At 72.7% G+C, this 54,058-nt stretch carries 57 protein-coding genes, 1 tRNA gene and 1 riboswitch (1 of these 59 cut by a window edge); of the genes, 30 read left to right on the top strand and 28 right to left on the bottom strand.

Annotated elements, in window-relative coordinates:
• On the top strand, positions 1-386 hold the 3' portion of the coding sequence (locus IG74_RS0126420) for a response regulator transcription factor (RefSeq protein WP_030682312.1). The gene continues 295 nt to the left of window position 1, outside the view; the window shows 386 of its 681 coding nt (coding positions 296-681); the start codon falls outside the window, past its left edge; the stop codon is at positions 384-386.
• A 195-nt stretch (positions 387-581) separates the two neighbouring features.
• On the opposite strand, the gene IG74_RS0126415 is transcribed toward IG74_RS0126420, so the two are convergent.
• Positions 582-1,349: a hypothetical protein gene (locus tag IG74_RS0126415; RefSeq protein WP_030682309.1), complete on the bottom strand. Its 768-nt coding sequence runs from the start codon at positions 1,347-1,349 to the stop codon at positions 582-584.
• Between the two features lie 663 nt (positions 1,350-2,012).
• On the opposite strand from IG74_RS0126415, the gene IG74_RS0126410 reads away from it, so the two are divergent.
• From IG74_RS0126410 to IG74_RS0126380, 7 genes are all read left to right on the top strand, one after another.
• On the top strand, positions 2,013-2,495 hold the full coding sequence (locus IG74_RS0126410) for a CarD family transcriptional regulator (protein ID WP_003953493.1): 483 nt from the start codon (positions 2,013-2,015) through the stop codon (positions 2,493-2,495).
• A gap of 371 nt (positions 2,496-2,866) precedes the next feature.
• Positions 2,867-3,604 carry a 2-C-methyl-D-erythritol 4-phosphate cytidylyltransferase gene (ispD, locus tag IG74_RS0126405; RefSeq protein ID WP_030682305.1) on the top strand — a complete coding sequence of 246 codons (738 nt, stop codon included), beginning with the start codon at positions 2,867-2,869 and terminating at the stop codon, positions 3,602-3,604.
• Positions 3,594-4,094 carry a 2-C-methyl-D-erythritol 2,4-cyclodiphosphate synthase gene (gene ispF / locus IG74_RS0126400; protein WP_030682302.1) on the top strand — a complete coding sequence of 167 codons (501 nt, stop codon included), beginning with the start codon at positions 3,594-3,596 and terminating at the stop codon, positions 4,092-4,094. Before ispD ends, ispF begins: the two co-directional genes overlap by 11 nt.
• A gap of 97 nt (positions 4,095-4,191) precedes the next feature.
• Entirely contained in the window at positions 4,192-4,596 is a 405-nt protein-coding gene (locus IG74_RS0126395) for a PPOX class F420-dependent oxidoreductase (protein ID WP_030682299.1), read from the top strand.
• 79 nt (positions 4,597-4,675) lie between these two features.
• Positions 4,676-6,082 carry a cysteine--tRNA ligase gene (gene cysS / locus IG74_RS0126390; protein ID WP_030682296.1) on the top strand — a complete coding sequence of 469 codons (1,407 nt, stop codon included), beginning with the start codon at positions 4,676-4,678 and terminating at the stop codon, positions 6,080-6,082.
• 128 nt (positions 6,083-6,210) lie between these two features.
• Positions 6,211-7,149 (top strand): 23S rRNA (guanosine(2251)-2'-O)-methyltransferase RlmB, encoded by a 939-nt coding sequence (rlmB, locus tag IG74_RS0126385; protein WP_030682292.1) that lies wholly within the window; start codon positions 6,211-6,213, stop codon positions 7,147-7,149.
• A gap of 155 nt (positions 7,150-7,304) precedes the next feature.
• Entirely contained in the window at positions 7,305-8,993 is a 1,689-nt protein-coding gene (locus tag IG74_RS0126380; RefSeq protein WP_234334461.1) for a DoxX family protein, read from the top strand.
• 81 nt (positions 8,994-9,074) lie between these two features.
• Here the strand turns inward: IG74_RS0126380 and IG74_RS0126375 are convergent, their stop codons facing one another.
• The 3 genes from IG74_RS0126375 to IG74_RS0126365 form a co-directional block, all read right to left on the bottom strand.
• The gene (locus IG74_RS0126375) at positions 9,075-9,809 is read right to left on the bottom strand and encodes a nucleotidyltransferase family protein (RefSeq protein ID WP_030682288.1); all 735 of its coding nucleotides are present in this window, start codon (positions 9,807-9,809) and stop codon (positions 9,075-9,077) included.
• Between the two features lie 94 nt (positions 9,810-9,903).
• A complete protein-coding gene (locus IG74_RS0126370) occupies positions 9,904-10,362 on the bottom strand; it encodes a hypothetical protein (RefSeq protein ID WP_030682285.1) in 459 nt (152 codons plus the stop codon).
• 243 nt (positions 10,363-10,605) lie between these two features.
• Positions 10,606-11,742: an ABC transporter ATP-binding protein gene (locus tag IG74_RS0126365; protein WP_030682282.1), complete on the bottom strand. Its 1,137-nt coding sequence runs from the start codon at positions 11,740-11,742 to the stop codon at positions 10,606-10,608.
• A gap of 210 nt (positions 11,743-11,952) precedes the next feature.
• On the opposite strand from IG74_RS0126365, the gene IG74_RS0126360 reads away from it, so the two are divergent.
• Positions 11,953-12,029, top strand: a tRNA-Thr gene (locus IG74_RS0126360).
• A gap of 52 nt (positions 12,030-12,081) precedes the next feature.
• Here IG74_RS0126360 and IG74_RS0126355 read toward each other — a convergent pair.
• Entirely contained in the window at positions 12,082-13,491 is a 1,410-nt protein-coding gene (locus tag IG74_RS0126355) for an NAD(P)/FAD-dependent oxidoreductase (protein ID WP_030682280.1), read from the bottom strand.
• 113 nt (positions 13,492-13,604) lie between these two features.
• Between IG74_RS0126355 and IG74_RS0126350 the strand changes: the two genes are divergently transcribed.
• Positions 13,605-14,393: a DsbA family protein gene (locus IG74_RS0126350; protein ID WP_030682278.1), complete on the top strand. Its 789-nt coding sequence runs from the start codon at positions 13,605-13,607 to the stop codon at positions 14,391-14,393.
• A gap of 64 nt (positions 14,394-14,457) precedes the next feature.
• Positions 14,458-15,366, top strand: coding sequence for an aminoglycoside phosphotransferase family protein (locus tag IG74_RS0126345; protein ID WP_030682275.1), 909 nt, complete (start codon positions 14,458-14,460; stop codon positions 15,364-15,366).
• A gap of 18 nt (positions 15,367-15,384) precedes the next feature.
• On the opposite strand, the gene IG74_RS52205 is transcribed toward IG74_RS0126345, so the two are convergent.
• The gene (locus IG74_RS52205) at positions 15,385-16,965 is read right to left on the bottom strand and encodes a hypothetical protein (RefSeq protein WP_030682272.1); all 1,581 of its coding nucleotides are present in this window, start codon (positions 16,963-16,965) and stop codon (positions 15,385-15,387) included.
• Here IG74_RS52205 and IG74_RS0126335 point away from each other — a divergent pair.
• Positions 16,964-17,437 carry a GNAT family N-acetyltransferase gene (locus IG74_RS0126335; RefSeq protein ID WP_030682269.1) on the top strand — a complete coding sequence of 158 codons (474 nt, stop codon included), beginning with the start codon at positions 16,964-16,966 and terminating at the stop codon, positions 17,435-17,437. The genes IG74_RS52205 and IG74_RS0126335 overlap by 2 nt on opposite strands.
• A 23-nt stretch (positions 17,438-17,460) precedes the next feature.
• On the opposite strand, the gene IG74_RS0126330 is transcribed toward IG74_RS0126335, so the two are convergent.
• From IG74_RS0126330 to IG74_RS0126305, 6 genes are all read right to left on the bottom strand, one after another.
• Positions 17,461-18,735 carry a GNAT family N-acetyltransferase gene (locus IG74_RS0126330; protein WP_051855428.1) on the bottom strand — a complete coding sequence of 425 codons (1,275 nt, stop codon included), beginning with the start codon at positions 18,733-18,735 and terminating at the stop codon, positions 17,461-17,463.
• 126 nt (positions 18,736-18,861) lie between these two features.
• The gene (locus IG74_RS0126325; protein ID WP_030682264.1) at positions 18,862-19,869 is read right to left on the bottom strand and encodes a zinc-binding dehydrogenase; all 1,008 of its coding nucleotides are present in this window, start codon (positions 19,867-19,869) and stop codon (positions 18,862-18,864) included.
• 70 nt (positions 19,870-19,939) lie between these two features.
• Positions 19,940-21,169: an NAD(P)-binding protein gene (locus IG74_RS0126320; protein WP_037826088.1), complete on the bottom strand. Its 1,230-nt coding sequence runs from the start codon at positions 21,167-21,169 to the stop codon at positions 19,940-19,942.
• Positions 21,170-21,253: 84 nt separating this feature from the next.
• On the bottom strand, positions 21,254-21,754 hold the full coding sequence (locus IG74_RS0126315) for a hypothetical protein (RefSeq protein ID WP_030682259.1): 501 nt from the start codon (positions 21,752-21,754) through the stop codon (positions 21,254-21,256).
• A gap of 163 nt (positions 21,755-21,917) precedes the next feature.
• Complete coding sequence (locus IG74_RS0126310) at positions 21,918-22,613, bottom strand: response regulator (protein ID WP_078869043.1); 696 nt, start codon at positions 22,611-22,613, stop codon at positions 21,918-21,920.
• Positions 22,600-23,889: a sensor histidine kinase gene (locus IG74_RS0126305; RefSeq protein WP_051855425.1), complete on the bottom strand. Its 1,290-nt coding sequence runs from the start codon at positions 23,887-23,889 to the stop codon at positions 22,600-22,602. The genes IG74_RS0126310 and IG74_RS0126305 overlap by 14 nt, the downstream gene beginning before the upstream one ends.
• A gap of 228 nt (positions 23,890-24,117) precedes the next feature.
• On the opposite strand from IG74_RS0126305, the gene IG74_RS0126300 reads away from it, so the two are divergent.
• Positions 24,118-24,675: a GlcG/HbpS family heme-binding protein gene (locus IG74_RS0126300; protein WP_030682251.1), complete on the top strand. Its 558-nt coding sequence runs from the start codon at positions 24,118-24,120 to the stop codon at positions 24,673-24,675.
• A gap of 126 nt (positions 24,676-24,801) precedes the next feature.
• Positions 24,802-26,271, top strand: a complete 1,470-nt coding sequence (locus IG74_RS0126295) for a M1 family metallopeptidase (RefSeq protein ID WP_078869042.1) — start codon at positions 24,802-24,804, stop codon at positions 26,269-26,271.
• 49 nt (positions 26,272-26,320) lie between these two features.
• Here the strand turns inward: IG74_RS0126295 and IG74_RS0126290 are convergent, their stop codons facing one another.
• Both IG74_RS0126290 and IG74_RS0126285 read right to left on the bottom strand, forming a co-directional pair.
• Positions 26,321-26,881 (bottom strand): tellurite resistance TerB family protein, encoded by a 561-nt coding sequence (locus IG74_RS0126290; protein WP_030682246.1) that lies wholly within the window; start codon positions 26,879-26,881, stop codon positions 26,321-26,323.
• 182 nt (positions 26,882-27,063) lie between these two features.
• Positions 27,064-27,639 (bottom strand): TerD family protein, encoded by a 576-nt coding sequence (locus tag IG74_RS0126285; RefSeq protein WP_030682244.1) that lies wholly within the window; start codon positions 27,637-27,639, stop codon positions 27,064-27,066.
• 228 nt (positions 27,640-27,867) lie between these two features.
• On the opposite strand from IG74_RS0126285, the gene arfB reads away from it, so the two are divergent.
• Positions 27,868-28,299, top strand: coding sequence for an alternative ribosome rescue aminoacyl-tRNA hydrolase ArfB (gene arfB / locus IG74_RS0126280; protein WP_030682241.1), 432 nt, complete (start codon positions 27,868-27,870; stop codon positions 28,297-28,299).
• Between the two features lie 44 nt (positions 28,300-28,343).
• Here the strand turns inward: arfB and IG74_RS0126275 are convergent, their stop codons facing one another.
• Positions 28,344-28,862 carry a flavin reductase family protein gene (locus IG74_RS0126275; RefSeq protein WP_030682239.1) on the bottom strand — a complete coding sequence of 173 codons (519 nt, stop codon included), beginning with the start codon at positions 28,860-28,862 and terminating at the stop codon, positions 28,344-28,346.
• 431 nt (positions 28,863-29,293) lie between these two features.
• Between IG74_RS0126275 and cdgB the strand changes: the two genes are divergently transcribed.
• Together cdgB and IG74_RS0126265 are read left to right on the top strand one after the other, a co-directional pair.
• Positions 29,294-30,973, top strand: a complete 1,680-nt coding sequence (gene cdgB, locus IG74_RS0126270; protein WP_030682236.1) for a diguanylate cyclase CdgB — start codon at positions 29,294-29,296, stop codon at positions 30,971-30,973.
• A 100-nt stretch (positions 30,974-31,073) separates the two neighbouring features.
• The gene (locus IG74_RS0126265) at positions 31,074-32,051 is read left to right on the top strand and encodes a carbohydrate-binding protein (protein WP_030682233.1); all 978 of its coding nucleotides are present in this window, start codon (positions 31,074-31,076) and stop codon (positions 32,049-32,051) included.
• Positions 32,052-32,141: 90 nt separating this feature from the next.
• Here the strand turns inward: IG74_RS0126265 and IG74_RS0126260 are convergent, their stop codons facing one another.
• From IG74_RS0126260 to IG74_RS0126240, 5 genes are all read right to left on the bottom strand, one after another.
• On the bottom strand, positions 32,142-32,990 hold the full coding sequence (locus tag IG74_RS0126260; protein ID WP_030682231.1) for a class II fructose-bisphosphate aldolase: 849 nt from the start codon (positions 32,988-32,990) through the stop codon (positions 32,142-32,144).
• A 46-nt stretch (positions 32,991-33,036) separates the two neighbouring features.
• Positions 33,037-33,972 (bottom strand): 1-phosphofructokinase family hexose kinase, encoded by a 936-nt coding sequence (locus IG74_RS0126255; protein WP_030682228.1) that lies wholly within the window; start codon positions 33,970-33,972, stop codon positions 33,037-33,039.
• A gap of 129 nt (positions 33,973-34,101) precedes the next feature.
• Positions 34,102-35,241 carry an N-acetylglucosamine-6-phosphate deacetylase gene (nagA, locus tag IG74_RS0126250; protein ID WP_030682226.1) on the bottom strand — a complete coding sequence of 380 codons (1,140 nt, stop codon included), beginning with the start codon at positions 35,239-35,241 and terminating at the stop codon, positions 34,102-34,104.
• Positions 35,241-36,239, bottom strand: coding sequence for an ROK family protein (locus tag IG74_RS0126245; RefSeq protein ID WP_078869041.1), 999 nt, complete (start codon positions 36,237-36,239; stop codon positions 35,241-35,243). Before IG74_RS0126245 ends, nagA begins: the two co-directional genes overlap by 1 nt.
• 33 nt (positions 36,240-36,272) lie before the next feature.
• Positions 36,273-37,193 (bottom strand): SIS domain-containing protein, encoded by a 921-nt coding sequence (locus IG74_RS0126240; RefSeq protein ID WP_030682210.1) that lies wholly within the window; start codon positions 37,191-37,193, stop codon positions 36,273-36,275.
• Between the two features lie 247 nt (positions 37,194-37,440).
• Here IG74_RS0126240 and IG74_RS0126235 point away from each other — a divergent pair, with 247 nt between their 5' ends.
• From IG74_RS0126235 to otsB, 3 genes are read left to right on the top strand one after another with little or no spacing between them, the layout of a single operon-like run.
• Positions 37,441-38,661, top strand: a complete 1,221-nt coding sequence (locus IG74_RS0126235; protein ID WP_051855419.1) for an ABC transporter substrate-binding protein — start codon at positions 37,441-37,443, stop codon at positions 38,659-38,661.
• Positions 38,662-38,693: 32 nt separating this feature from the next.
• A complete protein-coding gene (locus IG74_RS0126230) occupies positions 38,694-38,957 on the top strand; it encodes a DUF3263 domain-containing protein (RefSeq protein WP_051855415.1) in 264 nt (87 codons plus the stop codon).
• Between the two features lie 16 nt (positions 38,958-38,973).
• A complete protein-coding gene (otsB, locus tag IG74_RS0126225) occupies positions 38,974-39,825 on the top strand; it encodes a trehalose-phosphatase (RefSeq protein ID WP_030682201.1) in 852 nt (283 codons plus the stop codon).
• A gap of 65 nt (positions 39,826-39,890) precedes the next feature.
• Here otsB and IG74_RS0126220 read toward each other — a convergent pair whose 3' ends face one another.
• Complete coding sequence (locus IG74_RS0126220; RefSeq protein ID WP_030682197.1) at positions 39,891-41,279, bottom strand: alpha,alpha-trehalose-phosphate synthase (UDP-forming); 1,389 nt, start codon at positions 41,277-41,279, stop codon at positions 39,891-39,893.
• A gap of 188 nt (positions 41,280-41,467) precedes the next feature.
• A complete protein-coding gene (locus IG74_RS0126215) occupies positions 41,468-42,457 on the bottom strand; it encodes a glucosyl-3-phosphoglycerate synthase (RefSeq protein ID WP_030682194.1) in 990 nt (329 codons plus the stop codon).
• A 168-nt stretch (positions 42,458-42,625) separates the two neighbouring features.
• Positions 42,626-42,778: riboswitch (SAM riboswitch) on the top strand.
• On the opposite strand from IG74_RS0126215, the gene thrC reads away from it, so the two are divergent.
• The 4 genes from thrC to groL all read left to right on the top strand — a co-directional run bounded on the left by thrC (position 42,772) and on the right by groL (position 47,328).
• On the top strand, positions 42,772-44,103 hold the full coding sequence (thrC, locus tag IG74_RS0126210; RefSeq protein WP_078869040.1) for a threonine synthase: 1,332 nt from the start codon (positions 42,772-42,774) through the stop codon (positions 44,101-44,103). Its footprint overlaps the riboswitch before it by 7 nt.
• Positions 44,104-44,210: 107 nt before the next feature.
• Positions 44,211-44,486, top strand: a complete 276-nt coding sequence (locus IG74_RS0126205) for a MoaD/ThiS family protein (RefSeq protein WP_030682189.1) — start codon at positions 44,211-44,213, stop codon at positions 44,484-44,486.
• A gap of 461 nt (positions 44,487-44,947) precedes the next feature.
• Positions 44,948-45,151, top strand: a complete 204-nt coding sequence (locus IG74_RS0126200; protein WP_005315736.1) for a cold-shock protein — start codon at positions 44,948-44,950, stop codon at positions 45,149-45,151.
• Positions 45,152-45,705: 554 nt separating this feature from the next.
• Complete coding sequence (groL, locus tag IG74_RS0126195; RefSeq protein WP_030682188.1) at positions 45,706-47,328, top strand: chaperonin GroEL; 1,623 nt, start codon at positions 45,706-45,708, stop codon at positions 47,326-47,328.
• Between the two features lie 87 nt (positions 47,329-47,415).
• Here groL and IG74_RS0126190 read toward each other — a convergent pair whose 3' ends face one another.
• Both IG74_RS0126190 and IG74_RS0126185 read right to left on the bottom strand, forming a co-directional pair.
• A complete protein-coding gene (locus IG74_RS0126190) occupies positions 47,416-47,619 on the bottom strand; it encodes a DUF397 domain-containing protein (RefSeq protein ID WP_030682185.1) in 204 nt (67 codons plus the stop codon).
• A complete protein-coding gene (locus IG74_RS0126185) occupies positions 47,603-48,442 on the bottom strand; it encodes a helix-turn-helix domain-containing protein (RefSeq protein ID WP_030682183.1) in 840 nt (279 codons plus the stop codon). Before IG74_RS0126185 ends, IG74_RS0126190 begins: the two co-directional genes overlap by 17 nt.
• Positions 48,443-48,557: 115 nt before the next feature.
• Between IG74_RS0126185 and IG74_RS0126180 the strand changes: the two genes are divergently transcribed.
• The 4 genes from IG74_RS0126180 to IG74_RS0126165 all read left to right on the top strand — a co-directional run bounded on the left by IG74_RS0126180 (position 48,558) and on the right by IG74_RS0126165 (position 49,556).
• On the top strand, positions 48,558-48,773 hold the full coding sequence (locus IG74_RS0126180) for a hypothetical protein (RefSeq protein WP_030682179.1): 216 nt from the start codon (positions 48,558-48,560) through the stop codon (positions 48,771-48,773).
• Positions 48,770-48,973 (top strand): hypothetical protein, encoded by a 204-nt coding sequence (locus IG74_RS0126175; RefSeq protein ID WP_030682177.1) that lies wholly within the window; start codon positions 48,770-48,772, stop codon positions 48,971-48,973. Before IG74_RS0126180 ends, IG74_RS0126175 begins: the two co-directional genes overlap by 4 nt.
• A 69-nt stretch (positions 48,974-49,042) precedes the next feature.
• Positions 49,043-49,222 carry a hypothetical protein gene (locus IG74_RS46270; RefSeq protein ID WP_037826087.1) on the top strand — a complete coding sequence of 60 codons (180 nt, stop codon included), beginning with the start codon at positions 49,043-49,045 and terminating at the stop codon, positions 49,220-49,222.
• Between the two features lie 160 nt (positions 49,223-49,382).
• Positions 49,383-49,556: a hypothetical protein gene (locus tag IG74_RS0126165; protein WP_158857758.1), complete on the top strand. Its 174-nt coding sequence runs from the start codon at positions 49,383-49,385 to the stop codon at positions 49,554-49,556.
• On the opposite strand, the gene murQ is transcribed toward IG74_RS0126165, so the two are convergent.
• Complete coding sequence (gene murQ, locus IG74_RS0126160) at positions 49,553-50,503, bottom strand: N-acetylmuramic acid 6-phosphate etherase (protein WP_030682170.1); 951 nt, start codon at positions 50,501-50,503, stop codon at positions 49,553-49,555. The two genes, IG74_RS0126165 and murQ, sit on opposite strands and share 4 nt — an antisense overlap.
• A 96-nt stretch (positions 50,504-50,599) precedes the next feature.
• The gene (locus IG74_RS0126155; RefSeq protein WP_051855412.1) at positions 50,600-51,511 is read right to left on the bottom strand and encodes a MurR/RpiR family transcriptional regulator; all 912 of its coding nucleotides are present in this window, start codon (positions 51,509-51,511) and stop codon (positions 50,600-50,602) included.
• Between the two features lie 84 nt (positions 51,512-51,595).
• Between IG74_RS0126155 and IG74_RS0126150 the strand changes: the two genes are divergently transcribed.
• Positions 51,596-51,952, top strand: a complete 357-nt coding sequence (locus IG74_RS0126150) for a hypothetical protein (RefSeq protein WP_030682164.1) — start codon at positions 51,596-51,598, stop codon at positions 51,950-51,952.
• Positions 51,949-52,215 carry a DUF4031 domain-containing protein gene (locus tag IG74_RS0126145; protein WP_030682162.1) on the top strand — a complete coding sequence of 89 codons (267 nt, stop codon included), beginning with the start codon at positions 51,949-51,951 and terminating at the stop codon, positions 52,213-52,215. Before IG74_RS0126150 ends, IG74_RS0126145 begins: the two co-directional genes overlap by 4 nt.
• A gap of 54 nt (positions 52,216-52,269) precedes the next feature.
• Here IG74_RS0126145 and IG74_RS0126140 read toward each other — a convergent pair whose 3' ends face one another.
• Both IG74_RS0126140 and IG74_RS0126135 read right to left on the bottom strand, forming a co-directional pair.
• Positions 52,270-53,382, bottom strand: a complete 1,113-nt coding sequence (locus IG74_RS0126140; protein ID WP_063761294.1) for a GNAT family N-acetyltransferase — start codon at positions 53,380-53,382, stop codon at positions 52,270-52,272.
• Between the two features lie 9 nt (positions 53,383-53,391).
• Complete coding sequence (locus tag IG74_RS0126135; protein ID WP_030682157.1) at positions 53,392-54,036, bottom strand: hypothetical protein; 645 nt, start codon at positions 54,034-54,036, stop codon at positions 53,392-53,394.
• Between the last annotated feature and the right edge of the window lie 22 nt (positions 54,037-54,058).

The following is a 54,058-nucleotide window of genomic DNA, read 5'->3' as shown; positions in this document are numbered from 1 at the left end:
TCACCAAGCCCTTCTCGTCGCGCGAGCTGGTGGCCCGCATCCGCGCCGTCCTGCGCCGCCGCGGCGAGCCGGAGGAGGTCACCCCGCAGGCCCTGGAGGCGGGCCCGGTCCGCATGGACGTCGACCGGCACGTGGTCACGGTCTCCGGCTCCAAGGTCGACCTGCCCCTCAAGGAGTTCGACCTCCTGGAGATGCTGCTGCGCAACGCGGGCCGTGTCCTGACCCGCATGCAGCTCATCGACCGCGTCTGGGGCGCGGACTACGTGGGCGACACCAAGACGCTCGACGTCCACGTCAAGCGCCTGCGCGCCAAGATCGAGCCGGACCCCGGCGCCCCCCGCTACCTGGTGACGGTACGAGGCCTGGGCTACAAGTTCGAGCCGTAAACCGCCCCACCGCCCCAAGGGGACACCGCCCCGAACAGGCAGCGCCCCGAAGGGGCGCGGGGCTGTATCAATGTGCGGCTCCGCCGCGTGGGCGCGACCAGCCCAAGGCGGCCCGCAGGCCACAACGCACAGAGATACGTGGAAGGGCGGGAACCCTGACAGGGTTCCCGCCCTTCCACGTACTACGTCCTGGCGTCAGTGCCCAGCGGCCTCGTGCGCGGCCCCCGCGTCGGCGTCCGCCCCGTTCGCCGGAGCCTCGGCCTCACCCGCCGGAGCCCCGGAGGCCCCCGAGGCGCCCTCGGACGGCTTGCCCGACGGAGACCCCGAGGCCCCCTCGGAGGGCTTGCCGGACGGCTTCCCGGAAGGCTGACCGGAGGGCTTCCCGGAAGGGGAGCCGGACGGCTTGGCGTCCGGCGCCTTCGGGAGCTCGGTCGGCCCCCACTTCTCGAAGTAGCTCTCGGCCGGTACGACGAACGTCTTCAGCTTGACGTCACCGGTCTTGCTGAAGCCGAAGGTGACGGGCTGCGCGTTGCCGTCCTCGACGGCCTCGCGGCTGCTCGGCAGGACGGCGGACGCGTTGTCCTTGCCGCCGATGACGACGGAGCCGCCGGCCGGGATGACCAGGCCGCCGCCCTTGCCCTTCTTGCCCGGGCGGTCGCCCTTGGCGGGGCCCAGGGCGGCCTTCTTGCCGGTGCCGTCGACCGTGATCGACTGCAGGACCTGGTCGGTGCGGCCGTTGTTGAAGACGGTCGCGGCGACCACGGCGGGGCCCGTCGACTCGCGGTCCGGCTGCGTGATGATCATGGCGTTCTGGATCTTGATGTCGCCGACGGCGGTCGCCGCGTTGTCCGGCTTGATCTCGATCGTCTGGGCGTTGTTTCCAGCACCGCATGCGGTGAGCGAGGCGAGCGAGATCGCGAGGGCGGTGGCGGCGATGGCGCCGCGTCGAAGGCTGCGGCTCACGGCGGCGGCAACTCCTTGAACGTGGGCGATACAAGAGGGCTGGTTGCCCTAAGGGTGTGTCAGCGGGCTTAGGTTACCGAGCCGTTCCCGCGCCGCCACACCCGACCCGCCCCCTGGGAGCTACGAGCCTCCGGCGACCCTGGGACCCCTTGCTTCCCATTGGCCTCACGTTTCAGCATTCGTATAACCGCGTCAGTGGTGTCTCCGGGATTTCCCGTAAGGAATGCGCGGCGGGCCGGAAATTGATCAGTGGGTGGATCACCGGGGCAACGGCAAGCGCATCGGAGCGCGGTTCCGGCGCATCGGCGCCCGCGCTTCTTGATCAATTCCGGATTCGCTCCCGCGCGGCCCGCACTTCGCCGCTCACCGGCGGACGTACACGTGTCCCCGGTCACCGAACGGAGTAGCGGAAGTTCACCTGGGGGAACCCGGCAAACCGGGACGTTCGTCCCCTTGGGGCGCTCTCGCGGAGTGTGTAACGTGGGCGTTTCACCGTCGCCGGAGAGCGGCTCCGACCTGCGAATACCCCCTTCCGCACCCGGTCCGCAGCACGTTCCTGTTGCTGTTGTCAAGCCCCGAGATATGCCCTGACCTGCGAAAACGCCATTCAGAAGACGCCGTATCCGTGTTACCCTGGATAGCCACGGAAGGGGTACCTGTCACATGACGTTCAAGGTTGGCGACACCGTGGTCTATCCCCATCACGGGGCCGCGCTGATCGAGGCCATCGAAACTCGTCAGATCAAAGGCGTGGACAAGACCTACTTGGTGCTGAAGGTCGCCCAGGGCGACTTGACGGTACGTGTGCCAGCGGACAACGCGGAGTTCGTCGGTGTGCGTGATGTGGTCGGCCAGGACGGCCTGGACCGGGTCTTCGAAGTACTGCGCGCGCCGTACGCCGAAGAGCCCACGAACTGGTCGCGTCGCTACAAGGCAAATCTCGAGAAGCTCGCCTCCGGCGACGTCATCAAGGTCGCGGAAGTCGTCCGTGACCTGTGGCGCCGGGAGCGTGAGCGCGGACTGTCCGCCGGTGAGAAGCGCATGCTCGCCAAGGCCCGTCAGATCCTGGTGAGCGAGCTCGCCCTCGCGGAGAACACGAACGAGGACAAGGCCGAGGCCCTGCTCGACGAGGTCCTCGCGTCCTGACGACCGAAGCCGTCGCTCCGGCGCGGGCGGATACCGTGCCCCACGTGGGCCCGCGTCCGGAATGGCCGCGTCCGGAATGATTCCGGGATGAAGGAACTGCCGCAGTGCCCGCCGACCCCTGAGGGTGTCGCCGGGCACTGCGGCATGTTCGTACCCGAAAGGCGCTCGGGATCCGGGGCCCGGCCGTGTCCCGCCGTCCCCCGGACTTCACCGGCGGTTGGTGGGCAAGGAAAGATCCCCCGGTACTTTGGCGTGCCGGGCTCGGGCAGCTGGCTCGACCAGATGTCACGGAAGGGTCCGGTCAAGGCGTCGCGCCCGGCACGGTGTGGCCATACCCATGTCGGCCGAGCGCACAAACCTGAACGGAACCGATGTCTGACGTAACCTCTCGCACCGCGGCCGTGATCCCCGCCGCGGGCCGCGGCGTACGCCTCGGCCCCGGTGCGCCCAAGGCCCTGCGCGCCCTCAACGGCACGCCGATGCTCGTCCACGCCGTACGCGCCCTGGCCGCCTCGCGCGCCGTCTCGCTCGTCGTGGTCGTCGCCCCGCCGGACGGCGCCACCGAGGTCAAGACGCTGCTCGCCGACCACGCGCTGCCCGAGCGCACCGACGTCGTCGTCGTGCCCGGCGGCGCCACCCGGCAGGAGTCGGTGAAGCTCGGCCTCGACGCCCTGCCGCCGGACGTCGGCATCGTCCTCGTGCACGACGCGGCCCGCCCGCTCGTGCCCGTCGACACCGTCGACGGCGTCATCGAGGCCGTCCGCGACGGCGCGCCCGCCGTCGTGCCCGCGCTGCCGCTCGCCGACACCGTCAAGGAGGTCGAGCCCGGTGCGCCGGGGGAGCCCGAGCCGGTCGTCGCCACGCCGGAGCGCGCGCGGCTGCGCGCCGTGCAGACCCCCCAGGGCTTCGACCGCGCCACCCTGGTCCGCGCCCACGAGGCCGACGTCGTCGGCGAGGGCGCCACGGACGACGCCGGGCTCGTCGAGCGGCTCGGCGAGCCGGTCGTGCTCGTCCCCGGCCACGAGGAGGCGTTCAAGGTGACCCGCCCCCTCGACCTGGTCCTCGCCGAGGCCGTACTCGCCCGCAGGAGGGCCAACGATGGCTTCTGAACCGCTCCCGTACCCGCTGCCGCAGGTCGGCGTCGGCACCGACATCCACGCCTTCGAGGACGGCCGCGAGCTGTGGTGCGCCGGGCTCAAGTGGGAGGGCGAGGGCCCCGGGCTCGCCGGGCACTCCGACGCGGACGTCGTCGCGCACGCGGCGTGCAACGCGCTGTTCTCCGCCGCCGGGCTCGGTGACCTCGGCGCCCACTTCGGCACCGGCAGGCCCGAGTGGGCCGGGGCGTCGGGGCTCACGCTGCTCACCGAGGCCGCGCGGATCGTCCGCGAGGCCGGGTTCACCATCGGCAACGTCTCCGTTCAGGTGATCGGAGACCGGCCGAAGATCGGCAAGCGCCGCGAGGAGGCCCAGAAGGTCCTCTCGGACGCGGTGGGCGCCCCGGTCTCCGTCTCCGGCGCCACCACGGACGGCCTGGGCTTCCCCGGCCGCGGCGACGGGCTCGTCGGCATCGCGACGGCACTGGTGGTCCGTACGGGCTGAGAGAGGGCCGAAACCCGCCCCGCCCCGTGGTGCGGAACCGCGGGATCCGATAGGGGTACGACTCGTCCAGCGATCAACCAGGCCGAGGAGTGAAGCCATGTCCGCCGCACTGTCCGACGACCTCAAGTCCCTGCTCGACACGCCCGTCTTCGTCACCGTCGCCACCATCCAGCCCGACGGCAGCCCGCAGCTCTCACCGGTCTGGGTGAAGCGCGACGGCGACGACGTCCTCATCTCCACCACCGTCGGCCGCCAGAAGGAGAAGAACCTGCGCCGCGACCCGCGCGTGACGGTGCTCTTCCAGCCCTTCGACGCCCCTTACACGTACGCGGAGATCCGCGGCACCGCCGAGCTGACCACCGAGGGCGGCCAGGAGCTGATCGACGAGCTGTCCCGCAAGTACACCGGCAAGGACTACGCCGACTTCAACCCGGCGGCGGGCCAGGACGCGCAGCGCGTCGTCGTCCGCGTGACGCCCCGCAAGGTCGTCGGCCGCATCTGACGGGCCGGAACGTCACGGTTGCGTGCCCCGTGTCCCCCAGGGGAGCGGGGCACTGCCCGACGCCCACTACCCTGGAGTGGTGACGATTCGCCTGTACGACACCAGCGCCCGGCAGATCCGTGACTTCCAGCCCCTGACCGAGGGCTGTGTCTCGATCTACCTGTGTGGCGCCACGGTGCAGGCTGCCCCGCACATCGGGCACATCCGGTCGGGCCTCAACTTCGACATCATGCGCCGCTGGTTCGCGTACCGCGGCTACGACGTCACGTTCATCCGCAACGTCACGGACATCGACGACAAGATCATCCGGAAGTCCGCGGACCAGGGCCGCCCCTGGTGGTCCATCGGCTACGAGAACGAGCGCGCCTTCAACGACGGCTACGACGCCCTCGGCTGCCTCCCGCCCACCTACGAGCCCCGCGCCACCGGCCACGTCACCGAGATGGTCGAGATGATGCGCGGCCTCATCGAGCGCGGCCACGCCTACGAGGCCGACGGCAGCGTCTACTTCGACGTGCGCTCCTGGCCCCGGTACCTGGAGCTGTCGCGCCAGGACCTGGACAAGATGCAGCAGCCCGCCGAGGAGGGCATCACCGGCAAGCGCGACCCGCGCGACTTCGCCATGTGGAAGGCCGTCAAGCCGGGCGAGCCCTCCTGGGACACGCCCTTCGGCCCCGGCCGCCCCGGCTGGCACCTGGAGTGCTCGGCCATGGCGCACAAGTACCTGGGCCGCGCCTTCGACATCCACGGCGGCGGCCTCGACCTGATCTTCCCGCACCACGAGAACGAGATCGCCCAGGCCAAGGCCTTCGGCGACGACTTCGCGACGTACTGGGTGCACAACGCCTGGGTCACCATGAGCGGCGAGAAGATGTCCAAGTCGCTCGGCAACTCGGTGCTCGTCGCCGAGATGGTCAAGCAGTGGCGCCCCATCGTCCTGCGCTACTACCTGGGCACCCCGCACTACCGCTCGACGATCGAGTACAGCGAGGAGGCCCTGCGCGAGGCCGAGGCGGCGTTCGCCCGCATCGAGGGCTTCACGCAGCGCGTGGTGGAGCTGGCCGGGGGCGTCGTGGAGCCCGCGGCCGAGGTGCCGCCTGGGTTCGCCGAGGCGATGGACGACGACCTGGGCGTCCCGCAGGCGCTCGCGATCGTCCACACCACGGTCCGCCAGGGCAACTCCGCGCTCGCCGCGGACGACAAGGAGGCCGCCGTGGCGCGGCTCGCCGAGGTGCGGGCCATGCTGGGCGTCCTCGGCCTCGACCCGCTCGACCCGCACTGGGCGGCGGCCGGGAGCGAGGGCTCGGGCGACGAGCTGAACGCCGTCGTCGACACCCTCGTCCGGCTCGTGCTCGACCAGCGCGAGGCCGCGCGCGGCCGCAAGGACTGGGCCACCGCCGACGCCATCCGCGACCAGCTCGCCCAGGCGGGCCTCGCCATCGAGGACGGCCCGTCGGGGCCGCGCTGGACGCTCGGGTCGCGCTAGCCGGGACCCGCTGATGTGCCGCCCGGCCCGCTGGGCGGCACACTGCATGTACGACATCAGTACGACTTCGGATTCACGCCGTGTACGTCCATCGCGTACGCGGCACGCTTCACACAGACGGGTAGGTCATGGCCGCTAACAACCGCCGCATGTCCGGCAAGAAGGGCGCGCAGGTCGGCAGCGGCGGCAAGCGGCGCCGGGGCCTCGAGGGCAAGGGGCCGACGCCGCCCGCCGAGATGCGCAAGGGGCACGCCAAGCAGCGGGTCGCGCAGGCCCAGGCGCGGCGCGCGCAGGGCCGCCCGCAGCGCCGCACGGGCGGCAAGTCCACGGCCGAGATGGTCGTCGGCCGCAACCCGGTCGCCGAGGCGCTGCGCGAGGGCGTGCCCGCGACGACGCTCTACGTCCAGCAGTTCATCGACAACGACGAGCGCGTCCGCGAGGCCATCCAGCTCGCGGGCGAGCGCGGCGGCATCCACCTGATGGAGGCCCCGCGCCCCGAGCTGGACCGCATGACCAACGGCCTCAACCACCAGGGCCTCGTGCTCCAGGTGCCGCCGTACGAGTACGCGCACCCGGAGGACCTCGCCGCGGCCGCGTACGACCAGGGCGAGGACCCGCTGATCGTCGCGCTCGACGGTGTGACGGACCCGCGGAACCTGGGCGCCGTGGTGCGGTCCGTGTCCGCCTTCGGCGGCCACGGCGTCGTCGTGCCCGAGCGGCGGGCCGCCGGGATGACGGCCGGCGCGTGGAAGACGTCCGCCGGTACGGCCGCGCGGACGCCGGTCGCGCGGGCCACCAACCTCACGCGGGCCCTCGAGGCGTACAAGAAGGCGGGCATCGCGGTCGTCGGCCTGGCCGCCGACGGGGACCGCGAGATCGGGGACCTCGAAGCCCTCGAAGGCCCGGTCGTCATCGTCGTCGGCAGCGAGGGCAAGGGCCTCTCCCGGCTCGTGGGCGAGACCTGTGACTTCCGCGTGCGCATCCCCATGCCGGGCGGGGCCGAGTCCCTGAACGCGGGCGTGGCCGCGGGCGTGGTGCTCTACGAGGCGGCCCGCCGCCGGGGCTGAGCCCACCGCGGCTGCTCACCGGCCGCCCGCCCGTCCGCCCGTCGAACGCCGGGCGGGCGGGTACCCCGCTCGGGGCGGGGAATGGTGGGGTTTGACGGGGTCCGGACAGATCCGGGCGGTCAAGGCAGTGTCCAAACCTCACGTCACTCGGTTAGATGAGTGTGGACACCAGAACACCCCGCACACCCACGGGGGGACGCTCGTCAGGGTTCGACGACACTCCCGCGCTGAGCATGGTGAAGGTGCCCTGCGACCCCGCGCAGGTCATCGTCAATCACGCGAGCTTCCGCGTCCAGCTGCCCCCGACCGGGCGGACCCAATCGCCGCGCGTCGCCCGTCACTTGAGCGCCGCCGAGGACACCGTGAGCATGCCCGCGGTGGGCGCTTCGAGCGGTGCCGCGCGCCGGCGCGCGCCGGTCGTCTGGAGCGGGAAGTCCGAGCCGGGTGACCCCGGCGCGGGCGGACTGCTGCAGGCCGTGCGCGGCAGCGGGGTGCGCCGTTCGGCGGAGGTGCCGGTCGGCGGCGACCCGCACTTCGACGGCGGTGCCACCCAGGTCATCCCGCGCGTCGACGTCGACGATCCGTACGGCGACACCGTGCAGACCCCCGCGGTCGGCGGCGCGCGCGACGGCGACCACGGCCCCACCCGGCTGCTGCCGCAGATGCGCATGCCGGGCAGCGTCGACGACGAGGACCGCGTCGAGGATCCGTACGACGGCTACGGCGACGAGGCCGACGGATCCGACGAGGACGCGGCGGACGAGCGCCGGTCGGGCAAGTCGCCCAACGGGGTGCGGCACGCCTACTACCCGGGGCGCCGCCTCAACCTCGGCGTGGTGCTGCTCCCGCTGCGCGTCTTCCTCGGCTTCATCTCCATCTACGCGGGCATGGGCAAGCTCTGCGACCCCGTCTACTTCGACGGCGGCGAGCGCGGCTCCATGGTCAAGTGGCTGAATTCGCTGCACCCTTGGGCGCTCGCCGAGCCGCTGCGGGACTGGGCCCTCCAGCACCCCGTGGGCGCGGGCCTCGTCATCGCCTTCCTGCAGGTGATCGTCGGCGTGCTCACCGTGCTCGGGCTCTGGCAGCGGGTCGCCGCCGGGGTGGGGATGCTGCTCTCGATCGCGCTCCTCGTGACCGTCAGCTGGAAGACCGTCCCGGCGTACGACGCGCCCGACATCATCTACCTCGCCGCCTGGTCGCCGCTCATCATCGCGGGCGCCCCGGTCTACTCCGTCGACGCCCGGCTCGCCGGGGAGGCCTGGCGCACGCTCGGGCCGCGCGCCGCGCTGTGGGAGCTGCGCCGCCGGGTGCTGCGCAGGGGCGCGCTCGTCGGCACCGTCGTGGTCGGCCTGACGCTGCTCCTCGGCTCGATGCTCGGCGGCGCGGTGCGGGACGCGGACCGCGTGACCGTGCCGGGGCCCGGCGAGGCGCCCCGCAACGAGCTGCCCGGCTCCCCGCTGCCGAGCGACCCCGACGGCAGGCGCGAGCGCCGCAGCGACCCGAGCGGCCCCTCGGCGTCCGCCGGGACGCCGACGCAGGGCAGCACGGCGAGCCCCTCGCAGGACGGCGCCACCGGCACGCCGGACGCGGCCCGCGAGACGGGCAGCGTCAGCGGCACCGGCAGTCAGCCGAGCGCGACGCAGGGCACCGGCGAGCAGGCCCCCGCGCAGCAGCAGCCCGCACCGACCCAGGAGCGGCCGCCGGCCGCCAGCAGCGGCCCGACCTCCAGCGGCGGCACGAGCGGCGGCGCCGGGCCCAGTGGCGGCACGACCGGCGGCACCACCGGCGGTTCGGACGGCGGCAGCGGCGGCCGCCCGGGCCTGCTCGGCGGAGTGCTGGGCTGAGCCGTCACCCGTAAGCGAAGGGCCCCGCACACGGCTTGTGTGCGGGGCCTTTCAGCGTCCCGAAGGGGCGCGGGGAACTGCTCAGCGGTTCTGCGCGGCCAGTTCCTTCGCGGCCTCGGTGAGGTCCTTCGCCGTGTCGATGGCGCGCCAGTACGCGCCCTGCGGCAGCGGGAAGCCCGCCAGGCGCTTCTCGCGGGCCAGGCGCGGGAACGTGGTGCGCTCGTGGTCGCCGCGGTCCGGGAGCAGGGCGGTGAAGGCGGAGGAGAAGACGTACACGCCCGCGTTGATGAGGTACGGGGACGGCGGGGCCTCGATGAAGTCCGTGATGTGGCCGAACGCGTCGGTCTCGACGGCGCCCCAGGGGATGCGGGGGCGGGCCAGGGCGAGCGTGGCGGTGGCGTCGCGCTCGGCGTGGAAGGCCGCCATGTCGCGCAGCGAGAAGCGGGTCCAGATGTCGCCGTTCGTCGCGTACCAGGGCTGGTCGGGGTGCGGCAGGTGGGCGGCCGCGTACTTCAGGCCGCCGCCGCGGCCCAGGGGCTCCGTCTCGACGACGGTGGTGACCTTCAGCGGCAGGTCGGCGGTGTCCAGCCAGTCCTGGAGCACCTCGGCGAGGTGGCCGCAGGAGACGACCGCGTCCGTCACGCCCTCGGCCGCGAGCCAGGCCAGCTGGTGGCCGATGATCGGGGTGCCCGTGCCGGGGATCTCGACCATGGGCTTGGGGCGGTCATCGGTGTACGGGCGCAGCCGGGAGCCCTGGCCGCCGGCCAGGACCACGGCCTGTGTGGGCTTTGCTGTGTGGGTGTCACCGGTGGTCATGACGGAACCCTACGCGTTGGGGCGCGCAGGGTTCCGACGTGGCCGGCGCTGACAGGGGGCGCTAGGGGTGGGGCCGGGGGCGGCCCGGCGCTCCTCAGCTGTTGTGGTGGGCGGCGACGCCCGTGGCGAAGGACGTGTCGCACACCGGGCGGGCGTACGACTGGGCGCGGCTCGGGCCGTAGGCGCGGACGGCGGCGCGGCCGAGGGCGCGGGCGATGGACACGCAGTGCTTGGCGAGCGACGGGTGCCGGTCGACCTCCCGCTGGAGGTGGGTGAGGGCGACGCCCGGGTTCTTCTCCTGGAGCTCCAGGAGGAGGCGGTCGCGCAGGACGTCGTGGGGGCCGCGGGACCTGGCCGGCGCGGAGAGGTCGCCCGCGGACGCGGTGAGGACCGAATCCGATGAGCTGCCGGACCAGTTGACCCGGGTGACCGCGAGCGTGCCGGACAGCACCAGGACGACCGGCAGGACGAGGGCGAGCGTGCGCCCGATGCGGCGGCCGGGGCCGCGGTGGCCTCGGCGCGACTTCTGGGTGTAGTTGGCGGAGTGCGTCACGCGAGTGAGGGTAGCGCTAGGTGATGATTTGGCGACATTTAGTCACCCAGTTGGGTGATGGGAAATGTGGTTTGGCGAAATGGATGTTGACGAACACCGGACGAAATGACCGATGTGCCGGGGTATTTGTCGACAACGCGCGGAGATGTCCCGGAGCGCGCGAAGGGCCCCGTGCCTGAGCACGGGGCCCTTCGGACCGGTTGACGCCAGGGAAGCCCGGCGCCGGCCGCGCCCCGGGGGGCGTCAGTCGGTGAGGCGCTCGCCGGTGGAGGTGGAGAAGACGTGGGTCTCGCCCGGGCGCGGGACGACGTGGAGCTGGGCGCCCTTCTCGGGCACCTGGCGGCCGTTCACGCGGACCACGAGGTCCTTCTGCTCGCCGCCGACCTCGGCGGTGCCGTACACGTAGCCGTCGGCGCCGAGCTCCTCGACGACGTTCACGGACACGGCGAGGCCGGCCGGGGCGTCCTCGGTCTCCTTGGTGAGGGTCTTCGCGGCGCCGCCGTTCTGCTCGACCACGTCGAAGTGTTCGGGGCGGACGCCGACGGTGACGGTGCGGTCGCCCCTGTCGGCGGCGGCCGCCAGGGCCTCGCGGTTCACCGGCACCACCGAGTTGCCGAACTTCACGCCGCCGTCGGTGATCGGGACCTCGACGAGGTTCATGGCGGGGGAGCCGATGAAGCCCGCGACGAAGAGGTTGGCCGGGCGGTCGTACATGTTGCGCGGCGAGTCGACCTGCTGGAGCAGGCCGTCCTTCAGGACGGCGACGCGGTCGCCCATCGTCATGGCCTCGACCTGGTCGTGGGTGACGTACACCGTGGTGATGCCGAGGCGGCGCTGGAGCGAGGCGATCTGCGTACGCGTGGAGACGCGGAGCTTGGCGTCGAGGTTCGACAGCGGCTCGTCCATGAGGAAGACCTGCGGCTCGCGGACGATGGCGCGGCCCATCGCGACGCGCTGGCGCTGACCGCCGGAGAGGGCCTTGGGCTTGCGGTCCAGGTACTCGGTGAGGTCGAGGATCTTCGCGGCCTCTTCGACCTTCTGCCGGATGGTGGCCTTGTCGACGCCCGCGATCTTCAGGGCGAAGCCCATGTTCGCGGCGACGGTCATGTGCGGGTACAGCGCGTAGTTCTGGAACACCATGGCGATGTCCCGGTCCTTGGGCGGCAGGTGCGTGACGTCGCGGTCGCCGATGCGGATCGCGCCGCCGTTCACGTCCTCCAGGCCCGCGAGCATGCGCAGGGAGGTGGACTTGCCGCAGCCGGACGGGCCGACCAGGACGAGGAACTCCCCGTCCTCGATCTCGATCTCGAGCCCGTCTACGGCGGGCTTGGTGGAACCCGGGTAGATCCGGGTCGCCTTGTCGAACGTAACAGTGGCCATGGTGAGGGCCCCCTTCACCGGCAGGAACGTGCCGGACGATCCGAGTAAAGGATGGGTCTAGTCCAGTTGTCCGGACTGCCCGTGACGCTACCCCGCTGGTCACCGCTCTGTCAGTAGTCCGGAGAGGATGACCTTCGACGAGATTTTCGACTGCGGCGGGGGTCCCGTTGGTTACACTGCACGGGCACGGCCGCACTGGGGCCCGTGCAGGCCTCCTTAGCTCAGCTGGTCAGAGCGCCGCTCTTGTAAAGCGAAGGTCGTCGGTTCGAATCCGACAGGGGGCTCCACCACCTTCCTCCCGAACCGTTTCCGCTACGGCCGGTGAGGGGCCGTCCCGGCTCAGCCGCGGCCGGTGAGGCGGTCCGCGAGCCGGGCCAGGCGCGTGGTGCGCGCCGTCGGCGACGTCAGCTCCCTGCGGTCGGCCGCGCGGTACGCCGCGTACAGGCCGTGCACCCCCAGCCAGCGCAGCGGCTCCGGCTCCCACCTGCGCACCCGGTGGTCCACCCAGGGAAGCCCGGTCAGCTCCGTCGCGCCCGCCTGCCCCGAGTCCCGCCGTACCAGGTCGCGCAGCGTGCGCCCGGCGAGGTTGGCCGTGGCGACGCCCGAGCCGACGTACCCGCCGGCCCAGCCGAGGCCCGTCGACCGGTCCAGGGTGACCGTGGCGCACCAGTCGCGCGGCACGCCGAGGACGCCCGACCAGGCGTGGTCGATGCCGACGCCGGTGAGCTGCGGGAAGAAGCGGACCAGGAGCTCGCGCAGGGCCCCGACGGTGGCGGTGTCGGTGCGGCCGGGGTTGGCCGCCGTGTCGGTCTTCGAGCCGTAGCGGTACGGCACGCCGCGGCCGCCGAGGGCGATGCGTCCGTCCGCGGTGCGCTGGGCGTACATGTACGCGTGCGCCATGTCGCCGAGGGTCTCGCGGCCCGCCCAGCCGATGGCGTCCCACACGTCGTCGGGCAGCGGCTCGGTCACGATCATCGACGAGTTCATCGGCAGCCAGGTGCGGCGCTGGCCCTTGAGGGAGGCCGTGAAGCCCTCCGTGCAGCGCAGCACGTACGGGGCGCGGACCGTGCCGTACGGGGTGACGGCGTGCCCGGGGCGGATCTCGGTGACCGGCGTCGACTCGTGGAGGGTCACGCCGAGCGCCTCGACGGCCGCCGCGAGCCCCTTCACCAGCTTCACCGGGTGCAGCCGGGCGCCGTGCGGCGTCCAGGACGAGCCGACGGCCCCGGCGACGCGCACCCGCTCGGCGGTCTCGCGCGCGCCGTGCAGCACCCGGTCGCTCTCGCCGTACGCCAGCTCCGCCGCGTGGAAGGCCTTCAGACGGGCCAGCTGGGCGGGTGTGTACGCGACTTCGAGGACGCCGCCGTGGTGGACGTCGGCGTCGATCTTCTCCGCGGCGGCGACGCGGATGACCTCGCCGACCGTGTCGTTCATGGCCTGCTGGAGGCGGACGGCGGCCTCGTGGCCGTGCAGCGCGGCGTACCGGTCGCGGCCCGCGATGCCGTTGTAGAGCCAGCCGCCGTTGCGCCCGGAGGCGCCGTAGCCGCAGAACCTGCGCTCCAGGACCGTGACGCGCAGGTAGGGGGCCGCCTGCTTTAGGTAGTACGCGGTCCACAGGCCCGTGTAGCCGCCGCCCACCACGCAGACGTCGGCGCTCGCGTCGCCGCCGAGGGGCTCGCGGGGCGCGGGGAGCCCGTCGTCCGCGTACCAGAAGGAGATGCCGCCGTTCACGGTGTCCGTGCTGCTCATGGGGCGGGAGGGTACTGCGCGCGCGGAGCCCGGGGCAGGGGTCGGATAGATTTCCGGTACTTCGGGTGCCCTCAGCGGTACGTGGTGATTTCAGGAGTTCTGGAGGGCTTTTCATGGCCGTACGCAAGGCCGGGCGCGTGGCCGCCTCGGTGGCCGCCGTCGCGCTGCTCGGTGCCGTCGTCACCGGGTGCGACTCCGGCGACGACGGCGACGGCGACTGGACGGGCACGGGGAAGAAGTCCCCGTCCGCCTCCGGTACGCCGTCCGGTTCGGCTGAGAAGTCGCCGTCCCAGGAGACCGGCCCGGCGGCCAAGGTCCCGCCCGCCTCGGTGAACGACCTCGCGAAGGTGCCCACGAAGGTCAAGGGCGGTGTGATCACGGTCGGCGACCCGTCGGCGAAGCACACGGTGAAGGTGTACGAGGACCCGCGCTGCCCCTACTGCAAGAAGTTCGAGGAGAACGGCGCGCAGGCGCTCGTCGCGCCGCTGGCCGCGGGTGACGTGAAGGTCGAGTACACGATCGCCTCGTTCCTCGACAACAACTTCGGCGGCGACGGCTCCAAGAACGCCGCGAACGCGCTGCGGGCCGCCGTGGACACCGGCAAGTACCCGCAGTTCCACGCCGCGCTCTTCGCCAACCAGCCCGAGGAGAGCGACGACGGCTTCACGCCCGCGTTCCTGCTGAAGATCGGTACGGCGGCGGGGATCAAGGACGCCGCGTTCGAGAAGGCGGTGACCGGCAACGCGCACAAGGCGTGGGTCGCCACCGCCATGAAGGCCTTCACCGCCGACGGCGTCTCCGGGACGCCCACGGTCGAGATCGACGGCGAGAAGGCGCCCGCCGACTCCCTGTACGACGAGGGCGACTTCGGGAAGGTCCTGGAGAAGGCCGGGGTCTCCTGAACGGGCCGGGTGTCCGGATTTAATCGGGCGCGATCCTCGCGGCACCCTGCGTAGGGTCGCGCCCGTGATCGAGATCCATGTCCCTGACGCCCTGGTCGAATCCCAGCACCTGTACGCGGGGGATGCGGGCCGCGCCTTCGTCGCGGGCCTGCCGGACCTTGCCGCGCGGACCCTGGAGCGGTGGGAGCTGAATCCCGTCGGCGCCTCCATGCACGGCATGGCCGCGCTCGTGCTTCCCGTGGAGCGCGCCGACGGCTCCCCGGCGGTGGTGAAGTTCCAGGTCCTCGACGAGGAGACCGAGGGTGAGCCGGTCGCCCTTCGCGTGTGGGACGGCGACGGCGCGGTACGGCTGCTCGACCACGACGCCGCCACGGGCACGATGCTGCTCGAACGGGCCGGTGACGGGCGGGAGCTGAGCCGGTTCGCCGAGACCGGCAAGGACGCGACCCGGCGGGGCGTCGTCGTCCTCGCGGAGCTCCTGGCACGGCTCACCGCGGGGCCCGCGCCCGCGGGCATGCGCACGCTCGGCGACATCGCCGGGCAGATGCTGGCGGACACCCCGGCCGCGCTCAAGGCGATCGCCGACCCCGCGGAGCGGGCGCTCGTCGCGCGGTGCGCGGACGCCGTGCGCGAGGTCGTGGGCGAGCCCGGGGACCGCATGCTGCACTGGGACCTGCACTTCGACAACGTCCTCGCGGCCGACCGCGAGCCGTGGCTCGCCATCGACCCCAAGCCCCTGGCGGGCGACCCCGGCTTCGACCTGTGGCCCGGTCTGAACAACCTCTTCGACCCGGACGACGTGCGCTGGCGCTTCGACGCGATGACGGAGGTCCTGGGCCTCGACCGGGAGCGGGCGCTCGCGTGGACGCTGGGGCGGGTGCTGCAGAACGCGCTGTGGGAGGTCGAGGACGGGCGTCCGACGCCGGAGGAGGACCTGGAACTGGCGCGGCGGCTGCTCGGGAGCCGGCTGTAGGCAGGTGCAGGGCACCGGTCAGCGGGCGCCGCGCACGGCGGCCCGCAGCCCCGCGTCGCCCGGCATCTCCTGGGCGAAGTACCACCAGAAGGTGCCGCCGACGCTCGACGGATAGCCGAGGGCGGCCGCGTAGTACCGGCGGGCGACCCGGCGCCGGGCCGCGGCCGGGTCGTCCTCGTCGAAGGCCCAGTAGAACCGGGACGTGTCCTCGTTCCAGTAGCCCAGCTCGCCCAGGCCGACGCGCTGGTCGGGGAAGTCGGCGGCGAGCCGCGTCAGCACCTGGTCGAAGGCGAGGCCGAGCGGGGCGTCCTCGATCCAGCTGGACAGGAGCACGACGTCGATGTCCTCGCGGACCGCGCGCGGCAGGTTCGCGCGCGGCCAGGTGAACGCCGACCAGCGGGCCGCGTCCGTGCCGAGCTGCCAGTACAGGGTGAGGACGACGGCGGCCTCCGGCCGCTTCTTCCGCACGTACGCCGCCGCGTCCGCGACCTTGTGCCGCATGCGGTCGCGCGGCGGCAGGAGCCGGTCCGTGCAGTCGCCTCCGCCGGTGGTGCGGGAGTCCGTCCAGCAGCCGTTGACCTCGTTGCCGATCTCCCAGGCCTCGATGTCGGGGAACGCGTCGACGTACCGCTTGATCCGGGCCAGGTAGCCCGCGCGGGTGCCGAGTTCGGGGTGCTCGGAGCCGTTGGCGTACGCGGAGTCGACCGGCTGGCCGAGGACCTTCAGACCGGCGGCGTGGGCGGCGGCCACCGCCTCGCGGTAGCGCCGGGGGACGGGCGCGCGGGGATCGTCGGGGTCTACGGGGTCCTCGTCGGGGTCGAAGACGATCCGGACCCAGCCGTCGGGGCGGGTCAGACTTCCCGCGAGCGGCGCCCACCGCTTCGGGTCGGCCCCGTCGGCGACGGTCACGCCCGTCCACGGGGCGTGCTCGCGGCGGGCGCGCGGCCCGTACTCCTCCAGGAGCTGCCCGTACGCCGCGTCGACCGCGCTCAGGGCCCGCTGGCCGTGCTTGCCCCGGCCCGCGTCGGAGTCCGCGGCGTCGGCGCGGGCCAGCTCGCGCGCGGCCGTGCGGTAGGCGGCGGTGAAGCGGGCCGAGCGGCGGTAGGAGGGGCGCAGGGCGAGGGCCTCGTCCAGGCGGCGCTTGGCGTCCTGGGCGGCGGCGTGGTTGAAGACGACGGTGGCGCCGCGGGTGAAGCCCTTGCCGCCGTTGTCGACCACGACGGTGGAGAAGCCCTGGTCGGTGGGCCAGTTGAGGGCGAGGGCCGCGGGCCCGCCGCGGCCGGGCAGGTCGAAGCGGAGCCGCGGTCCGTCCTCGTACAGCGGGAAGTCGTCGAGGACGCGCAGGGTGCGCGGGTCGACCAGGGCGTCGCTGTCGGAGCCGCCGCTGCCGTGCGTGACGGCGCGGGCGCGGCGGGGCGACAGGAGCGTGCCGTGGCCCTGGGCGTCGTAGAACTTCAGCGCCACGGCGCGGCCCGCGCCGCCGGTGGGCGCGGCGGTGCCGCCGCCCGTGGTGCAGCCCGCGAGGAAGCCGAGGGCGAGCAGCGCGGCCAGGCCTTTTCGGTTGACCCGCGGCCGTCGGCCGTGGCTTGCTGCGTTCATGATTCGTACCGCCGCACCGGCCGACGTCCCTCTCATCCACACCCTGATCCGTGAGCTCGCAGCGTACGAGAAGGAGCCGCAGGAGGCGCGCGCCACCGAGGAGCAGCTCCGCGAGGCGCTGTTCGGGGAGCGGCCCGCCGCGTACGCGCACGTCGCTCAGGACGACGCGACGGGCGAGCCGGTCGGCTTCTCCCTGTGGTTCCTCAACTTCTCCACCTGGCGCGGAGTGCACGGGATCTACCTGGAGGACCTGTACGTGCGCCCCGAGGCGCGCGGCGGCGGCCACGGCAAGGCGCTCCTGACGGAGCTGGCCCGCATCTGCGTCGAGCGCGGCTACGAGCGCCTGGAGTGGTCGGTCCTGAACTGGAACGCCCCGTCGATCGGCTTCTACGAGTCCCTCGGTGCGAAGCCGCAGGACGAGTGGACGGTGTATCGGCTGACCGACGGGGCGCTGACGGCGCTCGGGTCCTAGCGCCGCGCCTTCGAAGAGGGTGGCTAGAACGAGTCGACCGTGTGCGGGAGCAGCGCGGTCGCGAGCGCGGCGTCCAGGGCGGCGGCCGCGCCCGGCGTGTGCTCGGTGACGATCCCGGCCCGGACGAAGGACACGAGCGGCGCGCCGCCGAGGTAGGCCGAGCCGAGGTCCCGCACGTCGAGGGTGAGGTCGGCGGGGGCGTCGGCCGGTTCGTACGCCGCCGTGCACGCCGCGCCGGCGGCCCCGGTGACGGTCAGGCGGAAGCGGCCCTCGTTGGCGGGCAGCCGGGGGTCGCGGACCTCCAGGACCAGGTCGGCGGGGGCCGCCCAGGAGCGGGCGAGCAGCGCCGCGCGCACGTCGACGAGCCGGACCCTGAGGCCCGGGTACTGGCCCGTCACCTTGACCTGGTCGCGGTCGCCCGCGAACAGGAGCAGCGCGTCGTCGAGCGGGCGGCCCCACGCCTGGATCAGGCCCGTCAGGTCGATCGAGGCCAGATACCGCCACAGCGCGGCCTCGGCCTCGGGCGAGTCCGCCTCCAGCTCGTCCAGGCGGACCAGGCCGGGGGCGTCGTCGCGGCCCTTGGTGCGGTAGATGGCGTACCCGGTGACGCGGCCGGGGTCGTCGGGGGCGCCGAGGACCACGACGCGGGGCGGCGACAGGTCGTCGTCGTCCTCGTCCTCCGTGGCCATCCACTCCTCGCGCCACCAGGCCTCGGTGCGGTCGATGCGGCCCGCGCGGGCGGCGCGCGTACGGTCGTAGTACTCGGCGAGCAGTTCGGGGGCGGCCTTCGGGTCCACCAGGCGCAGGGGGCCTTCGGCCGGGGTGATCCGCAGCTCCAGGGGGCGCTCGGACTTCACCTCGACGGTGTTGTTGTACGTGGCGGGGCCGAAGCCGAAGCGGCCGTAGATCGCGTCTTCCGACGCCCACAGCGCCGCCAGCGGGCGGCCGTCCGCGCCGCACCTCTCGAACAGCGCCGCGACCATGCCGGAGAGCACGCCGCGGCGGCGGTGCGTGGGGGCGACGGAGACGAAGGAGACGCTGGGGCAGGGCAGTTCGCCGCCCGGTACGGACATCGTGAACCGGAAGGCGGCAAGCAGGCCGACCAGCGTCTCCCCGTCGTACGCGCCGATGCGCTCGCAGCCGCGCAGCAGGTCGTGGTGGTGCTTGCGCTTCTCGTCCTCCGGGGTCTCGTGGAAGGCGAGGTAGACCAGGTCGAGGGCGCGGTCCAGGTCGGTGTCGGGGAGGTCGCGGAAGGTGATCGTGGTGGACGGGGCGGGGCTGGGGGGTGCGGAGTCCATAAACCGGAAGGTAGTTCGCGAATGTCGCACTGGCATCTGGTTTTTGCCGGAGTGGGACGGCGTGTACGGGTCAGGCCGTCCCACCCGCCCGTGACTCGGGCAAGCGCGGCTCGGGGAACCAGGGCCTCAGGGAATCAGGACGACCTTGCCCGTCGTGGCGCGGGACTCCAGGGCGCGGTGGGCCGCGGCGGCCTCGGCCAGGGGGAAGGTCTGCACGGCGGGCGTGAAGTACCCGCCCTCGTGGGCGCGCAGGGCGGCCAGCTCCAGGGTGCGGACGGGGTTGTCGCCGCCCGCCTTCTCCAGCATGGCCCCGCCGAGCGGGCTGATCTGGGTGATGCCGCGTGCGGTCAGCTCCTCCTCGGTCAGGGTCACCGGGCCCTTCTTCTCCGACCAGCCGAAGGCCAGGTGCGTACCGCCGGGTCCGAGCAGGTCCACGGCGGCGCGGCCCGCGTCGCCGCCCACCCCGTCGAAGACCACGGTCGCGGTGCGGCCGCCGTCGCCGAGGCCCTTCAGGTACGCGCGGACCTCGTCGGGCCAGGCCGGGTCGGTGTAGTCGACGGCCAGGTCGGCGCCGCTCGCCGTGACGCGGGCCGTCTTGGCGGGGCCGCCCGCGAGCCCGATCACCGTGGCCCCGGCGTGCTTGGCGTACCCCACGAGCAGGGAGCCGATGCCGCCAGCGGCGGCGGGGACGATGACGACGGAGTCGGCGTCGAGCTCCGTGAACTGGAGGATGCCCATCGTCGTGCGGCCCGTGCCGATGAGCCCCACGGCCTCGGGGAAGCCGAGTCCGTCGGGGAGTTCGTGCAGCCGGGCGGCGTCGGCCACGGTCAGCTCGGCGTAGCCGCCAGGCGCGAAGCCGATGTGGGCGACGACGCGCTTGCCGAGCCAGGCGGTGTCCACGCCCTCGCCGACGGACTCCACGGTGCCCGCGACCTCGCGGCCCGGCACCGTCGGCAGCTCGGGCAGCTGCGGCAGCGGGCCCTGCTCGCCCTCCCGGATCGAGGTGTCGAGCAGGTGCACCCCGGCCGCGGCGACGGCGATGCGCACCTGGCCGGGGCCGGGCTGCGGGTCCTCGACGGTCTCGTACGTGAGGTTCTCCGCGGGACCGAAGGCGTGCAGACGGACGGCGTGCATGACGGACTCCTCAGGGATGTGCGCCGGCCACAGGGGTGCGGGCCGGCCGACCACCACCCACCCTCCGACCTCAAGCAGACTTGAGGTCAACCCAGGGCGTGGTGGCGGTCAGCCGGCCCGTGCCGGTCAGGGCCAGCGACACCGCCTCGACGGCGCTGTTGAAGGAGACCTCGCTGAGCAGCCCCGGCGCCGCCACCTGGTCGCCCACCAGGAACACGCCGTCGCCCCTGTCCACCGCGGGCCGGTCGCGCCAGGTCGTGCCCGGCCGGTCGACGGCGCCCGTGCGGCCGTTCGCCACCGACGCGCGGCGCCAGGTCACGCGCTCGCGCCAGTCGCGGAAACCGAGGTCGAGCAGTTCTTCCGCGCGCCTGACCCCGTCCGCCTTCGACTCGTGCGGGGCGAGCGGGAGCTGCCCCTGGAGCAGCTGCTGCCCTTCCGGGGCGAGCGTGCGGTCCTGGGCGGTGAACCGCTCCAGCCAGCCCGTGCCGTCCAGGTCCGAGAGGGCGAACAGATCGCCCCGGCGCGGCCGCAGCGCCAGGTCCACCAGGGCGGTGCGCCCGCTCGCCCAGGTCAGGCTCTCGTCCTTCAGGAGCCGGCGCGCGGCGTCGAGCGAGGTGGCGACGATGACGGGGCCGCGCCGCGCCTGCTCCGCGATGTCGTCGACGCGGGCCAGGGTCTCCACCCGGACGCCCAGGTTCCAGGCGCGGGCGGCCATCCGGTCGACGACCGCGCCCCAGCCGCCCACCGGGTAGTGGGCCTCGGGGGGCAGCTTGGCGGCCCGGCGGAGCCGGGTGTGCACGAAGCGGGCGGACAGCGAGCCGGGGTCGTGGTGGAAGAGGGCCACGGCGGTGTAGTGCGCGGCGGCGCGGGCGCCCTCCGGGCCCACCTCACGGGTGGCCCAGGTCAGGAAGTCCTCGTCGACGGGGGCCTGTTCCGGTGCCCGGCGCAGCAGCCGCAGCATCCCCAGGGGCGGGGTGCGGCGCAGCGCGCCCCGGTGGCGCAGGCGCAGCCGGGTGCCCTCCAGCGGCGGCAGCGGGGCCAGCTCGCCGATCAGGTCGCGCTGCTTGAGCCAGGTCCAGTGGGGGCCGCCGTTGTAGAGCGCGTGCGGACCCTCGTTCGTCCTGTACGTGCCTTCCGCGGTGCGGGCGCGGCCGCCGAGCGTGTGGTGTGCCTCGTGCACGGTGACCTGGGCCCCGCCCTCGGCGGCGGCGATGGCAGCGGTGAGTCCGGCGAAGCCGCCGCCGACGACGGTGACGGTGGGGGAGGCCTTACGGGTACGGGGGCTGGTGGCGCGGGCCATGGGCGGGGTCCGTTTCTGTCGTGGGCCTGTACGGGTACGACGGAGCGGGCCCCCGCGCATGTGACATCCGCGGGCCGGACGGCCTCAGGGCACTCGGGGGAAGCGGGCAAGCAGGGTCCACACGGCCGGGTTCTCGCCCAGGTCCTCGTGCAGGTCGGTCAGGTCGGCCACCACGTCGTGCAGGAAGTCCCGTGCCTCGCGGCGCAGTTCGGCGTGCGAGAAGGTGAGCGGCGGCTCGCCCGGGTCCAGCCAGTCGGCGTCGATGTCGACCCACCCGAAGCGCCGCTCGAACAGCATCCGGTCCGTGGACTCGGTGAAGTCCAGCTCGGCGTGCTGGGGCCGCGCGGCCCTGCTGCCCATCGGGTCCTGGTCGAGCCGCTCCACGATGTCGCACAGCGCCCACGCGAAGTCGAGCACCGGCACCCATCCCCAGGCTGTGGACAGCTCCCGGTCCGCCTTGGTGTCGGCCAGGTACACGTCCCCGCAGAACAGGTCGTGCCGCAGCGTGCGGACGTCCGCGGTGCGGTAGTCCGCCTGCGGCGGGTCGGGAAAGCGGCGGGAGAGGGCATAGCCGATGTCGAGCACGCCCCGATGGTGTCATGCCCGCACCCGCGGGCCCGGGCTAAGCGGCCTTGGTGAAGTTCGCTGCGGTACGGCCGCGCCCCGAAGGGGCGCGGGGAACTGCGCGACCAGCCACGATGGCGCCGCGGCACAAAGACGGCACAGCGCGGCACTTCCAGCGAAGCGCTTAGAGGAGGCGCTGTTCCTTGGCCACGGCTACCGCGCCCGCCCGGGTCTCCACTCCGAGCTTGTCGTAGATGCGCCCCAGGTGCGTCTTCACCGTGGCCTCGCTGATGAACAGGGCCCGGGCGATCTCGCGGTTGCCGAGGCCCTGGGCCAGCTGGCCCAGGATGTCGCGCTCGCGGGGGGTGAGCCCGGGCCGGGGCTCCCGCATCCGGGCCATCACGCGGGACGCGACCGGCGGCGAGAGCGCGGTGCGGCCGCACGCGGCGGCGCGGATCGCCGAGAACAGCTCGTCGGGCCGCTCGGCCTTGAGCAGATAGCCGGTGGCACCCGCCTCGATCGCACGGGTGATGTCGGCGTCGGTGTCGTACGTGGTGAGGACAAGGACGTGCGGCCGCCCGCCCCCGGCCGCCGCCGTGATGCGCCGCGTCGCCTGCACGCCGTCCATGCCGGGGCCGAGCTGGAGGTCCATGAGGACGACGTCCGGCCGCAGCTTCGCGGCGAGGGCCACCGCCTCCTCGCCGGAACCGGCCTCGCCGACCACCTCGACACCGGGGGCGCTGCCGAGCAGCGCGAGCAGGCCCGCCCGGACGACGGCGTGGTCGTCGCAGACCAGGAGCCGCACCGGGACAGTGCCGTCCGGGCCGCCGCCCCTCCCGTCCTCGGGGGAACCCGGGGCCGAGCCCTCAGTCGCGTTCATCGTGACTCCCTCGCTGTGCCTCAAGCCGGGCCTCCGCGTCCGCCGCGTCCGCCGTGTCCGCCGCGTCCGCCAGGGGAATCGCCACCGAGAGCACCGTCCCCTCACCCGGCGCCGACTCCACCGTCAGCGTCCCGCCCAGCTGCGCGGCCCGCGCGCGGATCGCGGGCAGGCCGTGCCCGCGCGCGCCCCGCCCACCGCCGGGCGCCTGTGGCGAGAACCCCCGGCCGTCGTCCGCCACGTCGAGCACCACCTGGTCGTCGAGGTACGTCAGCGTCAGCGCGGCCGTACCCGCCCCTGCGTGCTCCCGTACGTTCGCGAGCGCGCCCTGCGCGATCCGCAGCAGCGCCGAGCGGGCCGGGCCCGCCAGCGGGACCGGTGTGCCCTCGGCGTGGAAACGCACCGTCAGGTCCGCCCCGGACTCCCGCCCCGCCAGCGTCCGCAGCGCCGTGGGGAGCGCGTACGCCGGGTCGGGCCCCGCCTCGGCGAGGTCCACCGGCGCCAGGTCGTGGACGAGGCGGCGGGCCTCGGCGAGGCCGCGGTCGGCGATGGACCCGGCGGTGCGGACGTGGGCGCGGGCCGCCGCCGCGTCCGTGTCCCACACCCGGTCCGCCGCCTGGAGCAGCATCCGCTGGCTGGACAGGCCCTGGGCCAGCGTGTCGTGGATCTCCATGGACAGGCGCTGCCGCTCGGCGAGCGTGCCCTCGCGCCGTTCGGTGGCGGCGAGCTCGCGCCGGGTGCGCAGCAGGTCGTCGATGAGGGCGCGCTGCCGCGCCGTCTGCCGCTGCATGTGGACGAACACCGCCGTCGCCACGGCCGCCACGGCGGGCGGCGCGAACGCCAGGTTCGGGTCGAAGCCGTCCGCGAGCCGCAGCTGGGCCGCGACCACGAGGGCCGTGAGGACGGTGACGAGGGCGAGGGCCGCGCGCGTCGGCAGCGTCCGCAGGCCCGTGTAGAACAGTGGCACCGCGCACCACGCGTAGCTCGGCGCGAGGATCACGAGCACCACCCAGACGCCGACGACCGCGCCGAGCCACAGCAGGCGCCGCGGGTTCGGCGTGGCGCCGAGGGCCGGGCCGAGGACGTAGAGGAGGGCGAGCACGGCCGAGAGGGCGATGATCCACGGCGTCCGGGGCTCGCCGGGGTGGCGCAGCAGGAACCGGCTGAGCGAGGCGGCGAGCAGCAGGAAGAACGCGGTGTGCATGACGGCCGCGAGCCACCGGCCCTCCGGGCCGACGACTCCGGGACGGTCCGCTCCCGCGCCGTCACCTCCGTGCATCCCCGACCTCCTGTCACACGCGTGAACTGGGCAAACACCCTCATTGTGGCCCGCTGGGCGCAGGCCGGGGTCAACCGATCGGCTGACCCTGACGTCATCCGAACCACGCGCGACCCGCAGCCGCTGTGCCGACGGGGCGGACCGGGATCCGCCCGGAGGATCGAAGCACAGGGCCCGCCTCGGGGCCCGTACCGCCGCACAGACCGTGCCGCCCCAAGGAGTCACACCATGAAGCAGCTCTCGCCGCGTGCCCGCGTCCTCACCGCCGCCGCCGTCCTCGGCGTCGTCGGCGCCGGTACGGTCGGCGCCGTCTCCGCCAGCGCCGACGCCCCGGCGGCCGCGGCCAAGGCCGCCGTCACCGCCGACGCGGGCAACCGCAACCTGACGCAGTCCACGCACCTCACCGTGGCCGCCGCCACGAAGGCCGCGCAGGCCACCCTGGACGCGGCGAAGAAGGAGAACCAGCGCGTCACGGTCGCCGTCGTCGACCGCAACGGCAACACGATCGTCACCCTGCGCGGTGACGGCGCGGGCCCGCAGTCGTACGAGTCCGCCGAGCGCAAGGCCTTCACCGCCGTGTCCTGGAACGCGCCCACCTCCGAGCTCGCCAAGCGCCTTGAGCAGGCGCCGAACCTCAAGGACATCCCCGGCACGCTGTTCCTCGCGGGCGGCGCCCCGGTCACCGCGAAGGGCGGCCCCGTCGCGGGCATCGGCGTCGCGGGCGCGCCCAGCGGCGACCTGGACGAGAAGTTCGCGAAGGCGGGCGTGGCCGCGCTCGCCCGCTGACCCCCGGCGCCCGCTGACCCCCGGCGCGTGCTGACCCCCGGCGTGCGCTGACTCCCCGGTGTGCGTTGACTCCCGGCGCGCGGGGGCCCCGTGGCGGGCAGGGGCGGTGGCCATAGGATCACCGGGGTGATCTACCGAGCCACCGCCCCCCTGACCAAGGGGCCCCGCCGCACGCCCCTCGCGCTGCTCTGCGCCACCGCCCTCGCGACCGCGCTCACCGCGTGCACGAGCAGCGGTGTCGGGGGCACTCCGGGTGCCGCGGGCGTCCGCGACCCGTACTTCCCGAAGCTCGGCAACGGCGGCTACGACGTGACGCACTACGGTCTGAAGCTCGGCTACGACCCCGAGTCCCGGCAGCTCACCGGCACCGCCGACATCACGGCCCGCGCCACCAAGACGCTCAGCGCCTTCAACCTCGACCTCAAGGGCCTGGACGTGGAGTCCGTGACCGTCGAGGGCAAGGAGGCCCGCTTCCAGCGCGCGGGCAGCGAGCTGACCGTGCGCCCCCGCGACGACCTCGACCGCGGCGAGACCTTCCGCGCCACCGTGCGCTACTCCGGCACCCCGCAGACCATCACGGACGCGGACGGCGCCAAGGAGGGCTGGCTGAAGGGGGAGGGCAGCGCGCTCGCGACGGGGCAGCCCGCGGGCTCGATGGCGTGGTTCCCCGGCAACCACCACCCGATCGACAAGGCCTCGTACGACATAGAGGTCACCGTCCCCAAGGGCCTGAAGGCCATCTCCAACGGCGAGTTGACGAAGGAGACCACCGCCAACGGCCGGACCACCTTCGCCTGGCACAACGCCGAGCCGATGGCCAGCTATCTGGCGACGGTCGCCGTCGGCAAGTACCGCACGAAGACGTCGATGACCGAGAGCGGCATCCCCGTCTTCACGGCGGTCGACTCCACGCTCCCCGAGGGCAGGCGCAAGAAGACCGAGAAGGTCCTCGCCGAGATCCCCGACATCGTGGACTGGGCGGAGTTCAACTTCGGCGACTACCCCTTCTCGTCCACCGGCGCCGTCGTCGACGGCCGCGCGGACCTCGGCTACGCCCTGGAGACCCAGACCAAGCCGCTGTTCCCCGTCCAGGACGCCAACACCGAGACCCTCGTGCACGAGCTGGCCCACCAGTGGTTCGGCGACTCGGTGTCGCCGAAGAGCTGGCAGGACATGTGGCTCAACGAGGGCTTCGCGACGTTCGCGGAGTGGCTGTACGAGGAGGACAACGACGGCGACACCGTCGAGGAGACCGTCGACGCGCTCTACGACGACGAGTACTGGGACGAGAAGGAGGACCACGCGTCCCTCTGGGAGTTCGCGCCCGCCAAGCAGCCGGACGCCGCGAGCATCTCCGACGACCCCGTCTACTACCGGGGCGCGATGGTCATCCAGAAGGTCCGCGAGACCGTCGGCGACGACACCTTCTACACCATCGTCAAGGGCTGGACGAAGAAGTACCGCCACGCCAACGCGGACACCGAGGACTTCACCACGTACGTCGAGCAGCACGCGGGCGACGACGAGGCGCGCGAGGAGCTGAAGCGGGTGTGGTCGGACTGGCTGTACGGCGACGGCAAGCCGGACGAGCGCTAGCGGTGGGCCCCGGCCGCGGGGGCTCGCGCAGCACCGCCCGGCCGCGGTCTCAGAGGCCGAACTCCTGGGGGGACACGCCGAGTGCCGCGCAGGCCTCGCGCAGGACCTGCTCCTCGGCGGGGGCCACATAGCCGTCCGCGCCCGCGATGACGAAGCCGGTCTGCACGACCGCCCTGGCCTCCGCGGGCTTCTTCGCGGCCTTGGCGATCTCCTGCATGACCGCGGCCTTGCCCTGCTGGAAGTTGAAGGACAGCTGGTCCACGTGCTTGTTGAAGCGCTGGCGCAGCTGGTCCGGGGGGAAGTTCTGCAACACGTCGTTCTGCAGGATCAGGGATTCGACGTGCTGGCGCTCGGCCGGGTCGACGGTGCCGTCGGCGGCGGCCACCAGGGCGCACATGGCCATGCTCGCGTCGCGGTAGGCGCCGCTCTTCAGCTCCGACTTCAGCGAGGTGAGCTGGGACTTGAGCAGGCCCACGAGCTGGGCCTTGGAGCTCTTGGACCCGCTGCCGTGCGAGCCGTGCCCGCCGGTGCCGGGCGCGCCGTGGGCGCGCCCGCCCTGCGCCTGCTGCAGGTTCTTGGCCTGGTCTTTGATCCGGTCCCACATAGCCATTCCGCGCCACCTCGGCTTCTGCCCGTGTCGTACCCGTCGGCCGCGCGCTGTGCGCGCGTCGTCCTGGCAACGCCGTCCCGCGCGCCGAAGTTCCCCGCGCGGCCCGTGCCTTGGGCGCGCGTACGCAGCGGGCCCCTGCCGGAAGTGCTCCGGCCGGGGCCCGCTGGTCAGTCCGTGCGGACTCAGACGTTGACGCCGAAGTCCTGGGCGATGCCCACCAGGCCGGAGGCGTAGCCCTGGCCTACGGCGCGGAACTTCCACTCCGCGCCGTTGCGGTAGAGCTCGCCGAAGACCATGGCGGTCTCGGTGGCCGCGTCCTCGGAGAGGTCGTAGCGCGCGATCTCCGTGCCACCGGCCTGGTTGATGATGCGGATGAAGGCGTTCCGCACCTGGCCGAAGTTCTGCGAGCGGTTCTCGGCGTCGTAGATCGAGACCGGGAAGACGATCTTCTCGATGTCGGCGGGCAGGCCCGCGAGGTTGACGTTGATCTGCTCGTCGTCGCCCTCGCCCTGGCCCGTGACGTTGTCACCGGTGTGGACGATCGTCTGGTCCGGCGTCGCCTTGTTGTTGAAGAAGACGAAGTGGGCGTCCGAGTAGACCTTGCCCTGGGTGTTCACCGCGATCGCGGAGGCGTCCAGGTCGAAGTCGGTGCCCGTGGTGGTGCGGACGTCCCAGCCGAGGCCGACCGTGACGGCGGTCAGGCCCGGTGCCTCCTTGGTGAGCGAGACATTGCCGCCCTTGGACAGGCTTACAGCCATTGTTGGGAGTCCCTTCCCTAGTCGCCTATGTGCGGGCTTCACTCTGGGGGCGAAGCTACCGGCACCCCTATGAACGCCGCGGGGGGTATCCAAGGTTCCATATGCGGACTCGCTTCTTTACTTTCTTTGCCGAAGGTGCCCCCTGATGCCCGGTGACGAGGTCGTGAAGAGGCCACGGCGGCGGAAAACAGGTGTCGTACGGCGGGCCGGCGCGGGATCATAGGAGACATGTCTGGTCGCGAACACGTCATCCGCGGCTCGGTCGTCCTGCCGGAGGCCGAGCTCATGTGGCGTTTCTCGCGCTCTTCGGGGCCCGGCGGCCAGCACGTCAACACCAGTGACTCGCAGGTCGAGCTCCGCTTCGACCTGGCGGCCACCGACGCGCTGCCCGAGGTGTGGAAGCAGCGGGCCCTGGAGCGGCTCGCGTCCCGGCTCGTCGACGGCGTCGTGAGCGTACGGGCGAGCGAGCACCGCTCCCAGTGGCGCAACCGGGAGGCCGCGGCCGTCCGCCTCGCCGCGCTGCTCGCGGAGGCCACCGCGCCGCCGCCCAAGCCCCGGCGCGCGACCCGCATCCCGCGCGGGATCAACGAGCGGCGCCTGCGGGAGAAGAAGCGGCGCGGCGAGACCAAGCAGGGCCGCTCGGGCAAGGACTGGCAGTAGCCGGTAGCCAGTAGCGACAGCCGTCGTACGGCGACGCGAGGGCCTCAGTCCAGCTGCCGGTACCGCCCGCGGAAGTACAGCAGCGGCCCGCCGTCCCCGCTCGGCAGCTCCGCCGTCAGGACGCGGCCGATCACCAGCGTGTGGTCGCCCGCCGCCACCGTCTGCTCGGTGCGGCACTCCAGGGTGGCGAGCGCACCGCCCACCAGGGGCGCTCCGCTCTCCCTGCCGCGCGTGTACGCGATGTCCTCGAAGAGCAGCCGGTCGCTGATGCGGCCCTTCATGGCGAAGCGGCCCGCGATGTGCCGCTGGCTCTCGGTGAGGACGGACACGGCCCACAGGGGCTGCTCGGCGAGCAGGTCGTCCATGCGGGAGCCCGTGCGCAGGCTGACCATGACCAGGGGCGGATCCAGGGAGACCGAGAGGAACGCGGTGGCCGTCATGCCCACGTCCTCGCCGGCCGGCGCCATCGGGTCGTCCGGGTCCAGCGGGGGCTCCTGCGCGGTCACCAGGACCACGCCCGCGGCCAGGCGGGACATGGCGGCCCGGAACTCGTCGTTGCTCACCCCCACAGGATGAGGGGTGGACGGGACGGGAGGGGGCTGTGTGTTCAAGGTCAGATCGGCAACCACACCACCGACGCTAGCCGCGGACCGGACCGCGGCGCATCGGACCCGGGGCCGAGAACGGACCTAGGACGAGACCTAGGACCGGTGCCGCAGGTGCGGCCCGCACGGCCTTCCCCGCCCTCACCTGTGACTTGAGTCACAGGGCCGATATTTTGTTGACCCTGTGTACCGGGTGGGCAGCTCGCTGTGATTCAGTGACCGTGGCAATCAGACAGACGCTGAGGGCACGGAAGCACAGCACCGTACGTAGAAGTACGAAGAAGTACAACACCGTACGAAGCCAGAAGAGTCACGAAGAGTCAGAGATTACGGACACTGAGGACGCTGCGGATCCTGGAGTTGCTGTCGAGGTCTCGGGGAGAGCGAGCATGGAGACCGAGTCGGAGCCGTACGTCCGTCTTGCGACCCTGCGGCAGCTGCACCAGGTGGTTGCGGAGCTCAACACGGCCCGCAGCCTCGCGGACACGCTGCAGACCGTCGCCGACGGCGTGGTGAACGGCCTGGGCTATGAGCTGGCGTGCGTCAATCTCGTGCGCCCGGACGGCGACCTCGTCGTCGCCGCCTTCGCCGGCAACCCCGCCGCCGAGGCGCTCATCACCGGCCGGGTCGGCTCCCGCGAGTCCTGGGACCGCCGCCTGGCCATGGGCGAGGCCTGGGGCGCCCTGCGCTTCATCCCGCACACCGAGGGCTGGGTCCTCGACGAGGACGACGTGCCGCAGTGGTTCACCGAGGGCCCCGAGCCCCGCTTCGAGGACGAGTGGCACCCCTCCGACCGGCTCTTCGCCCCCATGTACGCGACCGGCGGCTCCGGCGGCGAACTGCTCGGCGTGATCTCCGTCGACCGGCCGCGCAACGGCCGCAGGCCCGGCGCCTGGGGCCGCGAGGCCCTCCAGATGTACGCCTTCCAGGCCGCGATCGCCATCAGCAACGCCCGCCTGCGGGCCAACATGCAGCGGGCCCTGGTCCGCCTGGAGCGCGAGCAGCAGGCGCTGCGGGCCAGCGAGGAGTCCTTCCGGCAGGCCTTCGAGTACGCGCCGAGCGGCATGGCCATCGCCGAGATGGGCGGTGACCAGCACGGCCGGATCCTGCGCACCAACGACGCGCTGTGCCGCCTGCTCGGCCGCCCCGCCTCGGCGATGCGGCGGCACTCCTTCTCCGACCTGGTCCACCCCGAGGACATCGGCACCCTCCTGCGCACCTCCGCCGAGGGCGGCCGCGCCGAGCTGCGCTTCGGGCGCCGCGACGGCACGTACGTCTGGGTGTCGCTGCGCAACTCCGTCGTCGCGGACGCCGCGGACGGGCCCCGGTTCCTGCTCACGCACGTCGAGGACATCGAGGAGCGCAAGCGGCGCGAGCTCCAGCTCGCGCACCGCGCCTCGCACGACTCGCTCACCGGCCTGCCGAACTCCGCCGAGCTGCGCGCCCGGCTGAGCGCCCGGCTCTGTCGCAGGCCGCACGCGGGTCAGCCGAGCACGGTGGACTCGCTCGACGCGGCGTACGACCACAGCGGTCTGTACGGCGGCGGCACCGGCCACGCGGCCGGGCACGGCCACGCCGCACCGCCCGGCGCGCAGCACGGCGCGCACGGGGAGTTCGACCACCACGTGCACACCGTCGCCCCGCCCGAGGAGAGCGAGGCCGACGACGGCACGAAGGGGCTCGCCGTCCTCTTCTGTGACCTCGACGGCTTCAAGTCGATCAACGACCGCTTCGGGCACCACACGGGCGACGCCGTCCTCATCGAGGTCGCACGGCGTCTGACCAGCGGCGTCCGCGACGGCGACACGGTGGCGCGGCTCGGCGGCGACGAGTTCGTGGTCCTCGCGGACGGGCTCGGCAGGGCCGACGCGCAGGACCTCGCGGTCCGGCTGCGGAACGCCATCATCCCGCCGATCAGGGTCGACGGCCGGGCCGTCCGCGTGGGCGCCAGCTTCGGCATCGGCTGGGCACACTGCGGCATGTCGGCGGACGAAGTGTTGCACTCCGCCGACCAGCGGATGTACGTCGAGAAACGTTCCCGTGCCAAGCAGCACCGGCGGGCCGGATAGGCCCCGTACCGGGAACCGGATTGATCTCGATGCCACCTTGGGCGGTCACCCGGAGCGGGTAGGCTCGCCCGCATCCGCGATGCGAGGGAGTGACCTGCGAATGACGCCCGGCAACAACGGCGAGCAGACGCCGAACGCGCCACAGGGCGACGACGACCCGTTCGGCTACCTGTACGCCGACGGCCAGGCGGCCGGCGCCACCCCGCCCTCCGGGGGCGGCGGTTACGGCTACCCCGGGCCGCGGTCCTCGTACCACCAGGTGCGCCCGGTGGGCGAGCGGCAGTACGGGCAGCAGGCGCAGCAGCCCCCGGCGCAGGGCGGCTACGGCTACCCCCCGCAGCAGTCCTACGGCCAGCCCAGCGCGCACTACGCGGCGCCCGAGGCGCAGCCCGGCGTCACCGCCCCCGTCCGGCAGGCGCCGCCCGCGCCGCCCGCGGGCCGCGGCCGCGGGCCCAACACCAAGGGCCTGCTGATCGGCGCGATCGCGGTGGTCGCCGTGGTGTCGCTCGGCATCGGCGCCGCCATGATCACCGGCGGCGACGACAAGGGCGACGACAACAAGGCCGGTCCTTCGCAGCGGCAGAGCGAGTCGTCGGACCCGTCGCCCAGCGCGTCCAAGGACAAGGACAAGCCGGACAAGAAGGCCGAGCTGCCCGAGGCCGACGCCAAGGCGCTCAAGCTGGAGGGCGGCACCACCACCGCGTCCGACGTCGACGGCGCCAAGTCCGCGGGCGGCGTGTACGTGGCCGGGCTCAACAAGGTCGGCGCACAGGTGACCTGGACCGTCAACGGCATCCCCAAGGACGGCGCGTACACGGTCTTCGTCGGCTACGGCGTGCCCGGCAAGGCGGCCGAGACCACCCTCGTCATCAACGGCACGGCGTCCGAGCGCAAGCTCAACATGGACAACTTCGCGCACGCGAAGGAAGGCGCCTGGGACAAGGGCTGGACGAAAACGTTCGCCTTCGTCCAGCTCAACAAGGGCACGAACACGATCTCCGTGTCCTGTCAGCAGGGCGACAAGTGCGACGCGAACCTCGACCAGATGTGGCTGAAGGCGGGCCACGTCAAGGGCTGACCCTTTGCGGCGCTTCGCGCCTCGTCCTCAAACTCCCCCAAGCTCTTAAGGAGCAGGGGGTACCCCCTCGACGGGCTGATCGGCTTGCTGTCAGCCGGTCAGGCGGAGGAAGTGGGTGACCACCTCTGTCATCGCTTCCCGCGCGGGGGTGAGGTACTTGCGCGGGTCCACGGTCCCTGTGTCTTCGGCCAGGAACCGGCGTACCGCCCCGGTGAAGCCGGTGTTCAGGGCCGTGCCCACGTTCACCTTCAGTACGCCCGCGGCGACCGCCGCCCGGATCTCCGCGTCGGGCACGCCGCTCGACCCGTGCAGGACCAGCGGCACGGGCACCCGCGCGCGCAGGGCGCCGATCAACTCGTGGTCCAGGGACGCCGTGCGCTCCGTCATGGCGTGACGGGAGCCGACCGCGACGGCGAGCGCGTCGACCCCGGTCTCGGCGACGTACGCGGCGGCCTCGTCCGGATCCGTGCGCACGCCGGGCGCGTGCGCGTCGAGGGGCGCCTCGCCCTCCTTGCCGCCGACCCGGCCCAGCTCGGCCTCGACCCAGATGTCCCGCTCGTGGCCCCAACGCACCGCGTCCGCCGTGGCCTTGACGTTCTCCGCGTACGACAGCTTCGACGCGTCGAACATGACGGAGCTGAAGCCCTCGGGGTGCGCGGCCCGCAGCAGGTCCACGTCCGTGACGTGGTCCAGGTGCAGGGAGAGGGGCGCGGAGGAGGCGCGGGCGACGGCCGCGGCGGCCTGGGCGATCGGGGTGAGGTCGCCGCCGTGGAAGCGCACCGCGTTCTCGGATATCTGGAGCACGGCCGCGCGGCCCGCGCGCTCCGCGCCGCGGGCGACGGCCTCCGCGTGCTCCAGGGTGATGACGTTGAAGGCGGCGAGGCCGCACCCCTCGGCGCGGGCCCGGCCGACGAGCTCGCCGGTGGTGATCAGTGGCATGGTGCCCTCATTCCCGGGCACGCGCGGCCCGTGTCGCCCAACCCCGTTACGCAGCCGACGCCTTGCCGCTCACCGTCACCTTCGGCAGCACGTCCTCGTACACCGCCCGGTCGAACTCGCCCGCGGCCGGGGCCGCCACGGTCGCCGCCGACAGGGCCACCGCGCGGGTGAGCCGGTCCGGCCAGTCCAGGCCCTCCGCGAGCCCGGAGAGCAGGCCCGCGACCGCCGAGTCGCCCGCGCCCGTCGGGTTGCCGCGCACGGCGGCGGGCGGCGCCGCCCGCCAGGTGCCCTCGGGGGTGACGGCGAGGAGGCCGTCGGCGCCGAGCGACGCGACGACCGCGTGCGCGCCCCTGCGGCGGGCGTCGCGGGTGGCGCGGGACGGCTCGTGGGCGCCGGTGAGTTCGGCGAGCTCGTCGGCGTTCGGCTTGACGAGGTCGGGGCGGGCGGCGACGCCGCGGCGCAGCGGTTCGCCGCTGGTGTCGAGCAGCACGGGGACGCGCGCGGCGCGTGCCGCGCGCACGAGGAGGGCGTACGCGCCGACCGGGACGCCCGGCGGCAGGCTGCCGCACAGGGCCACCGCGGCGATGCCGGGGGTGCCCACCAACTCTTCGTACGCGGCGAGGAATCCGGACCACTCGGCGGACGACACGGACGGGCCCGGCTCGTTCAGCTGGGTGGTGTCGCCGGTGCGGGCGTCGACGACGGCGAGGGTGCGGCGGGTGGGGCCTTCGACCGGCCGCAACGCGTCCACCAGGCCCGGCACGCGCGTGAGATGGTCGCGCAGGGTGCGCCCGGTGGCGCCGCCCGCGAAGCCGGTCACCGTCACCGGGTGGCCGAGCGCGGCGAGCACCCGCGCCACGTTCACGCCCTTGCCGCCCGCGCGTTCGGTCACCTCGGTGACGCGGTGGGTGGTGTGGGGTGTGAGGGCCGGGACGCGATAGGTCAGGTCGAGGGCGGCGTTGAGCGTGACCGTGACGATCACTGCTTCACCCCCGATGCCCCTGCTCCAGTACGGCTTTCGGGGCCTGATCATGCCAAAAAGAAGGCGGTTGGCCCAGACCTCGGGGCCAACCGCCTCACTGCGACCGGATCGCGCGCGACCGCGCGCGCCTCACTTCGGGTCGACGACCCACTCGCCCTTGCGGAGCACGCCCTTGAGCGCGAAGTCCGCGTCCAGGACGACGAGGTCGGCGTCCTTGCCGGGTTCGAGGGAGCCGACCCGGTCGTAGACGCCGAGGATCTTCGCGGGGGTCGCGGAGATCGCCGTGACGACGTCTTCGACGGGCAGTCCGTCCACCGTCACGGCGCGCTGGAACGCGCGGTCCTGGGTGAGCGTGGAACCCGCGATGGCACCGCCCTCGGCGAGCCGCGCGACGCCCTCCGACACCACGACCTCCAACGGGCCGAGGTGGTACGTGCCGTCGCCGAAGCCCGCCGCGTCCATCGCGTCCGTGATGAGCGCGACGCGGTCGGCGCCCGCGCGGTGGAAGGCCAGCTGGAAGGCGGCGGGGTGCAGGTGCGTGCCGTCGTCGATCAGCTCGACGGTGACCCGCTCGTCCTCCAGGAGCGCGGCGATGGGCCCCGGCGCGCGGTGGCCGAGCCCGGGCATCGCGTTGTACAGGTGCGTGGCCACGGTGGCGCCCGCGTCGACGGCCGCCACCGTCTGCTCGTACGTCGCGTCGGTGTGGCCGATCGCGGCGATCACGCCGTGCTCGGCGAGGAGGCGCACGGAGTCGATGCCGCCGGGCAGTTCGGCGGCGAGGGTGACCATCTTGGCCTGGCCGCGGGCCGCGTCGATCAGCTTGCGGACCTCCGCCGGGTCCGGGTGGCGCAGCAGGGACTCGCTGTGCGCGCCCTTGCGGCACGGCGAGATGAACGGGCCCTCGAAGTGGACGCCCGCGATCTCGCCCTGCTCGGCCAGCTCGCTGAGCAGACCAGCGCGCTGCGCCAGGGCGTCCATGTCGCCGGTGACCGTGGAGGCGACGAGGGTGGTGGTGCCGTGCAGGCGGTGCGTGTGGACGCCGTGCAGGATGTCCTCGACGGTGCCGTTGGTGAAGGACGCGCCGCCGCCGCCGTGGTTGTGCATGTCCACGAAGCCCGGGACCAGCCAGTGGCCGGTCAGGTCGAGCGTCTCGGCGTCCGCGGGAGCGCTCCCGGCGATGCGCGTGCCGTCCACGATGACGCGGCCGCCGGACACGGTGCCGGTGGGCAGGACCACCCGGGCACCGGCGAGAACCTTGCTAGTGGCCATCAGGTGGATACCTCCGGGGATGCGTCGGTGGGGGTGGTGGTGAGGGTGGTGCTGGATGTATCGGTACGCGGGCCCTCCGGCGTGAGCAGGTCCCAGGCGAGCAGGCCCGCGCCCAGACAGCCCGCGGCGTCGCCGAGCGCCGCGGGGACGATCTCCGGCAGCGTCTGGAACTGCACCACGCGGTCCGCGACCGCCGTGCGCAGCGGGGTGAACAGCGTGTCCCCGGCCTCCGCGAGGCCGCCGCCGACGATCAGCGTGTCGGGGTCCAGGAGGGTGAGGGCCGTCAACAGGCCGTCGGCGAGCGCGTCCACGGCGTGCTGCCACACCTCGGCCGCGCGCGGGTCGCCGGAGCGCACCGCCTTGGCGCAGTCCGCGGCGTCCGCGCCCGGGTCGCCGCTCGCCTCGGCCCAGGCCTTGGTGACGGCGGACGCCGAGGCGAGCCGCTCCAGGCAGCCGCGCTGGCCGCAGCCGCAGGGCGGGCCGCCGGGCCGGACGACGATGTGGCCGATCTCGCCCGCCGAGCCGTGCGCGCCGGGCTCGATGACGCCGTTGATGCCGATGGCGCCCGCGATGCCGGTGCCGAGCGGCACGAACAGGAAGCGCGCCGCGCCCTTGCCCGCGCCGAGGCGGCCCTCGGCGAGGCCGCCGGTGCGCACGTCGTGGCCGAGCACCACGGGGATGCCGCCGAGCCGGGCGCTGAGCAGGTCGCGCAGGGGTACGTCGGTCCAGCCGAGGTTCGCCGCGTACACGGCGAGGCCGCGCTCGGCGTCGACGATGCCGGGGACCGCGACGCCCGCCGCGGCGGCGGGCTCGCCGAGGTGGGCCGCGCCGTGGGCGCGCAGCTCCGCGGCGAAGTCCAGGATCGACTCGACCACGGCGGCCGCGCCGCGCTCACGCCCTGTGGGGCGGCGCGCCTCGTGCAGCAGCGTGCCGTCCGCCCCGACCAGGGCGGCCTTCATTCCGGTGCCGCCCACGTCCAGGGCGATGACATGTCTCACGGGGACAGTGTCGCGTGTGACCCCGCAAGAGGTCTAGTCCAGTGTGCGTACCGCCCCCGGCTGCTTGAGGACCACGCTCCGGGTCAGATTGCGGGGGCGGTCCGGGTCCTGGCCCCGGTCCTCGGCCAGGCGCACGGCGAGGCGCTGGGCGCGGATCAGGTCGGCGAGGGGGTCGACGTCGGTGCGCGCCACCAGGTCGCCGCCGACGCGGGCGACGTCCTCCGCGAGCCCGACGGGCAGCTCCCCGAACATCCACGCGACGCGGCCGGGCGCCGTGATGGAGATCGGCCCGTGCCGGTACTCCATCGCCGGGTACGCCTCCGTCCACGCCCCCGCGGCCTCGCGCATCTTCAGGCCCGCCTCCAGGGCGAGGCCGTAGGTCCAGCCGCGGCCGAGGAACGTCCACTGCTCAGCGGCGACCACCGCGTCCGGCAGCGGCTCGGCGACGGTGCGCTCGGCGTCCGCCGCCGCCTCGGCGACCGACCTGAGACCCGGGACCGCGCCGAGCCCGGCCCGCAGGAAGGCGAGGGCGGTGGTCGCGAACCGGGTCTGCACGACGGACTCCTCGTCCGCCCAGTCCAGGACGGCCACCGCGGCGGCCGCGTCCATGACGGGCGTCTTCGGGTCGGCGGTCAGGGCAAGGGTCGGCACGGCGGACCCCACCGCCCGGAGCAGGTCGAGCACCTCCGTCGTCGTGCCGGACCGGGTGATCGCCACCACCCGGTCGTAGCGCCGCCCGGTGGGGAACTCCGACGCCGCGAACGCGTCCGTCTCGCCCTGCCCCGCGGCCTCCCGCAGCGCCGCGTACGCAAGGGCCATGAACCACGAGGTCCCGCATCCGGTCACGGCGATCCGCTCGCCCGGCTCCGGCAGGCCTGAGCAGGCCGCGGCGCTCTCGGCGGCCCGCCGCCAGCAGTCGGGCTGGGTGGCTATCTCAGTTGCGGTACGCGACATGTGCCAAGGCTCCTTGCCGGTGCGGGAGTTGTGCCGGACGGCGCCGGTACGGCGCCCCGACCAGTGCTTAGCAGCAGGGCGACCGGCCGGGCAATGGGTGACCGCCGTTGCAGAAGTGATACTCGGGTGGTGTAGACCTGGTGTGTTGACGCGGGGGAGACTCGCGTTCCGGTTGTCTCGGCAAGGGTGGGAAAAAGCGGTGCAGCGGCGCGTGACAGGCCTTACGGCGGCGGTGGCCGCACTGAGCATGGCGGCGCTGCTCGCCGGGTGCGGCGAATCGGGCGGATCGGGCGATGTGACCCTCAAGCTCGTGGCGGCCGACTACGGCGACTCGGCGGCGAACAGCTCCAAGAAGTACTGGGACAAGCTGGCCGAGAAGTTCGAGGACGAACACCCGGGCATCAAGGTCGACGTGACCGTGTACTCCTGGACGGACGTCGACCGCAAGGTCAAGGAGATGGTCGCGGACGGCGAGGCACCCGACCTCGCGCAGATCGGCGCCTACGCGGACTACGCGGCGCAGGACAAGCTGTACAGCGCCGACGACGTGCTCTCCATCCCCACCCAGGCCGACTTCCTCGCGCCGCTGTCGAAGGCGGGCGTGGTCAACCGGGTCCAGTACGGCATGCCGTTCGCCGCGTCCACGCGCCTGCTGTTCTTCAACGAGAAGCTCTTCAAGAGCGCCGGCATCACCCCGCCGGAGAGCTGGAGCGAGCTCCAGGCCGCCGCGAAGAAGCTCAAGTCGCGCGGCGTGAAGATCCCCTACGCGCTGCCGCTCGGCCCGGAGGAGGCGCAGGCCGAGACGTACCAGTGGCTGCTCAGCGGAGGCGGCGGCTACACCGACAACGTCGGCTCGTACGACTTCGACTCCAAGCAGAACGTCGACACGTTCAACTGGCTGAAGAACGAGCTGGTCGGCAAGGGCCTGACCGGGCCGACGCCGCCCGGCAAGCTCAACCGCGCCGAGGCCTTCGCCGCGTTCACGCGCGGCGAGGTCGGCATGCTCAACGGCCACCCGACGCTGATGCAGATGGCCGCCAAGAAGCACCTGAAGTACGGCATGGTCCCCATGCCCGGCGTCAACGGCAAGGCCCAGTCCACGATGGGCGTCGCCGACTGGATGATGGCCTTCAAGGAGAACGGGAACCGCAAGGAGATCCGCGAGTTCCTCGACTTCGCCTACTCCAAGAAGAACGTCCTGGACTTCTCGCGCGAGTACGACCTGCTGCCGGTGACCACGTCGGCGTCCCAGGAGATGGCCGACGACAAGGCCGACGCGAAGAAGCTCGGCGGCTTCCTGGAGGAGCTGCCCGGCTCCCAGCTGTACCCCGTCGGCAAGACGTCGTGGGCGCAGGTGTCCGTGCAGATCAAGAAGTACATCGGCAAGACCGTCGACCCGAACGGCGACCCCGAGGCGACCCTGGCCCAGCTCGACGCGAAGGCCGCGGCCGAGGAGAACGCGAGCTAGCGGCCGCCCCGCGCGGCGCTAGGCTGGGCCGGGTGAACGACGTGCCTGAGGCGCAGCCCCCCGCGGCCGGGGGCGGCCTGTCCGCGCGGGCCCGGGCCGTGCTCGCCCTGGAGCGGCGCAACTGGAGCGGCCCGGGCGCCAAGGAGCGGGCCATACGCGAAGAGCTCGGCCTCGCCCCGGTCCGCTACTACCAGCTCCTCAACGCCCTGCTCGACGACGAGCGCGCCCTCGCCCACGACCCGGTCACCGTGAACCGCCTGCGGCGGGTACGCGCCGCACGCCGCGCCGAACGCTGACGCTAGGGTCGGGGCCATGGGTGACGACCGCACGCACTCCCCGTACGAGCCACTGACCCCCGCGGGCCGCGAAGGGCTCGCCGCGATCCTGGCCCGGCCCGAACGCGCCGTGATCGCCCTGGACTTCGACGGCACGCTCGCGCAGATCGTGCCGGACCCCGAACTGGCCAGGGCCCACCCGGACGCCGTGCCCGCGCTCGCCGCGCTCGCTCCGCGGGTCCGCTCCGTCGCGGTCGTCACCGGCCGCCCGGCGGGCGTGGCCGTCCGCCACGGCGGGTTCGCGGGCGTCCCGGGCCTTGAGCACCTCGTCGTGCTCGGGCACTACGGCGCGGAGCGCTGGGACGCCGTCACCGGCACCGTGCACGCGGCCGAACCGCACCCGGGCGTCGCCGCCGTCCGGGCCGAGCTGCCCGGCTTCCTCGACGGCATCGGGGCCTGGCAGGGCACCTGGATCGAGGAGAAGGGGCGCGCCGTCGCGGTGCACACGCGCCGGGCCGACGACCCCCAGGCCGCCTTCGACGCGCTGCGGGGCCCCCTCGGCGAGCTCGCCGCGCGCCACGGCCTGATCGTCGAGCCCGGCCGCATGGTCCTGGAGCTCCGCCCGCCCGGCGTGGACAAGGGCGTGGCCCTCACCGACTACGTACGCGAAGTGGGCGCCGATTCGATCCTCTACGCCGGGGACGACCTCGGGGACCTGCCCGCCTTCGCCGCGGTGGACAAGCTGCGGGCCGACGGCGAGGTGCGGGGCCTGCTGGTGTGCAGCGGCAGCGCGGAGGTCACGGAGCTGGCCTCGCGCGCGGACCTGGTTGTCGACGGGCCTGCCGGTGTGGTCGGGCTCCTGGCCCGGCTGACCGCCGACCTTGCCTGAACGGTTGCTCGGCACCCGGGGCTGTGCCCACCCGTCCCGCCCTGCGGGACGATTGCCCACAGCGGTTATGGCTCTAGTGCTCTGAGCTGGTCCAGGAACCAGCGGGCGGGCGGTAGGGCCGTGGCTGCGACGGCCAGGCGTTTGGTGCGTTCGGCCCGCTCCGCGGCGGGGAGCACGAGTGCCTCGTGCAGGGCCGCGGCCGTCGCCGTCACGTCGTACGGATTCACCCCGATCGCGTCCTCGCCCAGCTCCTCGTACGCCCCGGCCTCCCGGGACAGGACGAGCGCGCAGCCCTCGTCGGAGACGACGGGGACCTCCTTGGCGACCAGGTTCATGCCGTCCCGGATGGGGTTGACCAGGGCCACGTCGGCGATCCTGTACGCGGCGAGGGAGCGCGCGAAGTCGTCCTTGACGTGCAGCACCACCGGCGTCCAAGCCGCCGTGCCGAAGCGGGCGTTGATGGCGTCGGCGACGCGCGAGACCTCCGCCGTGTAGTCGCGGTAGACCGCGAGGTCCTGCCGCGAGGGGTAGGCGAACGCGACGTGCACCACCCGCTCGTGCCACTCGGGGCGCTCGTCCAGCAGCAGCTCGTACGCCCGCAGCCCCCGGACGATGTTCTTCGACAGCTCGGTGCGGTCCACGCGGACGATGACCTGCCGGCCGGGCCCCACCTGCTCGCGCAGCGCCGCGAGCCGCTCCTCGACGTCCGCGCGCCGCGACCGCTCCCGCAGGAAGTCCGCGTCCGCGCCGAGCCCGTGCACCCCGACGCGCGTCCCCGACGTGCCGCCGAGCAGCCGCACGCAGCACTCCGTGAACGCGTCCGCCCACCGCCCGGTGAGGAAGCCGAGCCGGTCCGCGCCCAGCATGCCGCGCAGCAGCTGCTCGGCGACGTCGTCGGGCAGCATCCGGAAGTAGTCGGCGGGCGCCCACGGAGTGTGCGAGAAGTGCCCGATCCGCAGGTCGCCGCGGAGCTCGCGGAGCATGCCCGGCACCAGCGCGAGGTGGTAGTCCTGCACGAGGACCGTCGCGCCGTCCGCCGCGCTTTCGGCGAGCGCCTCCGCGAAGGCCTGGTTGTACTGCTCGTAGGCGGCCCACTGGGCGCGGAACTCGGGGCCGAACTCCGGCTCCAGGGGCGTCTGGTACAGCATGTGGTGCACGAACCACAGCACCGAGTTCGCGATGCCGTTGTACGCCGCCGCGTGGGTCTTCGCGTCGATGTCGAGCATGCGCACGCCCGACTCGACGACCCCGCGCCGCACCGCCTCGCGGTCGCCGTCGCCGAGCGCGGAGCACACCCACAGCGCGTCCGCCTCGTCCCCGATGGCGCTGAGCCCGGACACGAGCCCGCCGCCGCCGCGCCTGGAGGTCAGCTCGCCGTCGTCCCCGACGGCGTACGAGACGGGGCCGCGGTTGGACGCGACGAGGACCCGGGCGGCGGCACGAGGGGAGACCATGTTGGCGAACCTAGCCCGAGCCGGGTGCGCGTAAACGCGCACCCGTGCGAGTGGCCCATCACTTCATGGACTCGACGCGAAGGCAGTGCCCCGAAGGCAAGCGCCCCGAAGGGGCGCGGGGAACTGCGCGACCAGCCCCGGACGGCCCGCGGACAAAATCCGGCCCCCGTGCCCCGCAGGACAGCCGTTCAAGCCACGCGCCGCGCCGCATACTCCTCGATCTCCGCCATCGGCGGCCGCTCCTCCGTGTCCACCGGGTACGTGCGCGGCTCGAAGCCCGACGCGCCCCGCACGAACTGCGTCAGCTCCGGGCGCACGAGGTGGCCGCGGGCGAGCCGCAGCTGCGCCGTGCGGTAGATCGACGCGGCCATCCGGCCGAGCGCCTGCCCGTCCTGGTGCCGGTGCTTGCGCACCCCCACGTCGACCTGCGCGAGCGCGTCCAGGCCGACGGTGTGCAGCGCGTCCACGAGCAGCCCGAGCTCCACGCCGTACCCGACCGGGAACGGCAGCCGTTCGAGCAGCGACCTGCGGGCCGCGTACTCGCCGCCGAGGGGCTGTACGAAGCCCGCGAGCTGGGGCCAGTGCATGTTGAGCAGGGGCCGCGCCATCAGCTCGGTGACCCGGCCGCCCTGGCCCGCCGTGGCGCTCGACGCGTCGGCGCCGGGGGCGCCCGTGTCGTCGTCGAGCACCGTCATGGGGCGGTCGTACATCGCCTTCACGAAGTGCACGTCCGGCTCGGTGAGCAGCGGGCCCACGATGCCGGTCACGAAGTCGGCCGAGAACTCCTTCAGGTCGGCGTCCACGAACGCGATCACGTCACCGTGCGTCACCAGGAGCGACCGCCACAGGACCTCGCCCTTGCCGGGCACCGCGGGGACGCGCGGCAGCACGTCGTCCCGGCGCACGACCCGGGCGCCCGCGGCGCGCGCCACCTCCGCGGTGCGATCCCGCGAGCCGGAGTCCACCACCACGAGCTCGTCGACCAGGGGGACCTTCTCGATCAGCTCGCGGCGGATCTCCGCGACGATCTCCCCGACCGTCCGCTCCTCGTCGAGCGCGGGCAGCACGACGCTCACCGTGGTGCCCGAGGCCCGCTTCGCGGCGGTGAGACGGTCCAGCGGGCGGTCGGTCACGGACCAGGAACGCCTGCTCAGCCAGCGCTCGACCTCTTCCAGCACGCGGGTTCCTCCCGTTGGTGGCCGTATGTGATCCATCTCGCGGTTCGGACGACTATCTCAACTGTCCTGGCCTTCGGTTACAGTCTTGAACAACGCCGGTGACCATCGCATGTCGGGGGTCGCCGTCCGTCACGGGTGCCGCTGGCACCCCGTACAACAACCGAATACCGCTCATCCAGAGGGGCAGAGGGACACGGCCCGTTGAAGCCCCGGCAACCCTCCAGCCGGTCTCGTAGCCGCCACAGGCGCACCGCGAGGCTCCCGGCTCGGGAAGGTGCCAATTCCGTCTCGTGGCGAGATGCGCCGCGAGGAAGATGAGGAGAAAGGGCCTCGCCTCCATGGCTGTGCAGACCGTCGACACCACGTCCCCCGCGGAAACCGCGGACACCACGGTCGACCTGGGACCCGCGTCGGGTCTCTCCTGCCGCGAGTGCGGCACCGTCTTCCCGCTCGGTCCGATCTTCGCCTGCGCCGAGTGTTTCGGCCCGCTCGAAGTCGCGTACGACCTTCCCGTCGGCGACCCCGAGGCGCTCCGCGCCAAGATCGAGTCCGGCCCGGCCAACATCTGGCGGTACGCCCCGCTGCTCCCCGTCCCCGCCGACGTCGCGGACAAGCCGAACCTGAACCCCGGCTGGACCAAGCTCGTCAAGGCCGACAACCTGGCCCGTGAACTGGGCGTCGAGCAGGGCAAGCTGTTCGTCAAGGACGACTCAGGCAACCCCACGCACTCCTTCAAGGACCGCGTCGTCGCGCAGGCCCTGGAGGCCGCGCGCGCCTTCGGCTTCACCACCCTGTCCTGCTCCTCCACGGGCAACCTCGCCGGTGCCGTCGGCGCCGCCGCCGCCCGCGCGGGCTTCCGCTCCTGCGTGTTCATCCCGCACGACCTGGAGCAGGGCAAGGTCGTCATGGCCGCGGTCTACGGCGGCGAGCTCGTCGGCATCGAGGGCAACTACGACGACGTGAACCGCTTCTGCTCCGAGCTCATCGGCGACCCGCTCGGCGAGGGCTGGGGCTTCGTCAACGTCAACCTCCGGCCGTACTACGGCGAGGGCTCCAAGACCCTCGCGTACGAGATCTGCGAGCAGCTCGGCTGGGAGCTGCCGGACCAGCTGGTGATCCCGATCGCCTCGGGCTCGCAGCTCACGAAGATCGACAAGGGTCTGAAGGAGCTCATCAAGCTGGGCCTCGTCGCGGACAAGCCGTACAAGATCTTCGGCGCCCAGGCGGAGGGCTGCTCGCCGGTCTCCGCCGCCTTCAAGGCGGGCCATGACGTCGTCCGCCCGCAGAAGCCGAACACCATCGCCAAGTCGCTCGCGATCGGCAACCCCGCCGACGGCCCGTACGTGCTCGACATCGCACGGCGCACGGGCGGCGCGGTGGAGGACGTGAACGACGAGCAGGTGGTCGACGCGATCAAGCTCCTCGCCCGCACGGAGGGCATCTTCGCGGAGACCGCGGGCGGCGTGACCGTCGGGGTCACGCGCAAGCTGATCGAGGCCGGTCTCATCGATCCCTCGCTGACCACGGTGGTCCTCAACACCGGTGACGGCCTGAAGACCCTCGACGCGGTCGCCGCGACGTCTCAGGCGACCGCGACGATCCGGCCGAGCCTGGACGCGTTCCGCTCCGCGGGGCTTGCGGGCTAGACCGCCGTAGGGCTCGCTGCCTGTTCTTCGTCTGCGGGGCCGTTGTGGCTGGTCGCGCAGTTCCCCGCGCCCCCTAAGGGGCACCCCGATCCACCGAGGTGAAGAGTATGAGCGTCAACGTTCGCATCCCGACCATCCTCCGTACGTACACCGGCGGGCGGGCGGAGGTCTCCGCCGAGGGGGCCACCCTCGCCGAGGTCATCGCCGACCTGGAGAAGAACCACACCGGCATCGGCGCGCGCGTCCTGGACGACCAGGGCAAGCTGCGCCGGTTCGTGAACGTGTACGTCAACGACGACGACGTGCGCTTCGAGCAGGGCCTGGAGACGGCCACGCCCGACGGCGCGGGCGTCTCGATCATTCCGGCGGTGGCCGGCGGCTGACCCGTCGCACCGGAAGCCGTTTCGTATACAACGGCTCTGTTCCTACGCTGAGTTACCTCGATTGCCCCCTCCGCGAGAGAAGCGGAGGGGGCAATTCTGCATGGTTGAGCGCGGTACAGTTGGGAATGGAGCTCCGCTTTTGGTGTCGGGCGGCGTCAGTCGCCCGGATAAAGTCGGCCTCGGAGCCGACAAGAAGTAGCCAAAGTGTCCTGCCTATTTGAGCCGAACGTGCCTTTTGTCTGGCCCGACTTGCCCTGAACTCCGGTGAATTCTCCGTATATCGGCGATCGGCCGTGCCCAGAATTCTCGTCCGATTGACCTGTTGCAGACGGCAGTTGGGCAGATACATTCAGCCGCGGTCGACGCGTTCCGGCGCACACCCCCAACCCATGGGGAGTGAGGTCTGACCCGGGTCCGCGAAGTGCGGTCCTGCGCAAGGGCCAGTAATAGGGGAGTTAGGCATGGCTCAGGGCACCGTCAAGTGGTTCAACGCGGAGAAGGGATACGGCTTCATCGCGGTCGACGGTGGTGCGGATGTTTTCGTCCACTACAGCGCGATTCAGATGGACGGCTACCGCACCCTTGAAGAAGGTCAGCGAGTCGAGTTCGAGATCTCGCAGGGCCAGAAGGGTCCGCAGGCGGACATGGTCAAGCTCGCCGTCTGATCGGCTTGGCGCGATCGGCCACCAGCGACGCGTGGGCCCGCCTCCCGGTTCGGGAGGCGGGCCCTTCTGCGTTCCCTCCGCCTTGGCCGGGGCCCCCTGCGCTGCCGCTTGCTTGTCTCTCGGGTGCGGGCCGTCTCCCACGTCACCGGCGCTGGCGCGCCGGATGTTTCCCGCCCGCCCGTCCGTTTGCTCGGCAGTGCACTGCGCGGGTAGGGAGGTGCCCTCGCGCTCGCGCTGTGAAGCTGCCTGGTCATGGGCGCGTGGGTGGGAAGGATCCGCCGCGGAGCGGCGGCGTCGTGGGCTACGGCCCGCACCCGGCGGGCGGTGGTCACCAAGGGAAGCCGGGCCCGGAGTGTGGGGGCGACCTTGCACTCGGAGGGGGCGAGTGCTAATCATTGGCGTTAGCACTCTACGAGTGAGAGTGACAGAACTTGGATCGGGCCGGTGAGGTCCGCAGGCCGGGTGGGGCAAGGAACCACAAGGGCTGCAGGCCGTCCGTCGCGGGCACCAGCACGGTCCGGCTTTTCCACCCCTGTCCGGGAGGACCACTTCACATGGCCAAGATCATCGCGTTCGACGAGGAGGCACGGCGCGGCCTCGAGCGCGGCATGAACCAGCTCGCCGACGCCGTCAAGGTGACCCTGGGCCCCAAGGGTCGCAACGTCGTCCTCGAGAAGAAGTGGGGCGCCCCCACGATCACCAACGATGGTGTGTCCATCGCCAAGGAGATCGAGCTCGAGGACCCGTACGAGAAGATCGGCGCCGAGCTGGTCAAGGAGGTCGCGAAGAAGACGGACGACGTCGCCGGTGACGGCACGACGACCGCGACCGTCCTGGCCCAGGCGCTGGTCCGCGAGGGCCTGCGCAACGTGGCCGCGGGTGCCAACCCGATGGCCCTGAAGCGCGGCATCGAGAAGGCCGTCGAGGCCGTCTCGGGCGCCCTGCTCGACCAGGCCAAGGAGGTCGAGACCAAGGAGCAGATCGCCTCCACGGCCTCCATCTCCGCCGCCGACACCCAGATCGGCGAGCTCATCGCCGAGGCCATGGACAAGGTCGGCAAGGAAGGCGTCATCACGGTCGAGGAGTCGCAGACCTTCGGTCTGGAGCTCGAGCTCACCGAGGGCATGCGCTTCGACAAGGGCTACATCTCGGCGTACTTCGCGACCGACATGGAGCGCATGGAGGCGGCGCTCGAGGACCCGTACATCCTCATCGTCAACTCCAAGATCTCCAACGTGAAGGACCTCCTTCCGCTCCTGGAGAAGGTCATGCAGTCGGGCAAGCCGCTGCTGATCATCGCCGAGGACGTCGAGGGCGAGGCCCTGTCCACGCTGGTCGTCAACAAGATCCGCGGCACCTTCAAGTCCGTCGCCGTCAAGGCCCCGGGCTTCGGCGACCGCCGCAAGGCCATGCTCGGTGACATCGCCATCCTCACGGGCGGCACGGTCATCTCCGAGGAGGTCGGCCTCAAGCTGGAGAACGCCGGTCTCGACCTGCTCGGCCGCGCCCGCAAGGTCGTCATCACCAAGGACGAGACCACGATCGTCGACGGTGCCGGTGACTCCGAGGCCGTCCAGGGCCGCGTGAACCAGATCCGCGCCGAGATCGAGAACAGCGACTCGGACTACGACCGCGAGAAGCTCCAGGAGCGCCTGGCGAAGCTCGCGGGCGGCGTGGCCGTCATCAAGGCCGGTGCCGCGACCGAGGTCGAGCTCAAGGAGCGTAAGCACCGCATCGAGGACGCCGTTCGCAACGCGAAGGCGGCCGTCGAGGAGGGCATCGTCGCCGGTGGTGGCGTGGCCCTGCTGCAGGCCTCCTCGGTCTTCGAGAAGCTGGAGCTCGAGGGCGACGAGGCCACCGGTGCCGCCGCCGTCAAGCTGGCGCTCGAGGCCCCGCTGAAGCAGATCTCCGTAAACGCCGGCCTTGAGGGTGGCGTCATCGTGGAGAAGGTCCGCAACCTCACCCCGGGTCACGGCCTGAACGCCGCGAACGGCGAGTACGTGGACATGATCGCCGAGGGCATCATCGACCCGGCGAAGGTCACGCGCTCCGCGCTGCAGAACGCCGCGTCGATCGCCGCGCTGTTCCTCACCACCGAGGCCGTCATCGCCGACAAGCCGGAGAAGGCCGCCCCGGCCGCTCCGGGCGGCATGCCCGGCGGTGACATGGACTTCTGAGCCGGTTCGTTCGGCTCGGGCTCGTCCTTCCCGAGGGCGGCACCTCCTGCTTCCAGCAGGGGGTGCCGCCCTCGGGCGTTTCCCGCCCTACGCCCCCAGGGAGTCGATGAAGGCGGACCAGGCCGGGGGCCGGAAGAGGAGGTGGGGGCCAAGGGGATCCTTGGAGTCCCGGACGGGGATGACGTCCGGGTGGCCGTCGCCCACTTCGAGGCATTCGCCGCCGCTGCCGCCGCTGTACGTGGACTTGCGCCAGGTGGCCGAGCTCAGATCGTGCTCAGGGTTGGTCCTCATGCGCGTAATCCTGCGCCAACGCCTCGATCAGGGCTAGGGACTTCTCCGGCGAGAGCGCGTCGGCTGCGAGGAGGTCGAAGGTGAACTTCAGGCGGGTGACGGTGGCAGGGTCATCCTCCAGGCGTCCGGTGCCGGGCCCTTCGAAGTAGGCCAGTGAAGGGGCGTCCTCGAAGTCCATCAGCCGCAGGTAGCCCTCCATCGCCGTGTGAGCTCCGGCGCTGAACGGCAACACCTGCATGATGACCCGGCCCTGGTGGGCCAGGCTCGCGATATGGCGCAAGGCCTCCGCCATAACTACAGGCCCGCCTGTCATCCTGCGCAGTACTCCCTCGTCAAGTACCACCCACAACAACGGGTTTGTCGGATGGTTGAGCAGACGGGTCCGCGCCATCCGGCCGTCCACCCACTTGTCGATGGTCGACTCCGGTGCCGTCGGGTCGTACGCGCGGATCACGGTCCGTGCGTACGCGGGTGTCTGGAGCAGCCCGGGGATCAGCATTGCCCCGTACTGCCGGATCGCCGTGGCTTCTGCCTCGGCCTCCGCTGCCTCCGCGAAGTGCTCGGGATAGCGGGACTTGGCCGCCGCCCCGCAGTTCCGTGTGAAGAAGCCCTCCGTCCCCAGAGCCTCATCCAGCATGCGTGCATGGTCCGGCTGCATGCGGCGCGTACCGGCCTCCAGTTGGCCGATGAAGGAGCCGCTGACGAAGATGCGGCAGCCCAGCTCCTCCTGGCTGAGGTTGGACTTCTCTCGGGCGTGGCGCAGCTCCGCGCCCAGTAACGCGCGGGGGTTGGACGACGGGTCGAGGTCTTTGGGGCGGGTCATCGGCAGGTAGCTCCTCGGACACCGGGGACTGTTGGGTGGCCTGCGCTTTTCAGGGTAGGCGCGAGTGAACACCCTGGGTGAGGAACGTTGAACACTCAGTAGAAAGGCGTAGGTCATGGCGATGACGGCGGAGGAGAGGGGCCGCGCGGCCGAGGACGCGGTGGCGGAGCTGCGGGCGGAGCTGGCCCGCTTGGGGGTGACTCTGCCGTCGCTGCGCGTGGACCCGCTGACCATGGCGGCCGAGGCCCCGTACCCGCTCGTGGAGTTGGGGCGGTGCAACCTAGACACGGCGATGCGGCTCGTGGCGGTACTGCGCGGGGCGGCGAAGTGAGGCCGGGGGAGTACGCCGTCGACGTACGGGACGGCAGCGTCGGCCAGGTGATGGGCCACGAGGGCGGCTACGTACAGCTGCGGCCGGTCGGCGGCGGCCGGGAATGGGACTGCCCACCGGAGTCGACGGCCCCCGCGTCGACGGGCGAGGTCCTGCGGGCCCGGGTCCGCCAGGTGAACCGGGAGGGGCGGTTGCCGTGACGGCCGGGCATGACGCGACACTGCTGAACACGGGCTGAAGAAACCGCAGTTGCGCGGGAGGCTGGGCCCATGAACTACCGGCCGAGCAAGCCGCCCGCCCGCTGCATCAAGTGCGGGGACACCCATCTGATCCTGTCGCGGGCCGTGAACCCGAGGACGGACGAGACGGAGTACCGCTTCACGTGCTTGGACTGCCGCGTCGCGTGGCCCCAGGACCAGCACGGAGGCGCTCCCGACGACTACGCCTAGCGAGAGGGGCCGTCCGCCATGCGTGAACCAGCGTGTGCACGTCCGTTGGGCAAGAGCGTGATGATGCACCCTGATGGAAGGTTTCAGTGCATGGACTGCAACACGACCTGGACGTAGGCGGGTGACCATGGCGGACGCGGTGGGTGTCATCAAAGGGCCCATGTCGGATCAGATGGCGTGGGCATCGTTGTACGAGCTGGCCCTGAGCGTGGCGGAACGCCTCGGGGCCACCGTCCCGGACGCCGCCCGCGAGGTGGGGCGGTACGAGTTCCTCGAAGCCGTCCTGAACGTCGATGACGGATGGCGCCTGGACTGGAACGGCAGGCCCTCCTAGCCCCGCAGGTCAGGCCTCGTCGCCGCGAGGGCCGCGCGGAGGTGGCCGTTCGACTCCGTCAGGAGGCGGGTTGCCGTGGGGGCGTCCACGGTGCCGAGGATCGTGAGGATCGCGGGCTTGACCTCGCCGTCCGTGGCGGCGAGGGCGCGTTCGATCTCGTCGTCGGGGGCGCCCGTGGCCAGGGCCACGATGCGGCGGGAGCGGGCGCGCAGCTTCTCGTTGGAGGCGCGCACGTCGACCATCAGGTTCCCGTACGTCTTGCCCAGGCGGATCATCGTGATCGTCGAGATCATGTTGAGGACCAGCTTCTGCGCCGTGCCCGCCTTCAAACGGGTGGAGCCGGTGAGGAGTTCGGGTCCGGTGACGACCTCGATGCCGTGCTCGGCGGCCGCCGCGAGCGCGCTGTCCGCGTTGCAGGACAGGCCGATGGTCAGGGCCCCGACGGTGCGGGCGTGCTCGACGGCGCCGATCGCGTACGGGGTGCGGCCGGACGCGGAGATGCCGACCACTGTGTCGTCGGGGGTGAGCGCGAGCGCCGTCAGGTCCTCGGCGGCCAGGGCCTTGCTGTCCTCCGCGCCCTCGACCGCCGTGACCATCGCGGCCGGGCCGCCCGCGATCAGGCCGACGACGTCGCCGGGGTCGGTGTTGAAGGTCGGCGGGCACTCGGAGGCGTCCAGGACGCCGAGGCGTCCGGCCGTGCCCGCGCCCGCGTAGACCAGTCGGCCGCCGCGCGCCATGCGCTCCGCCGTGGCGTCGATGGCCGCGGCGATGCGGGGGAGCTGCGCGGCGACGGCGGCGGGCACGGAGGCGTCCTCGCCGTTCATGATCCGGGCGATCTCCGACGTCGGCAGGCGGTCGATCTCGGACAGCTCGGGCCGGAAGGCCTCGGTGGTGAGGGACGCGAGCTCGGCGCGCAGTTCGCCGTAGCCGTCGGAGGTGGAGGTCATGGGCACAGCGGCTCTTTCGGTGACGGAGGGATTGTTCAGCCCGTCCGGCGTTTGAGGACGAGCGCGAAGCGCGATGTGCGGTGTGCCCCGGCGGCCTCAGCCGTTGCGGTGCCGATGGGCCAGGGCTTCGTACGATGCCGCGAGGGCCGGCGCGGCCGTCTCGTACGTGCGCTGGGCCACGCCCACGAACAGGCAGTCCACGACGAGGAGTTGGCTCGTGCGCGACGACATGGCCGCCGGGCGCAGCTCGCTCTCGCGGGCGGTGGAGGTGGTCAGTATGTGGTCGGCGTACTGCGAGACGGGGCTCTCGGGGCGGCCGGTGACGGCGATCGTCGTGGCGCCGTGCTCGAAGGCGACCCGCAGCGGTTCGATGACGTCGCCCGTGGAGCCGGAGTGGGTGATCGCGATGGCCACGTCCTTCGCGCGCAGCGTCACCGCGTTGGTGACGGCCAGGTGCGGATCCGAGTGCGCGTGCGCGACCTGGCCGATGCGCAGGAGCTTCTGCGCGAGGTCCTGGGCGACGAGCCCGGACGCGGCCACGCCGTAGATCTCCGTGCGGCGTGCCGAGGCCAGGGCGGCGACGGCCGCCCCGAGCTGCACGGTGTCGAGCCCGGCCGCGGTGTCGGCGAGGGTCTGCTGCTCGTCGTACGCCAGCTTGGCCACGACGTCGGCGATCGGGTCGTCCACGGCGATGTCGGCGGTGACGGCCGGGGCGCGGCCCGACTGCTGCTGGGCGGCGAGTCCGGCGAGGGCGAGCCTGAGGTCGCGGTAGCCGGGGTAGCCGAGGAGGCGGGCGGTGCGGACGACCGTGGCCTCGCTGGTGCCGGTGAGTTCGGCGAGGCCGGTGACCGTGAGGGCGGCGCAGCCCGCCGGGTCGCCCGCGACGGCCTCGGCGACGCGCTGCATGGAGCGGGTCATCGACGGCGCGAGCGTGCGCACCTTCGCCGCGAGGGCGGCCGGGGCGGGCGGAGCCCCGCCCGCGAAAATTTCCTTCACGTCAGAGGTCACTCTTGGAAGATATTTTCAGCGCCGCGACCGGGTCAAGACTCTTGCCGACCGTCACCGTGCGGCGCGCGGGGCGACAATGGCTGCATGGACACGATTGACCCCCTGGAGCAGGCGTTGCACGCGGCACGCGCGCTGGTCCTCGCCGACCTCGCCGCGCGCGAGGTGGCGCAGGCCGACGTGGTCTCCTTCGTCGAGGAGTCCGTCGCGCACCGCCGCTGGTGGGTCGAGCAGTGGCCCGAGGGCGCGGCGTACGTCGCCGGGCTCGTCGCCCAGGACGTACAGGACAGGATCCTGGAGCGGTACGGCCGCTGGCCGCTGTGCCCGGTGTGCGGCTCCGGGGAACCGCACGCCCTGGACGTGGAGCCGGAGCTCGGCCCCGATCCGCACTGGGTGTGCGGCAAGGCCGGGGTCGTCGTGGCGCCGGTGGGCGGTCTGACGTGACGCTGTACATCGACCCGCCGACCTGGCCGGGGCACGGGCGGCTCTGGTCCCATCTGGTGAGTGACGTCTCGTACGAGGAACTGCACGCGTTCGCCGCACGGATCGGGGCGCCCCGGCGGGCCTTCGAGCGGGACCACTACGACGTGCCCGCGGAGCGGTACGCGTCCGCTGTGGCCGCGGGGGCTCTGGAGGTGGGGTCCAAGGAGCTGGTGCGGCGGCTCACCGAGGCGGGGTTGCGGCGGCGCAAGGGGGCCGTGGGCTAGGCGTTGCTGCCCGCGTCGGCCCCGCTGTCCTTGTCGCCGCCGCGCGGCTCGTCCTCAAGCGCCGGACGGGCTGGATTCTTCGCGGGGGTGGGCTGACAGCGCGTAGGTCCGCTGGCCCTCGCGGTCGGCGTCCCGCTGGAAGCCCGCTCGGGTGAGGACCGCCTCCGAGGCCGTGTTGCCCTCGTCGACCACCGCCCGTACGCCCTGGACGCCGGGCAGGGTCAGGGCCCATCCGGTCAGCGCGCGCAGCGCCTCCGTGGCGTAGCCGTTGCCGCGGGCCGCGGGGGCCAGGTCGTAGCCGACCTCCGCCCAGCCCTCGTGGTCGGGCACGCCGTGGAAGCCCATGGCGCCGACCGCGAGCCCGTCGGCGGTGCGCCGGATCGCGTACGTGCCCCACTCGGGGCGGTGCGTGCCCGCCGCGTACGCCTTCGCGATCATCCCGGCGCCGGTCCGCGTGCCCTCGCACGGGCCGCCCTCGACCCAGTCGAAGCCGCCGGTGCCGCCCGCGGCGAGGTCGGCGAGGGCCGGTGGCGAGACCTCCAGGAGCTCCACGCGCTCCGCGGGCAGCCGGATCTGGTTGTGCCAGCGCCAGCGCTCGAGCCGGGACCGCCCCGGCAGGGTGCCGCGGCCGGTCGCCCACAGCAGGGTCTCCCACTGCGAGGCGCCGTCCCTGGCGGGCGGCACGTGCGGGAACTGCCAGGCGAGCAGCGCCTCGCAGAGCCGCTCCGGCGGCTCGTACGCCACCTCGAAGGCGCTCAGCACGTCGTACGCGTGCAGCAGCAGCTCCACGATGCCCATCGCGGCGAAGCCGCGCGCGTCCGCGCTGCCGTACGGGAAGGGGTGGAAGCCGCGCACGCCCTTCGGCGTCGTGCGCACCACCGCCGCGAGCAGGCCGCCCGATGCCTCGATCGCGTGCACCGCCGCCGCGGGGCCCGTGCCCTCTTCGAGGCGGACGTCCAGCGGGACGTACGAGTCCTTGGTCCGCCCCGTGAGCTGCGCCGCGTACGCCGTGAAGTCGCTCACGACGTGCTCCGCCGTCGCCAGGCAGCTCCACTCCAGGCCGCCCGCGGGGCGCGTCCAGTCGTACTCCTGCGTCGCCACCGCGCGCAGGGCGCCGCACGCGTGCGCCACCGCCTCGTCGATCTCGTCTCCGCCCATGCTCAGCATGGCGCGAGGCTACGCGAGCAGCGCCAGCTCGGCCGAGAGGTTTTCGCGCGCCGGGGCCTCCCAGTGCGCGGCCCCGTGCGGGGTGCGGAACAGCCTCGGCAGGGCGAGGAGTTGGCGCAGCACGTCCGCGCGGCCCTGGCGGAACGCCTCGTCCGGGACGAAGGCGTACTCCTCGCGGACCGCCGCCGCGTAGGCCGCGTACGCGTCCGGGGGCGCGGCCAGGACCGCCAGGTCCGCGTCGCACAGGACCTCGCCGTCGCGGTCGCCCTCCGCCGGGTCGTGGGTGACGGTGAGGCGGACCAGGCGGGCCACCTCCGCGGTGTCCTCGTCCGTGAGGCCCGCCTCCGGCAGGGCCCGCTCGGCCAGGCGGGCGCTGCGCTCCTCGTTCTCCGAGCGGTCCGGGGCGTACACGGCGTCGTGGAACCAGGCGGCGAGGCGCACCAAGTGCGGGGCCTCCGCGTGCTGTTCCAGGGTGTCGATGTGGTCGAGCACGGCGGTGAGGTGGGTGAGGGTGTGGTACCTGCGGTGCGGTTCCGCCCAGCGGGCGAGGAGGTTGTCCGCGTACGGGGCGGGGTCCGGGGGCGCCGCCTTGGGGTGGGCCGCGGTGAGGGTGGTGTGCCAGCGGGTGCGGAGTCCTTCGTACGGGTCGGCCATACCCTGTCTCTTATACACATCT

Source organism: Streptomyces sp. NRRL B-1347, assembly GCF_000720325.1.
Lineage (GTDB): Bacteria > Actinomycetota > Actinomycetes > Streptomycetales > Streptomycetaceae > Streptomyces.
This window is presented reverse-complemented; position numbering and strand designations above follow the sequence as displayed.

Bases quoted from the DNA above. Each gene is read 5' to 3' on its own strand.
- IG74_RS0126410 (WP_003953493.1), top strand. From the start codon at position 2,013: ATGACGTTCAAGGTTGGCGACACCGTGGTCTATCCCCATCACGGGGCC.
- ispD (WP_030682305.1), top strand. From the start codon at position 2,867: ATGTCTGACGTAACCTCTCGCACCGCGGCCGTGATCCCCGCCGCGGGC.
- ispF (WP_030682302.1), top strand. From the start codon at position 3,594: ATGGCTTCTGAACCGCTCCCGTACCCGCTGCCGCAGGTCGGCGTCGGC.
- IG74_RS0126395 (WP_030682299.1), top strand. From the start codon at position 4,192: ATGTCCGCCGCACTGTCCGACGACCTCAAGTCCCTGCTCGACACGCCC.
- rlmB (WP_030682292.1), top strand. From the start codon at position 6,211: ATGGCCGCTAACAACCGCCGCATGTCCGGCAAGAAGGGCGCGCAGGTC.
- IG74_RS0126380 (WP_234334461.1), top strand. From the start codon at position 7,305: ATGAGTGTGGACACCAGAACACCCCGCACACCCACGGGGGGACGCTCG.
- IG74_RS0126375 (WP_030682288.1), bottom strand. From the start codon at position 9,809: ATGACCACCGGTGACACCCACACAGCAAAGCCCACACAGGCCGTGGTC.
- IG74_RS0126365 (WP_030682282.1), bottom strand. From the start codon at position 11,742: ATGGCCACTGTTACGTTCGACAAGGCGACCCGGATCTACCCGGGTTCC.
- IG74_RS0126355 (WP_030682280.1), bottom strand. From the start codon at position 13,491: ATGAGCAGCACGGACACCGTGAACGGCGGCATCTCCTTCTGGTACGCG.
- IG74_RS0126350 (WP_030682278.1), top strand. From the start codon at position 13,605: ATGGCCGTACGCAAGGCCGGGCGCGTGGCCGCCTCGGTGGCCGCCGTC.
- IG74_RS0126335 (WP_030682269.1), top strand. From the start codon at position 16,964: ATGATTCGTACCGCCGCACCGGCCGACGTCCCTCTCATCCACACCCTG.
- IG74_RS52205 (WP_030682272.1), bottom strand. From the start codon at position 16,965: ATGAACGCAGCAAGCCACGGCCGACGGCCGCGGGTCAACCGAAAAGGC.
- IG74_RS0126330 (WP_051855428.1), bottom strand. From the start codon at position 18,735: ATGGACTCCGCACCCCCCAGCCCCGCCCCGTCCACCACGATCACCTTC.
- IG74_RS0126325 (WP_030682264.1), bottom strand. From the start codon at position 19,869: ATGCACGCCGTCCGTCTGCACGCCTTCGGTCCCGCGGAGAACCTCACG.
- IG74_RS0126320 (WP_037826088.1), bottom strand. From the start codon at position 21,169: ATGGCCCGCGCCACCAGCCCCCGTACCCGTAAGGCCTCCCCCACCGTC.
- IG74_RS0126310 (WP_078869043.1), bottom strand. From the start codon at position 22,613: ATGAACGCGACTGAGGGCTCGGCCCCGGGTTCCCCCGAGGACGGGAGG.
- IG74_RS0126305 (WP_051855425.1), bottom strand. From the start codon at position 23,889: ATGCACGGAGGTGACGGCGCGGGAGCGGACCGTCCCGGAGTCGTCGGC.
- IG74_RS0126300 (WP_030682251.1), top strand. From the start codon at position 24,118: ATGAAGCAGCTCTCGCCGCGTGCCCGCGTCCTCACCGCCGCCGCCGTC.
- IG74_RS0126290 (WP_030682246.1), bottom strand. From the start codon at position 26,881: ATGGCTATGTGGGACCGGATCAAAGACCAGGCCAAGAACCTGCAGCAG.
- IG74_RS0126285 (WP_030682244.1), bottom strand. From the start codon at position 27,639: ATGGCTGTAAGCCTGTCCAAGGGCGGCAATGTCTCGCTCACCAAGGAG.
- arfB (WP_030682241.1), top strand. From the start codon at position 27,868: ATGTCTGGTCGCGAACACGTCATCCGCGGCTCGGTCGTCCTGCCGGAG.
- cdgB (WP_030682236.1), top strand. From the start codon at position 29,294: ATGGAGACCGAGTCGGAGCCGTACGTCCGTCTTGCGACCCTGCGGCAG.
- IG74_RS0126265 (WP_030682233.1), top strand. From the start codon at position 31,074: ATGACGCCCGGCAACAACGGCGAGCAGACGCCGAACGCGCCACAGGGC.
- IG74_RS0126260 (WP_030682231.1), bottom strand. From the start codon at position 32,990: ATGCCACTGATCACCACCGGCGAGCTCGTCGGCCGGGCCCGCGCCGAG.
- nagA (WP_030682226.1), bottom strand. From the start codon at position 35,241: ATGGCCACTAGCAAGGTTCTCGCCGGTGCCCGGGTGGTCCTGCCCACC.
- IG74_RS0126240 (WP_030682210.1), bottom strand. From the start codon at position 37,193: ATGTCGCGTACCGCAACTGAGATAGCCACCCAGCCCGACTGCTGGCGG.
- IG74_RS0126235 (WP_051855419.1), top strand. From the start codon at position 37,441: ATGGCGGCGCTGCTCGCCGGGTGCGGCGAATCGGGCGGATCGGGCGAT.
- otsB (WP_030682201.1), top strand. From the start codon at position 38,974: ATGGGTGACGACCGCACGCACTCCCCGTACGAGCCACTGACCCCCGCG.
- IG74_RS0126220 (WP_030682197.1), bottom strand. From the start codon at position 41,279: ATGGTCTCCCCTCGTGCCGCCGCCCGGGTCCTCGTCGCGTCCAACCGC.
- thrC (WP_078869040.1), top strand. From the start codon at position 42,772: ATGAGGAGAAAGGGCCTCGCCTCCATGGCTGTGCAGACCGTCGACACC.
- IG74_RS0126205 (WP_030682189.1), top strand. From the start codon at position 44,211: ATGAGCGTCAACGTTCGCATCCCGACCATCCTCCGTACGTACACCGGC.
- IG74_RS0126200 (WP_005315736.1), top strand. From the start codon at position 44,948: ATGGCTCAGGGCACCGTCAAGTGGTTCAACGCGGAGAAGGGATACGGC.
- groL (WP_030682188.1), top strand. From the start codon at position 45,706: ATGGCCAAGATCATCGCGTTCGACGAGGAGGCACGGCGCGGCCTCGAG.
- IG74_RS0126190 (WP_030682185.1), bottom strand. From the start codon at position 47,619: ATGAGGACCAACCCTGAGCACGATCTGAGCTCGGCCACCTGGCGCAAG.
- IG74_RS0126185 (WP_030682183.1), bottom strand. From the start codon at position 48,442: ATGACCCGCCCCAAAGACCTCGACCCGTCGTCCAACCCCCGCGCGTTA.
- IG74_RS0126180 (WP_030682179.1), top strand. From the start codon at position 48,558: ATGGCGATGACGGCGGAGGAGAGGGGCCGCGCGGCCGAGGACGCGGTG.
- IG74_RS46270 (WP_037826087.1), top strand. From the start codon at position 49,043: ATGAACTACCGGCCGAGCAAGCCGCCCGCCCGCTGCATCAAGTGCGGG.
- IG74_RS0126165 (WP_158857758.1), top strand. From the start codon at position 49,383: ATGTCGGATCAGATGGCGTGGGCATCGTTGTACGAGCTGGCCCTGAGC.
- murQ (WP_030682170.1), bottom strand. From the start codon at position 50,503: ATGACCTCCACCTCCGACGGCTACGGCGAACTGCGCGCCGAGCTCGCG.
- IG74_RS0126150 (WP_030682164.1), top strand. From the start codon at position 51,596: ATGGACACGATTGACCCCCTGGAGCAGGCGTTGCACGCGGCACGCGCG.
- IG74_RS0126140 (WP_063761294.1), bottom strand. From the start codon at position 53,382: ATGCTGAGCATGGGCGGAGACGAGATCGACGAGGCGGTGGCGCACGCG.
- IG74_RS0126135 (WP_030682157.1), bottom strand. From the start codon at position 54,036: ATGGCCGACCCGTACGAAGGACTCCGCACCCGCTGGCACACCACCCTC.